At 27.2% G+C, this 57,671-nt stretch carries 55 protein-coding genes (2 of these 55 running past the window's edge); 15 read left to right on the forward strand and 40 right to left on the reverse strand.

The window, feature by feature from the left end:
* Nucleotides 1-246, forward strand: the 3' portion of a protein-coding gene (locus AC1B00_RS00865) for a FlhB-like flagellar biosynthesis protein (protein ID WP_239816821.1). It extends 24 nt beyond the left edge of the window; the window shows 246 of its 270 coding nt (coding positions 25-270); its start codon lies beyond the left edge, outside the window; the stop codon is at nt 244-246.
* A gap of 45 nt (nt 247-291) precedes the next feature.
* Here AC1B00_RS00865 and AC1B00_RS00870 read toward each other — a convergent pair whose 3' ends face one another.
* The 17 genes from AC1B00_RS00870 to AC1B00_RS00950 form a co-directional block, all read right to left on the reverse strand.
* On the reverse strand, nt 292-819 hold the full coding sequence (locus tag AC1B00_RS00870; protein ID WP_488847677.1) for a hypothetical protein: 528 nt from the start codon (nt 817-819) through the stop codon (nt 292-294).
* Nucleotides 820-1,292: 473 nt separating this feature from the next.
* Nucleotides 1,293-2,252: a hypothetical protein gene (locus tag AC1B00_RS00875; protein WP_488847678.1), complete on the reverse strand. Its 960-nt coding sequence runs from the start codon at nt 2,250-2,252 to the stop codon at nt 1,293-1,295.
* Nucleotides 2,253-2,444: 192 nt separating this feature from the next.
* Complete coding sequence (locus AC1B00_RS00880) at nt 2,445-2,783, reverse strand: hypothetical protein (protein ID WP_488847679.1); 339 nt, start codon at nt 2,781-2,783, stop codon at nt 2,445-2,447.
* A gap of 81 nt (nt 2,784-2,864) precedes the next feature.
* The gene (locus AC1B00_RS00885; protein WP_488847680.1) at nt 2,865-4,172 is read right to left on the reverse strand and encodes an MATE family efflux transporter; all 1,308 of its coding nucleotides are present in this window, start codon (nt 4,170-4,172) and stop codon (nt 2,865-2,867) included.
* Nucleotides 4,173-4,215: 43 nt separating this feature from the next.
* The gene (locus AC1B00_RS00890) at nt 4,216-5,550 is read right to left on the reverse strand and encodes an acetyl-CoA carboxylase biotin carboxylase subunit (protein ID WP_239816825.1); all 1,335 of its coding nucleotides are present in this window, start codon (nt 5,548-5,550) and stop codon (nt 4,216-4,218) included.
* Nucleotides 5,551-5,560: 10 nt separating this feature from the next.
* A complete protein-coding gene (gene accB, locus AC1B00_RS00895) occupies nt 5,561-6,010 on the reverse strand; it encodes an acetyl-CoA carboxylase biotin carboxyl carrier protein (protein WP_239816826.1) in 450 nt (149 codons plus the stop codon).
* Between the two features lie 84 nt (nt 6,011-6,094).
* A complete protein-coding gene (locus AC1B00_RS00900; protein ID WP_488847681.1) occupies nt 6,095-6,781 on the reverse strand; it encodes a response regulator transcription factor in 687 nt (228 codons plus the stop codon).
* Entirely contained in the window at nt 6,765-7,514 is a 750-nt protein-coding gene (gene pstB / locus AC1B00_RS00905; protein WP_488847682.1) for a phosphate ABC transporter ATP-binding protein PstB, read from the reverse strand. Before pstB ends, AC1B00_RS00900 begins: the two co-directional genes overlap by 17 nt.
* Nucleotides 7,511-8,302, reverse strand: coding sequence for a PstA family ABC transporter permease (locus tag AC1B00_RS00910; RefSeq protein ID WP_488847683.1), 792 nt, complete (start codon nt 8,300-8,302; stop codon nt 7,511-7,513). The genes pstB and AC1B00_RS00910 overlap by 4 nt, the downstream gene beginning before the upstream one ends.
* Nucleotides 8,289-9,119 carry a phosphate ABC transporter permease subunit PstC gene (pstC, locus tag AC1B00_RS00915; RefSeq protein ID WP_488847684.1) on the reverse strand — a complete coding sequence of 277 codons (831 nt, stop codon included), beginning with the start codon at nt 9,117-9,119 and terminating at the stop codon, nt 8,289-8,291. Before pstC ends, AC1B00_RS00910 begins: the two co-directional genes overlap by 14 nt.
* Entirely contained in the window at nt 9,112-9,930 is an 819-nt protein-coding gene (locus AC1B00_RS00920) for a substrate-binding domain-containing protein (RefSeq protein WP_488847685.1), read from the reverse strand. Before AC1B00_RS00920 ends, pstC begins: the two co-directional genes overlap by 8 nt.
* A gap of 146 nt (nt 9,931-10,076) precedes the next feature.
* Nucleotides 10,077-10,457: a hypothetical protein gene (locus tag AC1B00_RS00925; protein ID WP_488847686.1), complete on the reverse strand. Its 381-nt coding sequence runs from the start codon at nt 10,455-10,457 to the stop codon at nt 10,077-10,079.
* A 33-nt stretch (nt 10,458-10,490) separates the two neighbouring features.
* On the reverse strand, nt 10,491-10,928 hold the full coding sequence (locus AC1B00_RS00930; RefSeq protein ID WP_488847687.1) for a DUF4149 domain-containing protein: 438 nt from the start codon (nt 10,926-10,928) through the stop codon (nt 10,491-10,493).
* Nucleotides 10,915-11,718, reverse strand: coding sequence for a HemK/PrmC family methyltransferase (locus AC1B00_RS00935; protein WP_488847688.1), 804 nt, complete (start codon nt 11,716-11,718; stop codon nt 10,915-10,917). The genes AC1B00_RS00930 and AC1B00_RS00935 overlap by 14 nt, the downstream gene beginning before the upstream one ends.
* Nucleotides 11,702-12,889: a M48 family metallopeptidase gene (locus AC1B00_RS00940; RefSeq protein ID WP_488847689.1), complete on the reverse strand. Its 1,188-nt coding sequence runs from the start codon at nt 12,887-12,889 to the stop codon at nt 11,702-11,704. Before AC1B00_RS00940 ends, AC1B00_RS00935 begins: the two co-directional genes overlap by 17 nt.
* A complete protein-coding gene (gene abc-f, locus AC1B00_RS00945) occupies nt 12,876-14,813 on the reverse strand; it encodes a ribosomal protection-like ABC-F family protein (protein WP_488847690.1) in 1,938 nt (645 codons plus the stop codon). The genes AC1B00_RS00940 and abc-f overlap by 14 nt, the downstream gene beginning before the upstream one ends.
* 50 nt (nt 14,814-14,863) lie before the next feature.
* Nucleotides 14,864-15,433: a YceI family protein gene (locus AC1B00_RS00950; protein ID WP_239816832.1), complete on the reverse strand. Its 570-nt coding sequence runs from the start codon at nt 15,431-15,433 to the stop codon at nt 14,864-14,866.
* Between the two features lie 122 nt (nt 15,434-15,555).
* On the opposite strand from AC1B00_RS00950, the gene AC1B00_RS00955 reads away from it, so the two are divergent.
* Complete coding sequence (locus AC1B00_RS00955) at nt 15,556-16,200, forward strand: thioredoxin domain-containing protein (protein ID WP_239816833.1); 645 nt, start codon at nt 15,556-15,558, stop codon at nt 16,198-16,200.
* A 79-nt stretch (nt 16,201-16,279) separates the two neighbouring features.
* Nucleotides 16,280-16,813, forward strand: coding sequence for a hypothetical protein (locus tag AC1B00_RS00960; RefSeq protein WP_488847691.1), 534 nt, complete (start codon nt 16,280-16,282; stop codon nt 16,811-16,813).
* A gap of 215 nt (nt 16,814-17,028) precedes the next feature.
* On the opposite strand, the gene guaA is transcribed toward AC1B00_RS00960, so the two are convergent.
* A complete protein-coding gene (gene guaA, locus AC1B00_RS00965; protein WP_488847692.1) occupies nt 17,029-18,564 on the reverse strand; it encodes a glutamine-hydrolyzing GMP synthase in 1,536 nt (511 codons plus the stop codon).
* Nucleotides 18,565-18,576: 12 nt separating this feature from the next.
* Nucleotides 18,577-19,872: a sodium:proton antiporter NhaD gene (nhaD, locus tag AC1B00_RS00970; protein WP_239816836.1), complete on the reverse strand. Its 1,296-nt coding sequence runs from the start codon at nt 19,870-19,872 to the stop codon at nt 18,577-18,579.
* A 148-nt stretch (nt 19,873-20,020) separates the two neighbouring features.
* Between nhaD and AC1B00_RS00975 the strand changes: the two genes are divergently transcribed.
* Genes AC1B00_RS00975 through AC1B00_RS01005 form a run of 7 tightly spaced genes read left to right on the forward strand, consistent with a single transcriptional unit; the run spans nt 20,021 to nt 26,706 of the window.
* Nucleotides 20,021-20,548, forward strand: coding sequence for a hypothetical protein (locus tag AC1B00_RS00975; protein ID WP_488847693.1), 528 nt, complete (start codon nt 20,021-20,023; stop codon nt 20,546-20,548).
* On the forward strand, nt 20,517-22,289 hold the full coding sequence (gene uvrC / locus AC1B00_RS00980; protein WP_488847694.1) for an excinuclease ABC subunit UvrC: 1,773 nt from the start codon (nt 20,517-20,519) through the stop codon (nt 22,287-22,289). The genes AC1B00_RS00975 and uvrC overlap by 32 nt, the downstream gene beginning before the upstream one ends.
* A gap of 52 nt (nt 22,290-22,341) precedes the next feature.
* Nucleotides 22,342-23,505, forward strand: a complete 1,164-nt coding sequence (locus tag AC1B00_RS00985) for a hypothetical protein (RefSeq protein WP_488847695.1) — start codon at nt 22,342-22,344, stop codon at nt 23,503-23,505.
* The gene (locus AC1B00_RS00990; RefSeq protein WP_488847696.1) at nt 23,502-24,665 is read left to right on the forward strand and encodes an ABC transporter permease; all 1,164 of its coding nucleotides are present in this window, start codon (nt 23,502-23,504) and stop codon (nt 24,663-24,665) included. The genes AC1B00_RS00985 and AC1B00_RS00990 overlap by 4 nt, the downstream gene beginning before the upstream one ends.
* Nucleotides 24,666-24,675: 10 nt before the next feature.
* A complete protein-coding gene (locus tag AC1B00_RS00995) occupies nt 24,676-25,065 on the forward strand; it encodes a hypothetical protein (protein WP_239816841.1) in 390 nt (129 codons plus the stop codon).
* Nucleotides 25,052-26,338 (forward strand): ATP-dependent DNA helicase, encoded by a 1,287-nt coding sequence (locus AC1B00_RS01000; protein ID WP_488847769.1) that lies wholly within the window; start codon nt 25,052-25,054, stop codon nt 26,336-26,338. The genes AC1B00_RS00995 and AC1B00_RS01000 overlap by 14 nt, the downstream gene beginning before the upstream one ends.
* Nucleotides 26,335-26,706, forward strand: coding sequence for a flagellar basal body-associated FliL family protein (locus tag AC1B00_RS01005; protein WP_488847697.1), 372 nt, complete (start codon nt 26,335-26,337; stop codon nt 26,704-26,706). Before AC1B00_RS01000 ends, AC1B00_RS01005 begins: the two co-directional genes overlap by 4 nt.
* A 471-nt stretch (nt 26,707-27,177) precedes the next feature.
* On the opposite strand, the gene AC1B00_RS01010 is transcribed toward AC1B00_RS01005, so the two are convergent.
* From AC1B00_RS01010 to lolA, 7 genes are all read right to left on the reverse strand, one after another.
* Nucleotides 27,178-31,062 (reverse strand): hypothetical protein, encoded by a 3,885-nt coding sequence (locus tag AC1B00_RS01010; RefSeq protein WP_488847698.1) that lies wholly within the window; start codon nt 31,060-31,062, stop codon nt 27,178-27,180.
* Between the two features lie 72 nt (nt 31,063-31,134).
* Entirely contained in the window at nt 31,135-31,668 is a 534-nt protein-coding gene (mog, locus tag AC1B00_RS01015) for a molybdopterin adenylyltransferase (RefSeq protein WP_488847699.1), read from the reverse strand.
* Nucleotides 31,668-33,197, reverse strand: a complete 1,530-nt coding sequence (locus AC1B00_RS01020; RefSeq protein WP_488847700.1) for an AAA family ATPase — start codon at nt 33,195-33,197, stop codon at nt 31,668-31,670. Before AC1B00_RS01020 ends, mog begins: the two co-directional genes overlap by 1 nt.
* Nucleotides 33,172-34,416: a tRNA (N(6)-L-threonylcarbamoyladenosine(37)-C(2))-methylthiotransferase MtaB gene (gene mtaB, locus AC1B00_RS01025; RefSeq protein WP_488847701.1), complete on the reverse strand. Its 1,245-nt coding sequence runs from the start codon at nt 34,414-34,416 to the stop codon at nt 33,172-33,174. The genes AC1B00_RS01020 and mtaB overlap by 26 nt, the downstream gene beginning before the upstream one ends.
* A gap of 9 nt (nt 34,417-34,425) precedes the next feature.
* On the reverse strand, nt 34,426-35,961 hold the full coding sequence (locus AC1B00_RS01030) for a mechanosensitive ion channel domain-containing protein (RefSeq protein ID WP_488847702.1): 1,536 nt from the start codon (nt 35,959-35,961) through the stop codon (nt 34,426-34,428).
* Nucleotides 35,958-36,989: a 3-dehydroquinate synthase gene (gene aroB, locus AC1B00_RS01035; RefSeq protein ID WP_488847703.1), complete on the reverse strand. Its 1,032-nt coding sequence runs from the start codon at nt 36,987-36,989 to the stop codon at nt 35,958-35,960. The genes AC1B00_RS01030 and aroB overlap by 4 nt, the downstream gene beginning before the upstream one ends.
* A gap of 3 nt (nt 36,990-36,992) precedes the next feature.
* Nucleotides 36,993-37,523 carry a LolA-like outer membrane lipoprotein chaperone gene (gene lolA / locus AC1B00_RS01040; protein WP_488847704.1) on the reverse strand — a complete coding sequence of 177 codons (531 nt, stop codon included), beginning with the start codon at nt 37,521-37,523 and terminating at the stop codon, nt 36,993-36,995.
* A 69-nt stretch (nt 37,524-37,592) separates the two neighbouring features.
* Between lolA and secA the strand changes: the two genes are divergently transcribed.
* Both secA and AC1B00_RS01050 read left to right on the forward strand, forming a co-directional pair.
* Complete coding sequence (gene secA / locus AC1B00_RS01045; RefSeq protein ID WP_488847705.1) at nt 37,593-40,088, forward strand: preprotein translocase subunit SecA; 2,496 nt, start codon at nt 37,593-37,595, stop codon at nt 40,086-40,088.
* Nucleotides 40,085-40,846, forward strand: a complete 762-nt coding sequence (locus tag AC1B00_RS01050) for a glycosyltransferase family 25 protein (RefSeq protein ID WP_488847706.1) — start codon at nt 40,085-40,087, stop codon at nt 40,844-40,846. Before secA ends, AC1B00_RS01050 begins: the two co-directional genes overlap by 4 nt.
* 4 nt (nt 40,847-40,850) lie before the next feature.
* Here the strand turns inward: AC1B00_RS01050 and AC1B00_RS01055 are convergent, their stop codons facing one another.
* Nucleotides 40,851-42,713: a DUF1561 family protein gene (locus AC1B00_RS01055; RefSeq protein ID WP_488847707.1), complete on the reverse strand. Its 1,863-nt coding sequence runs from the start codon at nt 42,711-42,713 to the stop codon at nt 40,851-40,853.
* Nucleotides 42,714-42,766: 53 nt separating this feature from the next.
* Between AC1B00_RS01055 and AC1B00_RS01060 the strand changes: the two genes are divergently transcribed.
* The gene (locus tag AC1B00_RS01060; RefSeq protein WP_488847708.1) at nt 42,767-43,303 is read left to right on the forward strand and encodes a gamma carbonic anhydrase family protein; all 537 of its coding nucleotides are present in this window, start codon (nt 42,767-42,769) and stop codon (nt 43,301-43,303) included.
* A gap of 15 nt (nt 43,304-43,318) precedes the next feature.
* Here the strand turns inward: AC1B00_RS01060 and AC1B00_RS01065 are convergent, their stop codons facing one another.
* From AC1B00_RS01065 to AC1B00_RS01125, 13 genes are all read right to left on the reverse strand, one after another.
* Nucleotides 43,319-44,281, reverse strand: coding sequence for a putative transporter (locus AC1B00_RS01065; RefSeq protein ID WP_488847710.1), 963 nt, complete (start codon nt 44,279-44,281; stop codon nt 43,319-43,321).
* 69 nt (nt 44,282-44,350) lie between these two features.
* Nucleotides 44,351-46,153 carry a penicillin-binding protein 2 gene (gene mrdA, locus AC1B00_RS01070; protein WP_488847711.1) on the reverse strand — a complete coding sequence of 601 codons (1,803 nt, stop codon included), beginning with the start codon at nt 46,151-46,153 and terminating at the stop codon, nt 44,351-44,353.
* Complete coding sequence (locus AC1B00_RS01075; RefSeq protein WP_239816856.1) at nt 46,150-46,608, reverse strand: hypothetical protein; 459 nt, start codon at nt 46,606-46,608, stop codon at nt 46,150-46,152. Before AC1B00_RS01075 ends, mrdA begins: the two co-directional genes overlap by 4 nt.
* Nucleotides 46,605-47,183: a ribosome biogenesis GTP-binding protein YihA/YsxC gene (gene yihA / locus AC1B00_RS01080; RefSeq protein WP_239816857.1), complete on the reverse strand. Its 579-nt coding sequence runs from the start codon at nt 47,181-47,183 to the stop codon at nt 46,605-46,607. Before yihA ends, AC1B00_RS01075 begins: the two co-directional genes overlap by 4 nt.
* Nucleotides 47,180-47,632 carry a lipopolysaccharide transport periplasmic protein LptA gene (lptA, locus tag AC1B00_RS01085; RefSeq protein WP_488847712.1) on the reverse strand — a complete coding sequence of 151 codons (453 nt, stop codon included), beginning with the start codon at nt 47,630-47,632 and terminating at the stop codon, nt 47,180-47,182. Before lptA ends, yihA begins: the two co-directional genes overlap by 4 nt.
* Entirely contained in the window at nt 47,617-48,069 is a 453-nt protein-coding gene (lptC, locus tag AC1B00_RS01090) for an LPS export ABC transporter periplasmic protein LptC (RefSeq protein ID WP_488847713.1), read from the reverse strand. The genes lptA and lptC overlap by 16 nt, the downstream gene beginning before the upstream one ends.
* Before the next feature lie 38 nt (nt 48,070-48,107).
* Entirely contained in the window at nt 48,108-48,584 is a 477-nt protein-coding gene (locus tag AC1B00_RS01095; protein ID WP_488847714.1) for a KdsC family phosphatase, read from the reverse strand.
* A gap of 2 nt (nt 48,585-48,586) precedes the next feature.
* The gene (locus AC1B00_RS01100) at nt 48,587-49,330 is read right to left on the reverse strand and encodes a septal ring lytic transglycosylase RlpA family protein (protein WP_239816861.1); all 744 of its coding nucleotides are present in this window, start codon (nt 49,328-49,330) and stop codon (nt 48,587-48,589) included.
* On the reverse strand, nt 49,327-50,409 hold the full coding sequence (locus AC1B00_RS01105; RefSeq protein WP_488847715.1) for a lytic transglycosylase domain-containing protein: 1,083 nt from the start codon (nt 50,407-50,409) through the stop codon (nt 49,327-49,329). The genes AC1B00_RS01100 and AC1B00_RS01105 overlap by 4 nt, the downstream gene beginning before the upstream one ends.
* A complete protein-coding gene (locus tag AC1B00_RS01110) occupies nt 50,406-51,164 on the reverse strand; it encodes a TatD family hydrolase (protein WP_488847716.1) in 759 nt (252 codons plus the stop codon). Before AC1B00_RS01110 ends, AC1B00_RS01105 begins: the two co-directional genes overlap by 4 nt.
* Nucleotides 51,164-52,411: a GGDEF domain-containing response regulator gene (locus tag AC1B00_RS01115; RefSeq protein ID WP_239816864.1), complete on the reverse strand. Its 1,248-nt coding sequence runs from the start codon at nt 52,409-52,411 to the stop codon at nt 51,164-51,166. The genes AC1B00_RS01110 and AC1B00_RS01115 overlap by 1 nt, the downstream gene beginning before the upstream one ends.
* Entirely contained in the window at nt 52,408-53,928 is a 1,521-nt protein-coding gene (locus AC1B00_RS01120) for an AAA family ATPase (RefSeq protein WP_488847717.1), read from the reverse strand. The genes AC1B00_RS01115 and AC1B00_RS01120 overlap by 4 nt, the downstream gene beginning before the upstream one ends.
* Entirely contained in the window at nt 53,925-54,761 is an 837-nt protein-coding gene (locus AC1B00_RS01125) for an NAD(+)/NADH kinase (protein ID WP_488847718.1), read from the reverse strand. Before AC1B00_RS01125 ends, AC1B00_RS01120 begins: the two co-directional genes overlap by 4 nt.
* 90 nt (nt 54,762-54,851) lie before the next feature.
* Between AC1B00_RS01125 and aspS the strand changes: the two genes are divergently transcribed.
* Together aspS and AC1B00_RS01135 are read left to right on the forward strand one after the other, a co-directional pair.
* Nucleotides 54,852-56,609 (forward strand): aspartate--tRNA ligase, encoded by a 1,758-nt coding sequence (aspS, locus tag AC1B00_RS01130; RefSeq protein WP_488847719.1) that lies wholly within the window; start codon nt 54,852-54,854, stop codon nt 56,607-56,609.
* Between the two features lie 33 nt (nt 56,610-56,642).
* On the forward strand, nt 56,643-57,671 hold the 5' portion of the coding sequence (locus tag AC1B00_RS01135; protein WP_488847720.1) for a capsule polysaccharide biogenesis protein. Its footprint extends 882 nt past the window's final position; the window shows 1,029 of its 1,911 coding nt (coding positions 1-1,029); the start codon lies at nt 56,643-56,645; its stop codon lies beyond the right edge, outside the window.

The raw sequence follows: 57,671 nt of genomic DNA on the forward strand, positions 1-57,671 counted from the left end.
GCCTTAGGCTATAACAAAGAAAAAAACAACGCCCCAAAAGTAATGGCAACAGGTAGTGGTGAAATAGCCGAACGCATTATAAAACTAGCAAATGAAAATGGAATACCAATTAAAGAAGATGAAGAATTATGCGAAGTTTTAAGTAAGCTTGAATTAGGAGAAGAAATCCCACCTGCTATGTATAAAGCAGTAGCCGAAATTTTTTCATTTATTTATAGAATGTCAAAAAAAATGGAAGAAAATTAAAAGAATTTGAAATAGGAATTTGAATTTTAAATAGCTTTCATAAGCTTAGCTTTTAGTGTATTTATAAACCAAATGCGAATGAAAGAAAAAGGGCTTGATTTTAACATCAAGCTTTGTTATATCAATATTAAAATTATTTAAAAAATATTCATACAAAAGCGAATAATTAGATTTGTCCGTATAAATACAAATAATATTCTCATCATCTTCTATTAATAAAGTATCATAAAATCTTTGATAATTTAAAGTAAAAATTTTATAAATATTTTTAAAAAACACTAAAAGTATAAAATTACAAACACTCATAAAAATATAAAATATACTTAAAAAATTATTTAATTTATATAATTGTTGTTTGCTTTGAATATTAAGGCAGGTTTTATAGATTTTAACATTTTTTAAATATATTGTTTTTTCTTCTTCATTAAGCTCATCTCTTTGCCTACAACTATGATTAACAAAATGTATAAAATCCTTATGAAAATATATAATATTAGGTTTTTTAAACTTACAATGCAAATATCGCTCATCAAAATATGCAGCAATAATAAATAAATTAATACTAGAAACCAAAAATTACCAATATACATAAAAACACAAAAGCAAATAAACAAAGCACTACAATGAACCAAGCTAGTAATATAAGCATTTTTATCTTTTAAATAAAATAAAGGCGTAAAATTACTAGAAGTTAAATATTCGCTCAAATTTTCTCCTTATTAAACTTTTCTTCTATAAGCTGTAATTGCGAAAAATCACCCCTTATATTATTATCTATTAGATTTGTAATTACTGCTTTATATGTTTTATTCTTAGCTTAAAGTAAAATCCAAGATATCTTACCACTATAAAAACTTTTTTATATTAACCCAAATTCCTATTTCAAATTCTCATAATTTTTTTAAGGAATTTGAAATAGGAATTAGAAGTTTTATAATTACTTTGTTATAAGATTTATTTTGTTTATATAATTCTAATATTTATAAAACCACCATTTAAATCTAATCTAAAATTTGCCATGCTTTCTCCTTTCTATATACATGAAATTAAAAATTACCGCAATTGTCAAACACTATTCCGTAAGTAAAATCATCTTTATAGTTTTTAAACTTTTTCATTAATTTATCTAAATTTTTTTCTTGTTCTTGTAGTGTATATAAATGTATTTTTTTATAAAATATTGCGTTTTCTTTAAAATAAAAACTATCATCTAAATATACATAATATTGTTTTATTGAATTATTTGCCAAAATAACAGGTTTAATAAACCCTGCTTTGTTGTTTTTAGCGTCTATCGTTAGGTATTTAGAATAATCAACTTCTTGAAGTTCATCTAAAGAAAAATATTCTTTTTCTAAGGCTCGTTGCTTTAAAAACTCTTTATAATTATCTAAATTAAAATCTTTATGAATGTAATAATTTATTTTATCTTCATTATCTTCATTAAGAGAAAAAGATGAGCGTTTATAGGTTTCATCCCATCTTTTTGTTTTTAAAAAATTTATCACCACTCTTTTATAAAGCTCATCTTTAGGTAATATCCTATTTTCTTCTAAGCAATAGCCTTGCTGATATTTTTTATAATCACTTAGAGTTACTATTCTTTCATGAGTTTTACTTGAGTAATCAGGTATGGTTCTAAAAAAATAATTATATAAAGCAAATATTATTATCATAGGAATTATGCTATAAGTAAAAGCAAGTTTGTTATTAAATTTCTTTCTTAATTTAAAGAAAAGTATTATAAAAAATATGATTATAAAAGCTTGAAGATAAATTAGCGGATAAAGTATAAGTCCTTTGTAAAATAAAATTATTATTTGACTTAAATTTTCACAAATAAAACCATTAGCTGCAAAAAAGAAAAAAAGAATTGAATAAATCACATTTACATCTGAGCCAATGCTAAAAATTACACCTGCAAAAACTGAGCCAATAGCAATCATTATTTCAATTATTATAAAAATCATAAAAAGTATTTTTAAGATTTCTAATGTTTTTTTCATACTATAACCTTAATTGTTTTTCATATCATAGCATTTAATAAAACAATTATCAATTTTAATATTTAAATTCCTATTTCAAATTCTAGTAATCTTCAAAGGAATTTGAAATAGGAATTAGCTTTTTTGATTAAAGCAAAAAGACTATAAAATAAGCTATCATCAATGTCTGAAATTTCTTCATTAATACCTTTATTATTTAATAATTCTAAAAATTTTTTTTAACTCATTTGGATTAAATATAGAGCAATTTATAATAGTAACAAATTTTACATAGTTATAACATAAATACAAATCTTTATTTAAAAAAACTTTTCTACAACTTACAAAATAATATTTATATAAATCAGCGTAATTCACCCTTGTCTTTCTAAAAATCCTAATAATTTCAAAATATTCATCATAGCATACAATTTTTCTTATTATAAGTGGCATAAGTTGGAAATAAAGAATTACAAGCAAAATTGGTAAAACAAAAGCAATAAATACTATAAAACCACCTATTGAAAGACATAAAATTATCGTAAAAAACATAAAAACAATAATATATTTTAATAAAAACAAAGCTTTAAATATTGTATATAATTTGTTCTTTTTGCAAGATCTAATCCTTATTTAGCTTGTTTTATTCTGCCATTTTTTACTCTTCCAACGATATGTATTTGCAAGCCCACGCAAGAACTCATCGGCTACAAAGGCACTCCAAATCCCAACCATTGCAAAGCCAAAATGTATTCCTAAAATATAAGCCAAAGGAACACTAACTCCCCACATAAAAATAATTCCCATATAAAATGGATATGCAGCATCACTACTCGCTCTAAGCGAATTTACCATAACGATATTCATAGCCCTTGAAGTCTCTAAAACAAAAGAAATAATAAAAAGTGGCTTAATAATCTTAATCAAATCATCATTTAAATCAAGTGCTTTAAAAATATAATCTTGAAATATAAACACAAAACTAGCAAAAATAAAGCTTAAAATTATTGCTATTTTTAAAATTACAAAGCTATGTTTATACGCTTTTTCGTATTCTTTTGCCCCTACTAATCTTCCTATAATTATCTCATTTGCAACACTTAAAGCCGAACTCGTTGTAAAAATAAACATTGAAATTTGAAAAAATATGCTCTGAATACTCATTGCGTCTTTTCCGAGCAAGCCAACAAAAGCAAAAATCACCATATATTGAGCCGACCAAAGTAGGTTTTCACCAGCACTAAAGCCGCCTATTGTTAAAATCTTTTTAAAAATATCTTTATTAATATTGAAAAATAACTTAAAGTATATGCGTAATTTTGCAATCTTAAAATAAATATAAACAAGCATAATAAGGCAAACAATTCTTGAAATAATACTTGAAATCCCAACGCCAAATAATCCTAAATCATATTTATACAAAAATATCGCATTAAAAATTATATTAACAGCATTCATCACAAGTGAAACTATCATAAGTTCTTTTGCTTTTGCATAGGTTCTAATTACCGATGATAATGCTATATTTACGCAATCAAGCAAGATTACATAAGCAATAGTTTGTAAATAAATCAAAGAATAGTTGAAAATCTCATCAGGAACATTGAGTAATTTAAGCATTTTAAAATCAAAGAAATGAATTATAAAAAATATAAATATTCCTAAAATCACATTAAAAGATAAGCTTATATGAGCTGATTTTATTGCTAGATTTTTGTTATTTGCTCCTAGTGCTTGAGAGATTAATACGCTAGAGCCAATTGATAAGAATGAAAAAATCGTAGTAGCTATTATAAAGATTTGATTAGCACTACTCATAGCTCCTATTAAAAATACATTGTATCTGCTAATCATAATAGTATTTATAACTACCGAGCTAAATCTTAGCAACATTTCTAAGTAGATATTTAAAGATAATTTAAAAAAATTGATTTCTTTCATGTTGTTTAGCTAAATGAAATTCTTAAAGAATTTCATTTAGGAATTATCTTCTTGATAAATAGTTTGTATCAAATTTATTATTAATAAAATCAGGATTTTCCATCATAGAAATATGAAAATCTTTTGTAGTTTTAATTCCACCTACAATTAATTCTTGTAAAGCGCATTTCATTTTATGAATTGCCATTTCTCTAGTTGGAGCCCAAACTACAAGCTTACCAATCATACTATCATAAAACGGCGGAACTGAATAATCTTGATAAATATGGCTTTCCATTCTTACATTTGCACCACCTGGAGCTGAATATCTTGTGATTTTTCCAGGACAAGGAGTAAATGTCTTAGGGTCTTCTGCTGTAATTCTGCACTCAATTGAATGACCTTTAAAGCTTATTTCTTCTTGTTTAGGTAGAGCTTTTCCTTCTGCTACATTTATCATATGGCGGATTATATCTTCACCACTACACATTTCACTTACGCAGTGCTCAACTTGAAGTCTTGTATTCATTTCAATGAAATAAAAGTTTTGATAATCATCTAATAAAAACTCAAATGTTCCAGCACCTTCATATCCTATCGCTTTTGCAGCTCTTACTGCAGTTTCAAGTAATTTCGCTCTTGTTTCAGGAGTTAAAATCTTCGCAGGACTTTCTTCTATTAGCTTTTGATGTCTTCTTTGCATAGAGCAATCACGCTCTCCTACATGAATAACATTACCAAAGCTATCTCCTATAATTTGCACTTCTATATGGCGTGGGTTTTTGATATATTTTTCTATATACATTCTTCCATCACCAAATGCACTTGTTGCTTCGCTTTCTGCTGACCAGTATGCTTTTTCTAAATCTGCAGCTTTTTCAACTACACGCATACCACGGCCGCCACCACCTGCAGCAGCTTTTAAAATAACAGGATAGCCCATTTCTTCTGCTAGTTCTTTAGCCATATTAACATCTTTTATAGCTCCATCACTACCAGGAATTACTGGAACGCCTGCTCTTTTCATAACTTGCTTAGCTTTACTTTTATCACTCATAGTATTCATAGCTTCTACGCTTGGACCAATGAATTTAATATTATGACGCTCACAAATTTCAACGAAATTTTGATTTTCACTTAAAAATCCATAACCTGGAAAAATCGCATCAGCACCACATAATTCTGCAGCGCTTATAATTGATGGAATATTTAAATAACTTTCGCTTGACTTTGGACCACCAACGCAAATACTTGCATCGCAATATTTTAAGTATAAAGCATCTTTATCAGCACTTGAATATATACAAATCGCTTCTTTTCCCATTTCTTTAATCGTTCTAATAGCTCTTAGGGCTATTTCACCACGATTTGCAATTAATATTTTTTTAATTTCTCTCATAATTACCTACTTATAGTTTTTCAACTGCAAATAATTCTGTTCCAAACTCCACAGGTTGTCCATCTTCTACTAATGCACTTACAATTTTGCAATCAAACTCAGCTTCAATTTCATTCATAATCTTCATTGCCTCAATAATGCAAATAGTATCGCCTTTTCTTACTGTTTGACCAACTTTTACGAATGGTGCTGCTCCTGGGCTTGGTGCTTGATAGAAAGTTCCTACCATTGGGCTTGTAATTGTTGGGTGTGAATTTTTAACCGGTTGAGCTTCATTTACTACATTTACATTTATTGGAGCTGGTGCTGCATGTGGCATAGCTGCAGGAATTGGAGCGCATTCAACAACAGTTCCTTGCTTTTCTAGGCTTATTTCAAAATCTCCTTCTTTGATTTTGATTTTGCCTATATTTGCTTGTGCAAACATATCTATTAATTCTTTTATTTCTTCTCTTTTCATTTTTTCTCCTGATATAAAATTCTAGCAATTCTAGTCATTTAAATATAACAAAAATAAAATATAAAATATTATTAATTTCAATTCCTAATTCAAATTCTTTGGATTTTCAAACTTATAACCCATTTTATGTATCGTTTTGATACATTTGCCATATTCTTTAAGCTTGGTTCTTAAAGTATTTATATGAATATCAATAGTTCTACTTGAATAAATCCCACCCCAAATCAATTCAAATAAGCTATCTTTACTAAAACATTGATTAGGATTTTGTATAAAAAGCAATAATAATTCATATTCTTTCAATGTTAAATTAATAACTTCATCATCAAGCTTTACTAATCTAGCATCTAAATCTACGCTTAATTTGTTTAATAATATTAAATTTTTATTTTTCTTAGAATATCTTAAAATATTTTTAATTCTTGCTAAAAATTCTAAAATTGAAAATGGCTTTGTAATATAATCACTTGCACCTAAATCAAGTCCTTTTACCTTATCTAATTCACTATCTAAAGCACTCAATAATAATATTTGAATATTTTTTGTTTTATGACTAGCCTTAAGATTTTTTAAAACACTAAAACCATCTTCATAAGGAAGCATTATATCAAGAACTAAAATATCGCATATTTCTTTTTCTAATGCTTCATATAATTTAGAAGCTTCATAAAAGCACCTTACTTCAAATTCGTTTGATTTTAAAGCATAATTAATTAATTCATTTATATTTAAATCATCTTCTAATACAAAAATCTTAACCGAATTTACCATTTATATAATCCTTAGTTCTTGTATCTTTTGCATTATTAAAAATATTATAAGTATTATCCGATTCTACTACTTCTTTATTTAAAAAAAATGAAGTAGTATCTGATATTCTTGCAGCTTGCTGCATATTATGAGTAACTATTATTATTGTATGGTTTTGTTTTAATTCTTGTATAAGCTCTTCAATCTTTGCAACGCCTATTGGATCAAGTGCTGAAGTTGGCTCATCCATTAATAATACTTTTGGATTTATAGCTAAAGCTCTTGCTATACATAATCTTTGTTGCTGACCACCACTTAAAGAGCTTGCATTTTGTTTTAATCTATCTTTTAGCTCATCAAATAAAGCAGCTTTTTTTAAAGAATTTTCTACAATTTCATCTAAATCATTTTTATTTTTAATTCCATAAGACTTTGGAGCAAAAGTTATATTTTCGTATATACTCATTAAAAATGGATTTGGTTTTTGAAATATAAGCCCTACTTCCTTTCTTAATGAATTAGTATCGTAATCTTTATAAATATCTTTATTTTCATATCTAATTTCTCCTGTGATTTTTGCATATTCAATTAAATCTACCATTTTATTTAATGTGCTTAAAAAGCTAGACTTTCCACAACCACTAGGTCCGATTAAAGCATGAACTTTATTTTTAGCAAAGCTTAAATTAATGTCTTTTAATGCTAAAAAATCTTTATAATACAAATTCATATTTGATATTTCAAAACAATTCATTTAATTCTCCTAAGTAAATAATTAATAATAAAACAAATAATAAAAATAAATATCATTAAAATAAAACTACTTGCATAAGCACTATCTAAATATAATCCTTCGCTTGCTAATACATACAAATGAACACTTAAGGTTCTGCCACTACTATTTAAACTAGCAATTTCATTTAATGTTCCAAAGGTATAAATTAATGCAGCACTTTCGCTTATTACCTTAGCAATAGATAAAATTAATCCTGAAATTATTTCTTTTTTAGCTGTAAATAAAACCAAATACACCACTCTTAATTTTGAAGCACCTAGTGCATAGGCTGCTTTTTGATATGTAATATCTACTGATTTAATAGCTTCAAGTGTATTAGATAAAATAATTGGCATACACATAATGCTTAAAGTTAGAGTTCCTGATATAAAACTAATCTTAAAACCACAAAAAATCACAAAAGCTAAATAACCAAAAAGCCCATAAACTATTGATGGAATTGCAGCTAAAGTATTTGAGCTTAGCGAAATTATCTTGTAAAATAAGCTATTTTGTTTGGTATAAAATGCTAAATATACACTACCACCTATACCAAAAATTCCTGCTAAAAATATGCTAGAAATAATTATATTTATTGTATTAATAATTGAAATTATCACGCTTTCTTCACTACTTAAATCAAACATTTTTAAATTTATATGAGATAAGCCATTTATTAATACAAAAGCAAAAATACTCACAAAAATTGCTGCTACAAAAAAACTAAAGCTATACATTAAAATTTTAAAAGTATTAATTTTTGACATTTTTATCCTTTAAAAAAGTTATAAAAACATTAATTAAAAGTATCATCATAAATAATACAAAACCACTTGCAATCAAGGCACTTTTATGTAAATTTGCAGCATATCCCATTTCTAAAACTATATTAGCACTTAAAGTTCTAAAGCCCTCTAGGATTGTGCTTGGAATTTGAACTTGATTTCCAGCAACCATAACTACTGCCATAGCCTCTCCTAAAGCTCTTGCTAATGCCAAAACTAAAGCTGTTAAGATACCGCTAAAACCTGCTCTTAACATAATAATTATTGATTTTTGTCTTGATAAACCTAAAGCTAAAGAAGCTTTAAAATAATCTTTATTTACAGCATCTAAATAACTAGAAAATAATAAAATAATAGTTGGTAAAATCATAATGCTAAGAATTATTAAAGCACTTAAAAATCCCTTACCTGATGTATTGCTAATACTTGCTATAAATGGAACAATTACAACTAGTGCAAAAAATCCATAAAGAACCGAAGGAATCATTGATAAAATAGATAGTATAAAAGTAAAAATGCTTTTAATTTTAGCTTTAGCAAAAAATACTATATAAATAGAGCAAAACCCACCTATAATACTAGCTAATAAAAGACTTAAAAAACTTATTAAAAGCGTATTAACAAGCATAGAAAAAACACCAAAAATTTCTTGATTTGGATAATAATCCTTGCTAAATAAAAATTCAAAAACTCCTATATTTTTAAAAGCATCAAAAGCGCCGATAAATAAAAATAAACAAATACTACCTAGCACTAAAAGTAGTGCTAGTGCTAAGCCTAAAAATATATTTTTACTCACTTAAATCCTTATAATTTATGATTTTGCCTTCATAAATATCTTTTATATTTTTGCTTGAAAGATTATTTAAAGGATTTGCTTTATTTACAATAATAACTATTGCATCTTTTGCTAAAACCATAGATTTAAGACCCTTTTCTAATTCGCTTTGTTTTAAATCTCTAGAAACCATCGCAATATCTGCTATATTATTAATTATTGAACTAATTCCCATTGATGAATCGCTTGTTAATACTTTTATTTTTGCATTTTTATTAATTTGCATATAAGCATTTGCTAATTTTTGCATTAAAGCAGATATTGAGCTTGAACCTTGAATTATAAGTTCTCCACTTAATTGCTTGCTCTTAAATTCTTTGCTTTCTAAAGGTATATATTTTAAATCACTTATGATTTTGTTAGCTTCATTTGATTTTAAATACTCAAAAAAATCATTAATCAAATCAGATTGCTTAATAATTGCTAAATTAAAATCTCTTGAAATTTTATAAGAATTATTTTTTATATTTTCAATATTAGGCTTTATATTATCTATATTAAGCGCTTTTAAATCTTCATTTAAAGCACCTAAAGATATATAACCTAATGCAAATTTATCATTTTTAACACTTGTTATCATTACTCCAGTTGAATTTGTTACAGCTATTTTTGGACTAATATTATCAACTTTTTTGCCCTTAATTTCTTTTGAAATATCAAAAAGTTCAACAAATGCACTTCTAGTTCCTGAACCTTCTTCTCTTGTAATCGCATTAATAGGATTTGCAAGTAAGCAACTTGCAACTAAACTTAAAAACGCTATTTTTCTCATTTTTTCTCCTTATTTTTTAATAGCGTTAAAAGTATAAATGTGAGTTGAAAAGTTATTTTCAAAAATATGTAAATTTTATGTAAATTTTATAAATTAAATTAAAAGAATTTGAAATAGGAATTACAAAGGGCTAAAAGCCCTTTAGATTAAGCTAGTAATGAAGCTAATTGACTTTGATTTAAGCTAACTTGTTGTGCGTTTTTAAAACTTTCTTCGTTTTGTTTTAAAAAATCAGCATTTAACTTAGAAAAATCTTCGCTTTTCATTCTGTCATTATTTGTTGCAGTTTTTAAGCTATCTTCAATTTTTGCTAAGTCTTCTTTTAAATCAGATTTATTAGCATTATTCATGGCTTTTGAAATCATATCATCTTGTAAATTTGAAATTTCTTGATATTTTTTCTCGCCTAATTTTTCTTCACCTATTTTTTTCTCATTTACTTGCTCTGCCGAAGTATCTTCAACTTTTTGAATAGGTTTATTTTGAGCCATTAACACATTGCTTTGAATACTACTATTAATTTGCATGCTAAACTCCTTTTAAATTTTGCCGATTATACATTATTTTTCTTTTTTCTTAGTAAAGAATAAAATAAATTGTAAAACTACCATTACTTTAAATAATATTTCGCTTTGCTTATGATTTGTATTAAACTCATCGCTATTAGTTATGCCCAATTCTTGCATATTTAAAACATTTTGTGTGTAATAAAAAACAAAAATTAAAGCCAAAATTACTATTAAAAAGCTCAAAAACACTCTAAAGCTAGCTAATTTATTCGTAAAAATTTCATAAAAAATATTAAAAAAGCTTACAAAAAGTAACAAATAATTAAATTTTACAAATACTTGAGTCATTAGCAAACCACTCTCTAAATGACTTAAAATTCCATCTCCTATAATTTCACTTGGAAAAAATATAATAGGAGCAACTACAATTCCTATAAAAATTTCAATAAAAATTATTCCTGCTAATAAAAAATCATTAATTTTTCTCATAATCTAACCTTTCTGCTATAAACACTCTATCAAATCCATTTAAATCTTTATAAAAACTAGCTTTAAAATTATATTCTTTTAAATACTCTCTCAAAACTTCTTTTTGATCGTATCCAAATTCACATATTAAGCATTTTACATTTTCTAAATAACATTTTTTAATAATTTTAAATAATAATTCATAGCCTTTTTTACCACCATAAAGTGCTGTTTTTGGCTCTTTTTTTACGTATTCATCTAAAGCATAATTTGTGCTAATATAAGGTGGATTTGATACCACTAATTCATAGTTTTTAAATGATAAGCTATTAAAATCTGCTAGATGAAAATCGCAATCTACATTATGTTTTTTAGCATTTTTACAAGCTAACTCTAAAGCCTTTTTATTTATATCACAAGCTTTTATATTAATATTTGTAAAAAGCTTTAAACATATACTAATAATTCCACTACCAAAGCCTATTTCATAAGCATTTTTTACATTATGTTCTTTTATGTAATTAGTCGCTAAATCAATTAAAATTTCTGTATCGCACCTTGGAATTAACACTCCGTTTTCGCATAAAAATTCTAAATCTTTTATATAAGTTTTTTTGAAAATATATTGCAAAGGCATATTGTTTAAATATAAATTTGCAATATTTATTAAGTTTTTTCTATCATTTTCGCTTATAGTATTTGTTCTTGCAAGTGAGTATTCAAGCAATGAAAATGAAAAATACTCCATAATAATTTGCTTAGCAATCAAATCTCCAACTAAGCTTTTTAATTCATTAAAAGCTACTATCATTTAGAGCACTTATTCTTTTGCTTAAACTTGGATGAGTTTTATATATAGCTTCATAAATAGCGTTATGATCTAGCAAGGCTTTATTGTGAATTGCTAATACTTTTAAAGCATTTATCATATCGCTTTTACTTGTTTTTAAAGCTCCGTGTTTATCTGCGTTAAATTCATTCTTTCTTGAAATAGAATTTAAAATAGGACTTAGAACAAAAGATATTGCTGAACCAACCATAATAAAGGCAAATAATGAGCTAGAAACAAAGCCTTCTAAATTAAACTGATTTTCAAAAAAACTTGAAAAATATCCAAAAATTGCAAAAGTTATTAAAAGATTTAATCCACTTATAAAAAGCATTTTTAAAATATCTTTATTTTTAAAATGTCCTAATTCATGTGCTAAAACAGCTAACAATTCATTTTTATTCATAGCATTAATCAAAGTATCATAAAGAACTACCTTTTTTGCTCCAAACATACCAGCAAAATAAGCATTTAGCCTTGTATCATTCTTACTTGCATCCATGCTAAATACTCCATTACTCTTAAAACCGCAATCATTTAATAACGCTTGAATGTTATCCTTTAACTCGCCTTCAATAGGACTTAATTTATTAAACATAGGAACAATAAAATTAGGATAAATAACCATAGCTAAAAGACTAAAGATAAATAATATCGCAAAGCCACCTATCCACCAAAACTCGCCTAATTTAGCAATTGCAAAAAGCAAAATATAAACTAAAGCTCCACCTATAATTACTAATAAAATTAGTGATTTTAAAAGGTCTTTAAAATACATGAAAGGTGTTTTTTTATTAAAGCCATGCTTGGTATCTACAACCATAGTTTTATAAAAATCTACACAAGTTAGAATGCAAGAATTAATCACAAAATATAGCAATACTAAAATAGTATTATCTAGCAATGAATTAGGCTCAAAATGAACTTTTAATACCTTAAATAACACTAATATAAACACACAATTTAAAACTAAAGCTAAAAAATTATTAAGAATTGAAAACTTATGTTCAACTATCGCAATATTTTTAAACTCTACAAATTGCTCATCGCTTAAAAAACCTTTATTTGTTTTGGTTTTTATATGATTTATCTCAAGTAATTTAAGTAATGTTTCAACAATAAAAACAAGACTAATGATACTAATTATTAGCATTTTCTAACTCCTGTGCAAGTTCTAAAACTTCAAAATATTCATTTTCTAAAAGCTCTAATTCCGAATTCAAATTCTCAAGTCTTTCATTTAATGTTAATATGCCGTATTTTTCATATTTTGCTGGGTCACTTAAATATTCGTTTAATAATCTAATTTCTTTTTCAATTTCTTCAATTTTACTTGGGTGTTCTTCTAAAATCTTATTTTGTTTATAGCTTAATTTTACACTTTTTTTACGCTCTACTTCTTTTGGCTTTATTTTATCATTTTCTATTTCTTCATTTAGCTCGTTTAATTCATCGTTTAATTCTAGCAATTCGCTAAATTTCATAGTTTCTATGCTAATTTCTTGATTTGAAAACGCAAAAAGCTTAGTAGAAAGTCTATCCGTAAAATATCTATCATGACTTACAAATATTAAAGCCCCTTTAAAATCCATTAAATATTGCTCTAAAATATTAATTGTAGCTATGTCTAAATCATTCGTAGGCTCATCTAAGATTAATACTTCATAATCTTTTGTAAAGAGTTTTGCTAAAGCTACCCTACTTTTTTCACCACCACTAAGTGAGCCGATTTTATAGGTTAATTGCTCTTTTGGAAATAAAAAATGCTTTAAATATCCATATACATGCATATTAGAGCCCTTTACATTTATTGTATCTCCACCATTTGGACAAAAATATTCAATCAAAGTTTCATCATCTTTTAAATCACTTTTTTTCTGGTCAAAATATCCTATATTTATCTCGCCTTTTTTAATAAATCCACTGCTAGGGCGAAGTTTTTCAAGTAAGATTTGCAAAAAGCTTGATTTTCCACAGCCATTTTTACCAACAATTGCTATTTTTTCACCTTGCAAAATCCTTGCATTAAATGGCTTAAACAATAACTTTTCGCCTAATGTTAAACTAATATCGTGTAATTCAAAAAGCATTTTTTTCTTATTTGCTATGAGTGGATTTGATTTTATATCACTTGCACGGGCAAGCTCAACTCTTAGCCTATTTAAAATACTAGGATTTTTCTTAGCTTCTTCTCGCATTTTAAAAATACGCTCTTTTCTTCCTTCGTTTCTCTTAAGCCTTGCTTTTACCCCACGACGCAGCCATTCTTCTTCGCTTTTTAGCTGTTTTACTAAGGTTTCATAGCTTTTATTAAGGCTTTCTAACAATCTTGCTTTTGCCTTTAAATAATCGCTATATCCACCCATAAATTCTCTTAAAATTCCATCTTCAATCTCTACGCATTTACTAGCCACATTATCTATAAAATATCTATCATGGCTTATAAATATAACGCTTTTTTTACTAGCTTTTAACATATCTTCAAGATATTTACACATAGTTACATCTAAGTGATTCGTTGGCTCATCAAGTATTAAAACATCAGGGGATTTAAGCAACATACAAGCAAGACTTAATCTTCTTTGCTCTCCACCACTTAAAGACGCTAAACTTCTATTTAAAAAACTTCCTAATTCAAATTCTTTTAAAGCTCTTGTAATCTTACTATCAATACTCCAAGCATCTTTGCTCTCAATTAATTCAAATAAAATTTGCTGATTTTTAAGCAATTCTTTATCATCTGGCTTAGTTGCAAGCTTTTCATTTATTTCATTATATTCTTTTAGAGCATTAAAAATATCGCCTAACTCAAGCTTAATATATTCATCAACACTTAAATCTAAATCATTATTAATACTTTGAGAAAGCATAGAAAAGCTAATGCTAGAATTTATAAGTATTCTGCCATTATCTGGTTCAATTTCTTTTGTAATTATTTTTAAAAATGTAGATTTGCCTTGCCCGTTTTTACCTATAATTGCGATTTTTTCGCCATCATTTATACTAAAATTTACATTTTTTAAAATAACTTTTTCGCCGTAATTTTTGCTTATATCAATACAATCAATTAAAATCAATTAAATAATCCTTAAAGTAAGTTAAAGGCTAGTATTCTAGCCTTTAAAGATTATTTAACATCTACATCAAAGTAAATTTCAACTTCTTCCCAAGTCTTTTTGCCATGAAGTGCTGCGATTTGCTTATCTGTTGAAAGTGCAATATAAGCATCTTCAGTATTAAAATCTGTTCTCATATTGATTTCACCTTTTACTACTAATTTACCATCAGCAACACTATAAGTCATAGGAATTTCTTTTGTAACATCATTAAAAGTAATAACTCCTGTTACACTTCCATTTGTTTCATCACCTTTTGCGTCTTTTAAACTTGCTTCAATTTTGCTATTTTTAAGATTTGCAATGTATGTTCTATGGATATTATTTTCACGAACCTTATCTTTTGTATTTTCATTAGCAAAATCTAAACTAGCTTTAACTTCGTTTAAAATATCTACAACCGAACCACTTGTTTTACCAAATTCAAATTTAGCATCATCAATAACACCAGGAACGCCTAGTTTTTTAGCCATTTTAAAGCCAACGAAATGCGCTTTAACGCTAGCTTCATCAATATTAATTGCATAAGCACCTGAACTTAAAATCGCTGTTGCGATAATTGAAGAAAATAACTTTTTCATTTTTAATCCTTTTTTTTAAAATGTGATGAAATTATACTAAATTATGTTAATCATTATCATTTGGAATAAATTTTTATTAATTTAAATCTTATATATTAATGCAATTTTTTTAAGGAGAAAAAATGTTTAAAAAATTAAAAACAATAACTTTTGCTTTAATATTAAGCTCAAACCTATTTGCTCTAAGCGAAGGTGTTGAATACAATGTACTTGAAAATCCTATTTCAAATTCTAATAATTCTTTAACTGAAGTTTGGTCTTATCAATGCTCGCATTGTTATTTACACCATAATTACAATACTTTAGGATTAATTAGCGAAAAATTACCTAATCTTGAAATCAAGTCTTTAATGGTTAAATCTTGGGGACAATTTGGTAAAGAAATGGCTAATTTATTAAACTATGCAAAATATCAAGATGAAAAAAATAAATTAAGTCTAGTTGATAAAAACAGCTTACATCACAAATTAGCAAGTGCTTATTTTATAGATTTATTTAAAAATAAAAATACTTGGAATAATAACCCTGATGAATTTTATAAAGCAGGTTTAACACTACTTGAAATCTCAAAGAAAAAACTAGAAAAATTCATAGAAAGCCCAGAAGGAAAGTATTTAGCAAGCGTAAATGATGCAGCTGACGAAATAGCTAATACTTATGGTACTCCAGCTTTCATCGTTAATGGAAAATATGTAATCAATTTAGCTCACGCAAAATCTCCACAAGATTTAATTGATATAATTGAAGAACTTTCAAAACTAAAATAAGGATTTACTAAGGTAAATCCTAAATAATTCCTAATTCAAATTCTTGTGATTTTGGTATTTGAATTAAAGAAAGAGCGAAATGAAATATAAACTTATAAAACTTTTACAATATTTATCTTATTATTTATCTTGGTTATGCGTAGTTGTTGGCTTGATTGAGCTTTTTATGGGCTTTGATTTTGCTTATTATTTTGTATCTGCGATTTTGCTTTCTGCTGCTTATGGAAGTTTAAAAAAGAGATTAGATGAAATCAAATTTAATAAATATTTTTTAATAATTTTAGCTTTAGTTTCTGCTTATAAATACTATGAATATTTTATAAAAGAGCCAAATGACTTAATAGCAAAAATCATAAATGCTAATAAAACTTGCTTTGAAAATCAAAGATATTGCATAATAAATGAAGTTACTACAAAAGAACTCGATGCTATGTTGCTAGATAAAAACAATGATGAAATTCTTAAATATCTAAAAGAATATGGATTTAGAAAAAATGAAAAGAATAATATGCTGTATTTTCAAGATACTATTTATAAAAATCCAGTTGATATAGCAATAAAACTGCAAGATAATCAAATAAACGAAATATACTATAAACAAGATAGAAAATAAGCTTATTTTAAAGAATTTGAAATAGAAATTAGCTTCAATTATTACATAAATCTAAAGCCTTAATTCCTAATTCAAATTCCTAAATTTTACATAAATATAAAGCACTAAAAAAGATGATTTAATTAAAAAACAAAAGAAAAATTTAAAATAGGAATTTAAAATATATAAAAAATAAATTTCTTAATTCAAATTAATGAATTAAGAAATTAAAAATCTTATTCCCACTCAATAGTTGCAGGTGGCTTACTTGAAATATCATAAACTACTCTATTAATTCCATTAACTTCATTTATGATTCTTCTACTTACATTTTCAAGTAATTCATAAGGTAAGTGTGAGAATGTCGCTGTCATTCCATCGCTTGCATCTACTGCTCTTAGAGCTATTGCATTATCATAGGTTCTATTATCTCCCATAACTCCAACGCTCTTTACATTTAATAATACGCAGAATGCCTGCCATGTTTTATCATAATAGCCATTAGCTTTAAGTTCTTGAATGAAAATATCATCAGCTTCTTTTAAAATATTTAAGCTTTCTTCATTTACTTCACCCATAATTCTAATCGCTAGACCTGGACCTGGGAAAGGATGGCGATATACTAAATCTTTAGTAAGACCTAGTTCAAGTCCAAGTAATCTTACTTCGTCTTTAAATATTTCTTTTAAAGGCTCAACTAATTTTAAATTCATTTTTTCTGGTAAGCCACCTACATTATGATGGCTTTTAATTGTTTTTGAACTACCTACAACGCTACTTTCAATAATATCAGTATATAAAGTTCCTTGTGCTAAAAACTCAACGCCTTCTTGTTTTTTTGCAAAATCTTCAAATATTTCAATGAAAGTATTTCCGATAATTTTACGCTTAGTTTCTGGGTCTGTTACACCTTTTAATTTTGTCAAAAAGATTTCTCTAGCATCAATAGTATTAAGTTCTATACCGAACTTTAATTTAAGCATATTTTCTACTTGCTCTTTTTCATTCTTTCTAAGTAGTCCAGTATCTACGAAAACTAAAATAGTTTGATCTTTTATAGCACTTGCTAAAAGCGCAGCAACAACGCTACTATCTACACCACCACTAATTGCACAAAGAACTTTTTTATCTCCAACTTGCTCTTTAATCTTTTCAATTTGTGTTTTAGCAAATGAACCCATATTCCAAACGCTTTCGCAATTACATACATATTTTGCAAAGTTTTTAAGGATATTTTTACCAAATTCACTATGTTGCACTTCTGGGTGAAATTGTAGTGCATACATTTTTTTCTCATCATTTCCATAAGCACAAAATGGGCTGTTTTCGCTAATTGCTATTGTTTTAAATCCAGCAGGTAAATTCTCAACCTTATCAGAATGGCTCATCCACACTACTTGTGATTTTGGTAAGTTTTTAAATAAACAACTATCTTCTTGAACACTAATCTTAGCTTTACCATATTCTTTATGACCTGCAGGTGCAACAACTGCTCCAAAATGATGAGCCATCAATTGCATTCCATAGCAAATTCCTAAAATCGGTAATCCTAAATCAAAAATCGCTTTATCGCAAAAATAAGCATCGTTTGCATAAACGCTAGCAGGACCACCGCTTAAAATAATACCTTTAGGCTCATAGCTTTTAATTTCATTTGCACTAATATTAAAAGGTAAAATTAGAGTATAAACTCCTTGTTCTCTTAGCCTTCTGGCAATTAATTGGGTGTATTGCGACCCAAAGTCAAGCACTAAAATATCTGCTTTTTCCATTAAATTCCTTTCCTAATATAAATCAAAATACTCAAATTGTAACCACCAAATAATAATACTTAGAATATAACCTAATAAAATAGTCCAAGCATATTTCATATGTGATCCAAATGTATAAATTCCACGCATTTTACCCATTACACCAACTCCAGCTGCTGAGCCAAAGCTAATTAATGAGCCACCTATTCCAGCAGTTAAGGTTACTAAAAGCCAATCATCTATATTCATATTTGGATTTGCTTTAAGAACTGCACTCATAACAGGCACATTATCAACAACTGCACTTAAAAGCCCTACTCCAATATTTGTAGTAGTAACTCCAGCAATATCATAAAGTTTAGATGCGTAAGCAAGCCATCCTGCAAAGTGCAATGCTCCAACAGCTGCTAAAATACCAAAGAAGAATAATAATGTATCCATCTCAATTTTAGTCATATAATGAAAAATATTTATATCTTTTTTACCACGAGATACATTAAATCTATATGTATAAATGCTTAATAATGATAAGCCAAACATCATTCCCCACATAGCAGGTAAGCCAAATAATGAATGCATTAAAACAGCACTAGCAATTGTTAAAGCCCCTAATAAAATAATAGCCTTACCACCTTCTTTAATACATTCAACTTCCATTGATTTAGTATCAAAATTAGGCTTAACATTAGGCACATAACGACTTAGTAAAAATGCAGTAAGCCACCAGCCAATAAAACTAGCAGGAAATAAAGCAAAAAAGTCTATAAATGGACTTTTTCCAGCTGTCCAAACCATAAGAGTTGTAATATCTCCAAATGGACTCCAAGCACCACCTGCATTAGCAGCTACAACTATATTTATCGCCCCAGGAACCAAAAACTCTTTTTTCTCGCTATCAATTGTAAGTAAAACAGTAGAAAGAATTAAAGCTGTTGTTAGATTATCAGCTACTGGAGAGATGAAAAATGCTAAAAGACCTGTAAGCCAAAACAATTTTCTATAAGTATAGCCTTTCGTAACTAGTTTATATTTTAATGTATTAAATACATTTCGCTCAATCAATGCCTCAATATAAGTCATAGCAACCATTAAGAAAAATACAATTTCAGCAATTTCTTCAATCAAAGCCTTTACTTCTTCTTCTAAAGGCTCGGTGCTTTTGCCGTTAATTGCTAAAAACATACCTAAAATAATAAACATTAAAGTTCCGATAAATATTGCAGGTTTTGTTTTGTTTATATGATATTTATCCTCAGCTGCTATAAAATAATAACCGATGATAAATATCACCAAACATAAAATTCCCGCCCATGAAAATGTGATTTCCATTGAAGCTCCTTTTTTAAAAAATGTTAGATATTATTTACTCTAATTCAACAAAAGGTAATTTTTGTGTTTGCGTTGACTTGTTATCATAATAGACAGGATCGCTTTTATATCCACAAGCAGAAAAAACTAAGGCAAATAACAAAACAATATGACTAAATTTAAAGATATTAAAAATATTCATGAAGAACTTGCAGCTCATAATAAAAACCTTTTATTTTTAAAACTTAATAAACAATTAAAATTATTTATTTTAAGTATGCCACCAGATATTAAATACAAATTAACTCAAAAAGGCGTAGTATGCGATGTATATACGAAATTTGATAGGAATTATTTTAGAATAAGAGTATATCATCCAACCCTAGCTCAAGATATAAGAAATGATTCTACAAAAAGAGCTATTTTAAACCATATTAATAATTATAAAAGATTTTCACCTATTGAAGCAAGAGTTCTTAATTTAAGAAATGATGAAATAATAATAAATTCAAATGCAATTTTAAATGCTTATATAGATTACGAAAAATCAAGACAACCAAAGATTTTATTAAAAGATTTAATGTGCGAAGATTTTAATAATCTCGCAAAATTAAAAGAACATCAAATATTAGTGGATAATTTAAAAGAAAGTATTAAAAAAACAAATGCAAAAATCAAATCTATTAGACAAAATTAATTCTTTACCAAACGAATCAGGAGTTTATAGGTATTATCACAATAATACTTTGCTTTATGTAGGAAAGGCAAAAAATCTTAAAAAGCGTGTTAGAAGTTATTTTAGCTTTACGCCAAGCCTTAGAGCTAATCCTAAAAATTCTCCTAGAATTATAAAATTAATTGAAGAAGCAAATAATTTAGAATACACCCAAACAAGCAGTGAATTAGATGCTTTAATCTTAGAAAATTCGCTAATAAAACAAATGCATCCAAAATATAATATTTTATTAAGAGATGATAAAACTTATCCTTATATATGTTGTGATTTAAAAGAAGAATACCCTAGATTTGAAATCACAAGAAAGGTTAAAAAAGATTCTTTAACCAAATACTATGGACCTTATGCTAGTGGGGCAAAAGATTTATTAGAAGCTTTATATTTATGTTATCCATTAAGGCAAATGAAAAGCTGTAAAAAAAGATGTATTTTTTATGATATGTCAAGATGTTTAGCACCTTGCGAGTTTAATGTAAAGCTTGAATATGAAAATATTTTAAAACAAGCCTTACAAGCTTTAAAAAACCCAAAGCAAATGCTAAAAACTCTAAATGAAAAAATGTTTAAATACGCAGAAAACGAAAACTACGAAGAAGCAGCTAAGATAAGAGATATGATAAATCATATTAAGAATTTAAATCAGGAAATTGAAGTAGATTTAGCAAAAGATGTTAGCTTTGATGTATTTGCAGTAGTTAGTGATAATGAGTTTTTATCAAGCACAAGGCTTGTGATTAATCATGGAAAAGTTGTAAGCGTAATTAATGAAAAAATCATAAATAAAGAAGGCGATTTTTTAAGTCAATTATTGTTTGCAAACTACAAAGAAGGAATAATTCCTAATAATATTTATATAAAAGAAGAAAATGAAAATAAAGAATTATTAAGCGAATATCTAAGCAAACTAGCAAATCATAAAGTTAGCATAAAAATAGCAAAAACAAATGAGGTTAAAAAGCTAATAGAATTAGCAGAAAATAACGCTTTAATAAATCTTAAAAAACAAGAAAATAATTTATTGTTTAAATTAAAAAGCTTTTTTAATTTAACAAACATGCCTTATGTAATAGAAGTTTTTGATAATTCGCATTTTCAAGGAGAAGCTATTGTGGGTGCTATGATAAATTATAATTTATCAAGCAATGAATTTAACAAGCAAAATTATAGAAGATATAATCTTACAAGCAATAATGATTATGAGCAAATGCAAGAAATGCTTATTAGAAGAATTAATTCTTTTAGCGAATTAGCAAGTCCTGATTTATGGATAATTGATGGCGGAAAGGCTTTACTTGATTTAGCAAATGAACTTCTAGCTCAAAATGAAATAAATGTAGATGTAATAGCGATTTCTAAAGAAAAATTAAATCATCTAGCACATAGAGCAAAGGGTGCAGCTCGTGACAAGCTGTATTTTAAAGATAAAGTATATGAGCTTAAAACAAATGATGAGATTTTACAATTTATTCAAAAACTAAGAGATGAAGCACATAGATTTGCAATCACTACTCATCAAAATGCAAAACGCAAAAATGATTTAAAAGCGTCAAAATTAGAACAACTTGGCGTTTCAAAAGCAAATATTATTAAATTATTAAAATATTATGAAAATTATGAAAATATTTACAAGGCTGATTTTGATGAAATAGCAAAAATTACAAATAAAAATGTAGCTTCTAAAATTAGTAAAAATATTAAATAATCATTTAATCTAATAGCCATAATTTAGCTTATAGTTTATATAAAGGATTTTTGTGTTTCCAAGTTTGTTTAATATATTATTATGCGCTATTTTAATAGCTAGTTTGTTTGTAGAAAATTTGCTAAATCAAACGATTTTTACAATCATTTTGGCAGTGATTTTGATATTTAACGCAGTAAGTTTTATAGCTGCACTTATTAGAAAAAAAAGTGCAAACCAAAAAATAAATATTTTAAAAGAAATATTAAAAAGCTTAGGTGCTAATAGTGATAATTTAGATTTGAATAAAAATCTTAGATTAATAGTAGATGAAGTAGGCAAAATAAAGCAAAAAATGATGGCTTTACAAAACCACAATGAGTTTTTAATAAAGCATTTAAATAGTAGTGCTAAAGAGCTTAAAAACATTAATAATGTTTTATCATATACAAATGAAAATAATTTAAATCAAATAAGAGAGCTAATAGAAAAGCACAATGATGATAGTATTCAAAATATTTATTCATTAACAAAAACAACGATTTCTTATGAAACAAATTATGATAATTTTGAAAATGAATTAAATCCTAGTTTTAATGGAGTTAAAATCGCTATTTTAAATAATGATTTATTAGAAAATTTCTTACTAAAAACAATACTAAAACAATATGAAATAAATGTAGATTTTTATAATAGCATTAGTGATTTTTCAAGTTATCCTTGCGTGATAGTTGATGAAGATTATGATTACAAGACAAAAAACACAATAATTTTAAGCGATAATTACAATAAAGATAATTATTTAAAACGCCCGTTTAGCAAGATAAAACTAAAAAATATCTTGATTACTTTATTAAGTGATTATAAAGTAGAGAGTAAAACGCAAGAATTTAAAAACGATGTTTTAATATTCTTAAGTTCAGATATACAAACTGATTATTTATATCACATAGCAAACAAACACGCAAAGCTAAATACAAAAGTAGATAGCATAAGTGCCTTTATAAATGAATTAAATAATAATTACAAAATCATAGCAATAGGTTATGAAGCATTATTATTTGATTATGAAAATTTAGTAAGCCAAATAAACAAAATCAAGTACGAAAATCCAAAAACTTTCATAATCTTATTTTTAGGCAATAAACATGCTAAAAAGAATTTAGATTTTGCAGATTTAATAATAAAAGATGCAACCGAAACCCAAATAGCAAAAGCTCTTAAAGATAATTTATGACAAAATATTTATTATTTAAATACCTTCGCTTTGATAAATCAATGCCTTTTATTATGATTACAAAGCTACTTGCTTTTGTTGGTGTTGCTCTTGGCGTTTGTGTTCTAATCATTTCTATGGCTGTAATGAATGGAATGAATAAGAGCTTTATGGATAAATTACTTACTATGAACTACCCTATTACTTTATATCCAAGAAGTGTTTTAATAGATGAAGATTTAATAAACGAGCTTAGTAAAGATTATAAAATAAGCCCATTTATTCAAACTCAAGCAGCGATAAGATTTAATTCTACTATGCATGGTGCTGTTGTATTTGGGGTTGATTTTGAAAAAGAAAAGCAAATTAATAAGATTTTAAATATTCCTAATTCCGAATTCAAATTCCAAGCAATTTTAGGCAATGGTCTTGCAAATAGATTAGGAGCTAATAAAAACGATAAATTACACTTAATATTTACCGATTTAAGCGCTAATGCCTTTAGCATAAGTCCAAATATTAAGAGTTTTTATTTAGGTTCAACCTTTCATTCAGGCTTAAATGCTTATGATAATTCTTATGTTTATGTAGATATTAAAGACTTACAAAAAGTTTTAAAAAATACAGATATAACAGGTATTCATATAGATACAAATAATCCAAAAGAAGATATTTCAAAACTTAAAGCAAAATATAATGATAGATATTTCTTCATAGGCTGGTGGGAGCAAAACGGAAATATCTTAAGCGCAATTGATTTAGAAAAAAAAGCTTTATTTTTTATACTAATGATGATAGTAATAATTGCAAGTTTAAATATAATCACTTCTTTATTTATGATTGTTTTAAATAGAAGAAGTGAAATAGCCTTATTATTAGCCTTAGGTGCTAGTAAAAAAGAAGTAAAAAATGCCTTTTTTGCAATAGGTTGTTTTATAGGTTTTGTAGGCATCATCTTTGGCTGTTTATTAGGCTTTTTTGGACTTTGGATTTTAGATACATTTGATATTATTTCGCTTCCTGCTGATGTATATGGAAGTGCAAAATTACCTATAAATCTTAGCTTGAGTGATTTTTTAACAATCACTTTTGGAGCTAGTATTATAGTAATGCTTTCATCTTTATATCCAGCATATAAAGCTAGTAAAATAGATGTATTAAAAACTTTAAGAAATGAATAAAGGAGAAATTATGCAAATTTTTAAAAAAGAAGAAATGAAAAAAATTATTGATTTTTTTACAGCGAATATTTATAGATATTTTTATGATATAGATTTTGAGTTTTGCTTAGCTTTTATAAAAAGTCCTGATGAAGAACATAGAAAAGTAATTGCAAGTATTTTAAGAAAAACTGATTGTGTTTTTGAACTAGAAAGTGGAATAATTATTTTATTTTCAGGTGCAAGCAAAGAAAATACTCAAAACATAAGCAATGAAATTTATAGTTTTTTAAATACAAGGGCAAAAGAATGTGTGGCGTTTTATCCTTATGATGGTGATACTTATGAAGATTTAATGTTAAGACTTAATGCACTTACTACAAAAAACTATAAAGTAAATATAATTGATGAATCAAAGTAAGCATATAATTGACTTATTAAAACAAGGAAGAAATGTATTTTTAACTGGTGGTGCAGGAGTTGGAAAATCTTATACCATAGATAAGATTATTAAAAGCAATGCTTTTAAGACAATAGTATTAGCTAGCACTGCACTTGCTGCTGTAAATATCGGCGGAGATACGGTTCATAGATTTTTTAAACTTCGCCTTGCAAGAAACATAAACGAGCTTAAAACTAGCAAAGATGACTTGCAAGAATTATATAAATCCTTATCAGGAATAGAATTAATCATCATTGATGAAATATCTATGATAAGTAGCGATGTATTTGATATGATTTATTCAAGACTTTTTGGATTTAGTAATATTAGATTATTAATAGTTGGAGATTTTTATCAGCTTGAGCCTGTTAAATCTGATGGCAATTATGCTTTTTGCTCAAAATACTGGCAAGAGTGTAATTTCAAAGTAATTGAGCTAATTACTCAGCATAGAATGGGCGATAAAGAATTTTATGAAAATCTAAGAAGCATTAGAATAGGAAATATTACAAATAATTGCATTGAGTATTTTAAGCAATACAAAATAAAAGATGATATAAATAATTATGATGATTATACGATTATTTGTGGCACAAACGAAGAAGCAAAAAATATCAATATAGCCAAATTAAAAGCTATTGATAATAAAGAATATTCTTTTGAAGCAAGTGTTAAGAAAAATATAGAATTTGATGAAGAATTAGATAATGATTTTAAGCAATGGCTAAGAGCTCAGCCTATTGAAGAAGAGTTTGTTTTTAAAATAGGTGCTAAGGTTATTTTTACATATAATTTTGATAATTATTATAACGGAATGCAAGGTGAGATAATCGCCTATGATGAAAAAGAAAAAGAATTAAAAATTCGCTCAAATCAATATATCTATTCAGTAAGTCCTAGAGAGTTTTTATACTTTAGCGACCCAGAAATTGCAGCTAGCTTTAGAATAAATCCTAGCTTAATTGATAAAAAACCTGATGCAATCTTAAAAGCCTTTCCCATAAAGCTTTCTTATGCAATAACAATTCACAAAAGCCAAGGAATGAGTATTGATAAATTAATTTGTAAATGTGATAAAATATTTGCTCAAGGACAGCTTTATGTAGCACTGTCAAGAAGCTCAAATCCAAGTAATTTTAAAATAATTTTCAATGGTAGCGAAAAATCATACGAAAATCTATTTAGAATTAAGGCTAAGGCTAATTTAGCAGTAAAGCAGTTTTATCAATTTTGCGATAAGGAACAAATATGAAAAAAATTGTTTTTAGTTTAGTAAGCGTTGTTGCTATAGCTGGAAGTATTGAAATAAGTAATTTTGAAACCGATTTATATTCTAAATCAAATGGCTTAAAGAAAATTAATTTAAGCATAAAAGTGATTGGCGATAATGTAGCTAACGAAAAAGACTTCATACAAGATAGTTTAAATATGGTTATATCAAGTTATTATTATGAAGACTTATTTACAGAACTTGGTAAAGAAAATCTTAAAAAAACCATTATCAAATACGCAGGAAAAAAGTATTCAGTAAATATTGATGATATTTTAATAATGAATCTAAAAAGTAAAGATAGTGCCGAAGCTATAAAAGAAATACTAAAAGACGCTAATTTACTTTAATCAAATTCCTATTTCAAATTCCTTAGAATTTCAATCAAAAAATCAAAGAATTTGAAATAGGAATTTCAAATTGTATTTTTCTCTAAAAAGTTTTTTGGCATTTTTGTAATACTTTTTTATAGAAGTGGGTAGGAAAACTTGATGGTAGTCTTTCTCTACCCACCCCCACTTCCGTAAGCTTTCCTCACCCTTTTTTTCTATCGCTACTATTGGGTAAAGACAAGTAAAATCTATAACTCACTTCGCAGTTTGATGGATTTTAACGCTATCTTTACGGATTTTAATGTAGTTTTGCCCCACAAAATTACATTAAAATTTCAAGCAAAAAATCAAAGAATTTGAAATAGAAATTTAAGCTTTATTTTACTTATATATATTGAAAATTTAAATAATTAAAAGTTTTATTTTAAGTAGTTTTATTATAAAAAATTGAAGATATTGTATAACCCTAGCCTTTTGGCTAGGGCTTGTTTATTTTATAAACTCTATTGTAAATGTAGAGTATGAATCTAAATATTTATAAGCTGGATCTTTTATGTTAAATCTAATTGTATCTTTAACATATTGATTATGCTTTAAGTTATTTGGTATTTCGTATTTATTTCCAACTAAACTTGAGCGAGAATAATCAGAAATTAAATTAAATGAACCTATTGCATTGTTATATAGGCCTTCAAAATTATTAACTTTAGTATTTATTTTTTCAAAACCTTTATTCTCAACATATTTCAATAAGCCTGCACTAGTTGATTCAATATTGTGAGTATTTACACTTTTTCCACTTACTTTAATATCCTTAAAGAATAATCCTGTATAAGCAAATCTATATTCTTCTGACTTTGTGAAGATATTATTTTTAACTTCTTCTTTACCATTTGCAAATGTTATTTTAGAATCTGCATTTGAAATTATAAATTCTCTTACTAAATTAGGCTTTCCTCCAATTGTTTTTGGATAACCGATCTTGTATTCAAATTTAGCAAAGTTTTTAGCATCAAAATCACTATCGTTATAAGAGCTTAATTTGTCTGCTATATTCAATGCAGTTAATTTATCATTAAATTTATCATTTAAACCTGATAGCTCAAATACATTTTTCTTACTTGTTGCTTTAACATCTAGGTCTGAGAAAGTTTTAATTATAATTTTATCAACATCTTTTGGCTCAGTTTTATAAGTTAAATTTAATTCAGCTTTTATTGTATTACTATCATATTTTTTATAAAAGTATGAACCATTGTTTGTGTTAGCAACTTGTAAAGGAATTCTTAATCTTTCACCATCTAAATCACTAAACGGAACATAATCTACAAAATGCGTGTTAGTAACACTAACTTTAATATCTTTACCTTTTGTATCTTTTTCTAAACTAAAGCTTTGGCTTGCTGTAAAATTAACATCAATTTCATTACCCGGAGTTTGGCAGTTAATCTTACCATCTGTTCCTATTTTATTTGCTTCATGCTTATAAAGAGATTCATTAGTATTTTTACATAAATCATCTTTTAAGTCTTCATAAGTAAATTTATTTTCAGCTAATAAAATTTTCGCATCTGTAACCATAGGGAAAACTGTCTTAATTGCAAAATTTCCATTGTTTTTATTAAAATTAACAAACGAAGTAGTTGTATTATCAACCCTATTTAATAAATTAGCATTCTCATCTTCTAAATTAAATGTCTTAACTCCAGTTAAAGGCTTAGCATAAGCTACTCTTAATTCTGCAATTCCTATACCAAATTTATCATCTTTAATATCAGCAGTAAAAGTTACATTATTATTTAAATATCTATCATCTATTTTACCTGCATTTTTATCAAAGCTATCTTTTCCTGAGATCTTATATTTAATTTCTTCAGGTCTAACTGTAAATTCATTACTTTCTTTGCTTCCTAACTCAACACATTCATCAAAAATTTTATCAAATTCTGCAATTTTGTAGCGGAATTTATTGTTTTGACTTACAGGAAGTTTTTTATTTAACTGAATAATCATCTCATTTGATAACTTGTAATAACCATTGCAAGTTTTATCATTATTTCCAACTTCTTTTTGTAATTTATAGCCTTTTGAAAATACCTTAGCATTTAAATCAGTGTTATCTTCATTTAAAAATTTAATATAGCGATTTTCTACACTATATTCACTTGGTAGTTTAAAGCCTAAAAATATATTTTGTTCATTTGTTCTTGTATATATTTTATCAGCTATTTTTACTTTAGAAGATACTATTTCTTTATCATCAATAACTATATTATTTTCATCAGTATAAGCAGAACCTAAAGTTGCTCCTTTTGGCATATTCATACCGCCTAAAATAATTTCAATATTACCTTTAGAGCTACCCTTTACTATATCTACACCTGATTCTTGATACATAGGACGAGTATATTTTCTCTCTTTTGTTACAGCTTTACAATTACCTGAAGTAGGACATTCGTGCTCTTGATATCTTTCTGTAATTTCTTCAACTATTACTTTAGGAGTAAGTTTAATGCTGTATCTATTACCATCTTCTATTTCTTTATCAGTAATATTTACTAATTTCTTAAATGCTTCTTTTCCAAATTTAAGACCAAAGCCTTTAATGTCTTCTTTAACAAAAAGTTCAATTTTAGTTAAGTCAGTTTTTATATTTACTGGCTTTTCGCTAACTGGACCATTTATATTTGAAATCTTTTCTTTAGTTAGTTCAAATTCAGTCATATAATACTTAATACTTGTTTTTAAATCACCTTCATCAGTTACTCTATCAGCAGCTGTAAAAGGCATTTTATTATTATTCAAGCTAATATAAACATCATCAAGACTAGTTGCTTTTAAAGCTTTTGTAATACTATCTTGATTTGCAGAATCTGTTATTGTAAAGTAATTTGCATCAGGAACAAATTTTACTTTTAACTCACTAATTACGGTTGGAATTATTTCTCTTTTTGCTAAAGTAAATCCGTGTCTATCAGGTTTAAACGATGGTCTTGCATTTACACTGAAGTAATATTCTTGCAATTCATTGCCTGTATCATCTGTGAATACACCCTTATGGTTTCCATTGTTTTTATGAATACTAAACACACCATGTTGTCTTTGCCAAGTGCTGAATGCATTATCTTTTGCAAAACTTCTTGTATTTAACCAATCAAAATAACTAGCTCTTGAATAAGTAGAAGTAAATTTCTCTAAGTCATAGTTATAGCACTTGTTTACACCACCTTTATAGTCATTTGTTCTATTGTTATTTTTTGAGTCATTATAATCAGCAAAATAATCACTATAATTAAATGGTTTAATTTTAGAGTTTTTCAATATGAACATTTCTTTTGCTCTATTGAAATCATAACTATTGAGGTCACCTTTTTCAAAAACACCTCTATAAGCATCACAAACGCCTTGCATACTTAAAGCATCATATCTTTCATCTACATAAATTAGCTTATTGCTGTCTTCTCTCCTAGGACTTTCGTAACTATTGATTTTATCATCAATATATGAACACCCTTTACCATTTGAAACAACATTATTACTACTTAAAGTAAAATCACCTATGATATCTGAAAAATGTCTAAATATATCTGGATACCAACCATCACCCACATAAGCTTTAGGCTCTTGTTGATCTAGTAAATATACTATATAAGGCTCTTGCTCATTATTCATAGAACTTGAAACCATAACCCTGCCAGTTGAATAAGTTTTAAACTCTTGATAGAATTCTTGAACCACTTTTCTATCGTTATTTTCGCCTCTTACATCGGTTAATAATTTAACAGTTTTCTTAAATTCTCTAGAACCATTTTTTAAGTCAATAATATTTGGCTTACTTACACCTAATACTTTATAATACGGACTTAAATCTAAATTGTTTAAACTCTTGCTGTTATCACTTATATATTGTTTTTCAGCATTATAAACAGCTTTACACTCATTTGATAGATTTTTAGTATTGTTTAAAAGGTTCTTGTAAGATGATATAAAATCATTTGCTTCGCCTAAATTAGCTCTATGTTTAACCTGAGCTTTAAAAGCTGCTGCCATTCTTGAATCATAGTATGTCATTCCACATTTTCTAAGCGCTTCATACCTAACTTTTTCTGGCTGACTTGCTGCTGCGTTTTGTGTTAAGATATTGATTAAATGAAATTCTCCTGATTCATAAGCAATATCTCTTTCATTAGAAACACATTGAATGTAAAAGTCATCTTGCTTTGGATCTTTTCTTAAAGTTGTACATTTCTTTAAGTTGTCTAAGCTTATATTACCACTAAGGCAATCACTTGCTCCTGAAATACTCAGTTCTTCTGCATTAATGTTTGAAAAAGTTGATAATACTGCTAATGAAAACACAATTTTCTTATTCATATTATTCTCCTTAATTTGATTAAAGTGTTAAATTATAAATTTATTCATTAAACAATTTTTCCCTTAAGGGCATTATTTTGACTTTGGTCTAAAGACTTTTGGAGCTTTTTCGCTTTCGTTTATATAAGCTGCTTCAATTAAATCTAGGCAATAAGGTATCGCAGGAAAGATTGGCTCTATACATTCACGAATAGCTTTTGGCTTACCTGGAAGATTAATCACTAATGAATTACCCCTAATTCCTGCTAATTGACGGCTCAAAATTGCCGTTGGAACAATTTTAAGTGAGCTTGCACGCATTAATTCTCCAAAACCTGGTAATTCACGCTCGATTGCCTTTTTTGTAGCTTCAGGGGTAACATCTCTAATAGCTGGACCTGTGCCACCCGTTGTAAAGATTAAATCACATTTAAACTCATCAGCCATTTTGATAATTTCATTTTTTATTAATTCTTCTTCATCAGGGATTAAAGAATATTTAAAATCTATTTCGTTTAATAAATATTCTTTCATAATTTTTCTAATCTCTTCTCCGCTAATATCTTCATACACACCTGCACTTGCTCTATCTGAGCTAGTAATTATTCCAATTTTTACAATATCCATTATTTATCCTTAAAAAATATTCTTTCTTTTTGCATTAATTCATCTGCTAATTGCTTAATATCTATCTCATAAGCTTTTAAAAATTCTTTGCATTCTTCTTCTAAATTTCCTATTTCAAATTCCATGTAAAATTTGCTTAATTTTTGGATTTTTTCATTATCTTTAGCGAAATTATCATAATTTTCACCCAAAAACATCTCATTGGCAAGCATTCCTGATAATAAAATTTTTATTTCATTTTTGATTTCTGAGAATGATTTTATATTTTCATTTGGATAAAAATATTCAAAATGAAATAAATCAGCATAAACTAATCTAGCATCACAAATCTTTGCCATTGTGATTTTGCCTGCTTGATAGATTGCTTGAATATATCTTTCGCTCTCATTTAAATGTAAATCTTCGCTAATTCCGTGCTTTATGTTTAAAATCTCAAGCATTATTTCATCTTCTCTAAGTTTATTTTTAAGTCTTAATTCATTTTCTAAACTCTTAAAACTAGCCCCACTAAAATCCCTTGAAATAAATGCTAAATAATCTAAATTATAATCAGGACTAATTAAATCTTTTGCTACTAAATCCTTTAAAAACTCTAATCTATCGTTATATGTAGGTAGAGTAAAATGAATTTTCCTATCAAATCTTCTAAGCAAAGCATTATCTAATACATCAGCTCTATTTGTAGCTGCTATTATTAAGACATTTTTAAGCTCGCTAAAGCCATCAATTTGAGTTAATAATTCATTTAAAGTATTTTCACTATCGTTTGCTAAGGCATTTCCACGCTGTTTTCCAAGTGCGTCAATCTCATCAATAAATACTATGCAAGGTGCAAGTTTTTTAGCATTTGCGAATAATTCCCTAACCCTTTTTGCACCAAGTCCTACAAAAATCTCATTAAAACTACTCGCACTCTGATATAAAAAATTCACTCCGCATTCATTAGCTAAAGCCCTTGCTAGCATAGTTTTACCTACACCACTAGCTCCTGTTAGTAAAACTCCTTTGACAAAACTTGAATTATTTTTCTTAAACAAAGCACTTAATTTTCTAAGCTCATTTTTTGCCTTTGTTTGCCCTATTACATCGTTAAAATTGCTATCGGTTTTAATTACGAATCTAAATTCTGGCTTTAGCATATTATTAATAGGATGAGAGCTTGAGCCTTGTTTTGCGCTAAGACTTCTAATATACATTAGATAATATATAAAAACACCTATCATTATTAAAAGTAAGATTATTGAATAATCAAACTCTACTTTATTTTCTATGCTTGTATGATTTAAGATTTTTTTGATGATTTCATCATTTGCTAGTATTTTATAATCTTTATTATTTATAGAAAAATAAAGCATATTTTCATATAAATATGCATTATTTATATTTTTTAAATCTAAGCTTGAAAACTCATTTATAGATATATTTTGCTCTTTTTTAGTTAAAGAAAATACGCCTAAAGCAATAATAATTGCAATAATACAAACGATAATAATTTTTATTTTTTTAGTAAATGGCTGTTGTTTTGTCAATTTCTACCTCGTAATCTTTTATGTTTATCCAAGTTTTTAATAAATCTTTATCTGATTTAATTTTTACTAGATTAAAAAACTGATCATATCCTTGATAAAATCCGTCTTTAAATTGTTCTACTAAAACTAATAAATCTTTTTGTTGTTTTCTAAACTCATAATTTTTCATTTTAGTAATTTCTTTAATCTCATTTAGTCTTGCTTTTGCTGTATTTTTGTCTATTTCACCTAAGGTTTTTGCTAATTCTACACTTCTTGTGCCATCTCTTTTAGAATAAATAAAAGCATGAAGATGAGTGATAGGAAATTTCTTAAAATTATTTATAGCATCAGCCCATACCTCATCACTTTCGCCTGGATGAGCTACTATATAATCAGTCCCTAAAGCATAGCCTTTAGATGCTAAAAACTCAAATAATTCTAAATCTTTATAAGCTTTATTTCTTCTTTGCATAAGTTTTAGCATATATTCATTTGTGTGTTGCAAGGCAATATGAAGATGACGCTCTAAAAAATCTTCATCTAAAAGCTCTTTAAACTCATCATCAATTTGAACCGGCTCAATACTTCCTAAGCGAACTCTTTTTATACCTATTTTGCTAATTTCTTTCAATAATTTTGCTAAAGAAAAATCAATATCCTTACCATAGCTTCCTATATTTGTGCCTGTTAAAACTACTTCTTTATAACCATTATTAGCTAGGGTTTTTATCTGAGTTATGATTTGCTTACTTTCAAGACTTCTTGCCTTACCACGCACACTAGGGATTATGCAGTAGCTACATGCAAAATCGCAACCTTCTTGGATTTTAACAAATGCCTTTGTGTGATTTTCGTAATTGCTAACAATCTTTTCATCAATGAATTTTAAATTTCCTAAATCAAATTCCTTTGGATTTAAGATAAATTTATTCACATTTGATTTAAGTGATGCACCCATTACTCCATCTACAATCTTGCTATCATATAAGTTTTTACCAATGCTAGCTGCTGCACAGCCTGTTAAAATAAATTTCGTATTTGGATTATGATTTTTTATATGTCTTATGTATTGCTTTAAGCCTTGATCAGCTTGATTTGTAACGGTGCATGAATTAATGATTATCATATCGGCGTTTAATTCATCATTTATTATTTCGTTATCTTTTATATAGCTTTTGATTAGCTCGCTATCATAAATATTGGTTCTACAACCAAAAGTTTTAATATATATTTTCATTATTTTCCTTTAGAATGGTTGGTTTGTTCTTTTATCTAAATACAAAGTTTGTGATGGGAATGCTAATTTTATATCATCACATTCTTTTAATCTTTTTATTATTTCTTCACTTACTATACTTCTCATTTTTAAAGCTTCCCTTGAGTTTGCCATATACCAAATAGATATTTTCACTCCATATTGTTCTAGCATTACGAACATTTTTGGGTCTGTTCCTGAGTTTTTCATTTGATAATGATTTCTCATTTTTTGAATAGCTTTTTTTGCACTATCACTAAATGCTTGAGTGTGTGTTTGTGCTGATTCTAAGATTATTTGCTTTGCTTTTTCAATATTGCTTGAAAAATCAAGAACAATGTCTATTCCATCCCAAACCGTTTTCATATAAGAATAATTATAATTTGAAATTAATTCTGTAAAAATATAATTATTAGGAATATAAATAATCCTTCCTGCACGACGATTTGTTAAAAAAGTAGTATATGTAACATCTTCATATATAGTCATTTTAAGTAAAGATATATCAATGATATCTCCTACATAAGTAACTCCATTTTTAGTAGCTTTTATCCTATCGCCTACATGAAATCCGCCTCCAAATTGAAGTGTAACCCAACCTAAAAGGCTCATAAACATATCTTTCATAGCAATAGCTAAACCAGCTGAAGCAAAACCTAAAACACTTACTAGATAACTAATATTTTCAACAAAATAAAATAATGAAAACATAGTTACTATAATAAATGTAAAAATATTTAAAATCTTAAAAGAAGTATAAACCTTATCTTTATCATCTACATATTTTCTAAGAATTAAACCTACTAAATATCTAGCGATAAAAATACAAATAATAATAGCTATAAATTTAATAGCACTATCGTATTGTTTTTTAATATCTGCATTAATTAGTTTAATACTATTTGCAACCTTTACTTTAAATATCTCATAGGCATTTGTTATGTTTTCTAAGGTGCTTTTATAATCGCTTAGCTCTTTTATTGAATATGCTAATTCCTGATTTAAATTCTCGCTAGGTTCAAGCTCATATAAACTCTGTAAAAGCTTTGTTTTTTGCTCTACTTTTGAAACTAGGCTTGTGAAGTCTTTTAGTTTGCTTTCGTATTCTTTATTTTCATTTAGCAATTGCTTACGCTCTGATAATCCTTCAATAACTAAATAAATATTTGAAATCTTTTTATATTCACTTGGCTCACTTGGAAGATTTAAATATTTTACTATGCTATAAGTCTCATAATCTTTTAATACATTAAGCTTATCTTCTAATATTTTAATCTTGCTTTCAAGCTGTTCTCTTTGAGTTTTTTTAGCTTTAATTAAGCTATCATTTGCATCTTTTAATTCGTTTTTTAGTTTTAAATATTCTTGGTAATTTTTATAATTTTTTATTGTGATATTTTCTTTTAATTCATCATTTATTTTATGTAGTTTTTCTTTAAGATTGTAAATACTTTCAAGGTTTTTGCTAAACTCATCTTCAGCCATAACAAAACCAAATAAAAGAAAAATCGCAAGTAAAAATCTCATTCAAATTCTCCTAAAGTATCTAAAATAACTTTTTGATTAATGTCGTTTTTGATAATACTCATTTCTTTATTGTCTAATAAAATAAAATTAATCTTTCCACTTAGAGTTTTTTTATCTTGAAAAAAGCCTTCATAAAAACTATTTTTTGAATTAATTTTGTATTCAGTAGGAAGTTTGAAATTATTTAAAGTATTCTTAATTCCTATTTCAAATTCCTTTGAAATAAGTCCTAAATTATAAGCTAATCTATTAGCCATTACAATGCCCATAGAAACTGCTTCTCCGTGCAAATAAGTATTGTAATTTGTCTCATTTTCAATAACATGAGCGAATGTATGCCCGTAGTTTAATTTCATTCTAAGATTATCTTCAAACTCATCATTGATTACAACATTTGCTTTTATTTTGATTGTTTTTTCAACAAATTCTAAAATATTTTCAAATATATTTTCATAATTTAAAGCACTTAATTTCTTATAAAAATCTAAATCAAAACATAAAGCCATTTTAACAACTTCAGCCATAGCAGCACTAAGTTCTCTTTGCTCTAAAGTCTTAAAATAATTTGTATAAATATAAACAGCACTAGGTTGCTTGAAAGTTCCTATTAGATTTTTTCCATATTTATTGTTTATTCCTGTTTTACCGCCCACTGCAGCATCTACACTTGCTAGTAATGTAGTAGCTATATTTATATGACTTATTCCACGCTTATAAATACTAGCAACAAAGCCACCTATATCGCTAATTACTCCGCCGCCTAAATTAACAAGCAGATCACTTCTACTAATTTCAGCCTTAAATAATTCATCTAAAATGTAATTTACACTATCAATGTTTTTATATTGCTCGCCATCAGGAATTACTATAATTGCTTTTGGTTTTTTACCTATTTTATTTATTACATCTTCTAAATATAATTTTTCTAAAGTTGTATTTGTTAAAATCGCATAATCTTTGTTGATTTTAATAGCTTCATCTATATAAACTTTATAAGCTTTATCTTTTAAGTCAATATCTATTATCATGTTCTACCTTATAATATCGTAATTATTTGGGATTTCATACTTAAATAAACTATCTTCTAAATCGGTGTTAATTTTAGTATTTGTAAAATCAATACTTACTTGATTATCTAATTCATCTTTATAACTAATATTTGTTAAAACATCATTAAGGACTTTAACATAATAAATCACATTTTGATAATTAGCTTTATAAATCAAAGTATTTTTGTCTTTTTTATCTAAAATTACATTTTTTAATATATTTTCTAAATCAATTTCTTCTTTACTTATTACAACCTGCTCTAAATCATCGTCTATAACAACAACTTCTTCTTTATTTATATAAACACGCTTTTCATCAGGGTTTAAGTATTGCCATAAACTTTTATCATTTTTATAATAAAATTTTCCTTCATATATTAAAGTCTTATTAGAAGTATCAACTACAACTTGAGTAAAATCAGCTTTAAAATTATTATAATTTATATTATCAATTTTAAATGCAAATGCAAAAATGCTGAAAGCACACAGCAAAAAGATTTTTTTAATATCCATTTAATATCCTTTTATTTATTTTAACAAATATAATTATATTCAAAAATCAAAACCAAGAGGTAAATTTAAATGTTTAAAAGTATAGCAAAATGTATATTTGGAACTCGTAATGATAGACTTCTTAAAGCATACAAAAAAAGAGTATCAAAAATAAACGCACTTGAAGAAAAATACCAAAAATTAAGTGATGATGAAATAAAAGCTGAATTTAACAAACTACAAAACAAAGTTTTAGAAAATCATGAGAATTTAGATTTGGTATTAGAAGATGTATTTGCAATAGTTAGAGAAGTAAGTAAAAGAACTCTAGGACTTAGACATTATGATGTTCAATTAATAGGTGGTATGGTTTTAAACGATAAAAGCATAGCAGAAATGAAAACAGGAGAAGGAAAAACTCTTGTAGCAACCTTGCCTGTTGTATTAAACGCAATGACAAAAAAAGGCGTTCATGTAGTTACTACGAACGATTACTTAGCAGCAAGAGATGCTAATGAAATGAGTGCTATTTATAATTTCTTAGGATTTAGTGTAGGAATTTTAGTAAGTAATGACCATAGAAACAGAAAAGCTATTTATGATTGTGATATAGTTTATGGAACTAATAGTGAATTTGGTTTTGATTATTTAAGAGATAATATGTGCTTTGAAGCGGCTGATAAGGTGCAAAGAAATCATTATTTTGTTATCGTTGATGAGGTTGATAGTATTTTAATTGATGAGGCTAGAACTCCACTAATTATCTCAGGTCCAACAAATAGAACTCTTGATGGCTATATTAAAGCTAATGAAGTAGCAAAGCAAATGATAAGAGGGGTTGCTCCAGAAGATCCTAAAGAAAAACCAAGTGGAGACTTTATAGCAGATGAAAAAAATAGAACTATATTAATCACTGAAGCTGGAATTTCTAAAGCTGAAAAATTATTTGGAGTTGATAATTTATATAGCCTTGATAATGCTATTTTAGCTCATCAATTAGACCAAGCTCTTAAAGCAAATAATTTATTCTTAAAAGATACTCATTATGTAGTTAAAGATGGCGAAGTAATGATAGTTGATGAATTTACAGGTCGTATTAGCGAAGGAAGACGCTTTAGCGAAGGACTTCATCAAGCATTAGAAGCTAAAGAAGGTGTAAAAATCCAAGAAGAAAGCCAAACTCTAGCAGATATTACATATCAAAATTATTTTAGAATGTATGAAAAATTAGCAGGTATGACAGGAACTGCTCAAACAGAAGCTACTGAGTTTTCTCAAATTTATAATTTAGATGTAATAAGTATTCCAACAAATGTGCCTGTAATTAGAAAAGATTTAGATGATTTAATTTATAAAACTCAAGATGAAAAATTTAAAGCCGTTGTTGAAGAGATAAAAAAGGCTAACGCAAAAGGACAACCTGTATTAGTAGGAACTGCAAGCATAGAAAAAAGTGAGCTTTTACATGAATACTTAAAAAAAGCAAAAATCGCTCACAATGTATTAAACGCTAAAAACCACGCTCATGAAGCAGAAATTATTAAAGATGCAGGTAAAAAAGGAGCGGTTACAATTGCTACAAATATGGCAGGTCGTGGGGTTGATATAAAAATTACCGATGAGATTAGAGAGCTAGGTGGTTTATATATAATAGGAACAGAAAGACACGAAAGCCGTAGAATTGATAATCAATTAAGAGGTCGTGCAGGAAGACAAGGCGATCCTGGGATTTCTAGATTTTATTTAAGCCTTGAAGATAATTTACTTAGAATATTTGGTGGAGATAGATTAAAAGCTATTTTTACAAAGCTAAAGATTGCTGAAGGAGAAAGTATAGAAAGCTCTCTTGTAACTCGTGCAGTAGCAAGCGCTCAAAAGAAAGTTGAAAATCTTCATTTTGAAAGCAGAAAACACATACTTGAATACGATGATGTGGCAAACGAGCAAAGGAAAACTATATATAAATATAGAAATGAACTACTTGATGCAAATTATGATATTGATACAAAAGTAGAACAAAATGTGGCTGAATATGTAGATTATTTAATAAATAATCTACATGATGTAAGTGCTGAAAATCTAATAGAATTATTTAAAAATGAAATTAATTTAGAGCTTGATATTGAACTATTAAAGACATTAAATCTTGAAGAGAGTAAAAGTGTAATTAATAACGCAATCCTTACTATGTTAAAAAATAAATTTAGCATAGTGCCTGATGGCGAAAGAGAAAGAATTGAAAAATTATTATATTTACAAGTTTTAGATGGAGCTTGGAGAGAGCATTTATACCAAATGGATATTTTAAAAACAGGTATAGGACTTCGTGGATATAATCAAAAAGACCCATTAGTAGAATATAAAAGAGAAAGCTACAATCTATTTATGGAATTAGTTGAAAGAATTAAGAGTGAAAGCATAAAAGTATTATTAATAATTCAACTAAGAGCTCAAGAAGAAGTTATAGAAGAAGAGCAAGTTATAAATAAAAAACAATCAAGAAATGATTTATGTGCTTGTGGAAGTGGTAAAAAATATAAAGATTGTTGTGGTAAAAGTGGTCCTAAAACAGGAGTTTTTGCTTGAAATTTTTTATAATAAATTTAGAGCAAGACATTGAAAAAAGAGAAAAAATAATAGCCCTTTGCGAAAGCTTTGGGCTCGATTGCGAAATAATACCTGCAGTATATGGCAAAGCATTAAGCGAAGATGAGATAAATGAATTAGTAGCACCAATAGAAGAGCAATTAAAATATCTTAGAAAGCCATTAAATCGTGGAGAAATTGGCTGCTCACTAAGTCATAAAAAATGTTATGAAGAAATAGTTAAAAGAGATTTAAAAGAAGCTATTATTTTAGAAGATGATGCTATATTTAATAAAGAATTAATTGATTTTATAAATAGTATAGATAAAAATTTACCTAGTGATTTAGATTTATTACTTTTAGGACATTATTGGCAACAATATAGAGACGATGGATATACCATTAATACCCCATATTCATTAAGATATAAAAAAGAAATTAGCAAATGGACTATTAGAAAAATAATAGGTAGAGGTAATGGAACACACGGATATTATATAAATAAAAAAGGTGCTCTAAAATTATTAGAAAAAATGAAAAAAATTTATATAGCAGCAGACCATTACACTTCAAATACTAACTATGTTAATGTTTATGCAATTTATCCTACGGTTGTTAATGTAGATATTAATTTTCAAAGCACCATTAATGAAAATGGTATTAAAAAAAGATCTAAATTTGGAAAAATTATAAAAACTATAAAACAAAAAATACTTTATTTTATTCCGTCGCTTAAAAAACCAAAAGATTACATTTAGCAGTTTAACTGCTAAATGTAAAATCAACTTCCATTAAATCACATCTTCCAAAACCACAAGCATTTGCATTGTTTGGATTTAAGAAGTTTCCATTACCTCTTCTGTGATTTCCATCTCCTGTGCAATCAAATTGATTTAACACTCCACCTAATTCATTTTCTCTACTACCTACTAAACCAATTAGAGTTAAGCCTGTAATATTATATCTAGCATGTGCATTTAAAGATGCTCTTAGATTATAAACACTAGTAGAAGGAGTAATCAGGCTTGAGAATTCTTCTTCTGTTATATTTTCTGCATTTGTTGGAATTACTACAATTCCTGCATTAGTTGCTATAATAGGAACTGCATGAGCTCTACCATTTTCTAAGTTTAATAATCCTATAAATAAAGATCCTAATGGAGCACTAAATAATCTTCTTAATTGATTATCAATTTCTCCTTCTTCACTAATAGAACTTAAACTCCACTCAAGCCAAGGCAATACTCCACTAGTAAGCGCCCACATAGCTCTAACACCTCTTGAATATAAAGATTCTCCAAATACAAGCTCATTACCCCATAATTCTAAAGCTTCTTGCATTGAATTATATGATGCAGGATTATGTCTTTGAAATGAGATAAAAGGACTTGTATGGTCTGCATAATCAAACAATAAACCTATATTAGAGCTTTCTAAATCAGGATTTTCAACATAAGCATGAGTAAGCAAAGAAATTATTTCATAAGTTTGTAGCATGCAAATTCCACATAAGCCACTCGCATCACCACTGCTATCGGTAGATCTTGCGATTCTTAATAGCCTATCCTTCCAATTTGCTAACAATGGATTAAAATTAGCTAAAGCATCACTTCTAATATCTCTTTTAAATATTCTTTCATTTCCACATTTATTAGCACTAAATGTAGAGTTTTTAGCATTATAATTTCTTATTTGATAAACACTTGAATCAAAGAAAAATTGACCATTTGATTGTTTGCTAGCTGCTAAATTTTCTTTATAATATTTTTTAGTTACTATAAATAATTTACCAAAATCTCCGCCTCTTGCAACATCTAATAAATTATTTTTGCTATCTACTATAAAAGAATTTTCAAATAAATTAAAATTCCAAGCAAATTGACTTTCTCTATCTTCAAAATTACATTTTTTAAATCCTATAAAGGTAAAGTCTTTATTATTTAAATTACTTTCAAGACATTCAAAACTAGCGCTTTTAGGATTATAAACAGCTATTTTTCCTGTAAAGGTATCATAATAAAAATTAAATGGCGTTTTACTAGCTCCATTTTTATTCAAATAAAATCTTTCTACTTTATTGCCCGTTTGATTTAGAAAATAAATCGGAGTTTTAAGAGCATAATTTACAGGTGGTGGAGTAGCCTCTAGCCATTCTTTCATCACTTCTTTAAATATATTTAATTTATTTCCAAAATTATTATTTGTTGCAACAACTAAAAAGTTTTTTTCTGTAATTTTTGTCTTAGGATAAGCACTTAAACTAAATTCATCTTTTATATTAAACCACTGAGAATCATCGTTTAAAATACAAGGCTTAAGCTCAACATAATCACTTGTTTTTCTGTTTCTTTTCATATCATCACTTAAACTTGCACATAACCAGTTATCATTAAATCTAAAAGCTAATCTTTTATATAAATCATATCTTGAGGTTCTAACATCCTTGCAAGGCAACATTGCAAGCAATGTTCTATCTCCTACTATTTTTGGCCCAAGACAAAATACATTACCATCCCAAGCTTTTACAAAAAGTCTTGCATCTTGAATCTTATTGGCTCTATTTTGTGCTACACTCTGTGCAAAAAGCGTAAGACTTAGAGCAAAAAGTATAAAAATCTTTTTCATCAAATCTCCTTTTTTTGTTATTATTAAAATAAAAAAATAATATAGGAGAGTTAATGTTAATAAAATACGATAATTTTTATCCTAAAATTTCAAGCCAAGTTTTTATCGCCTATAATTCTTGCATTATAGGCGATACTTTTATAGATGAGAATTCTTCTATTTGGTTTGGAGTTGTTGTAAGAGCTGATGTAGCAAGTATAAAAATAGGTAAAAATACAAATATACAAGATAATTCTACAATTCATGTAGCAAGGGCTTTAAAGGATAGTGAAGGTAAAGAAATTAGTCCAAAAATTGATTGTATTATAGGTGATAATGTAACGATTGGACATAACTGCATAATCCATGCTTGCACTATTAATTCAAATGTTTTAGTTGGAATGGGTAGCACTATAATGGATGGTTCAAATATAGGAGAAAACTCAATTGTAGGAGCGAATTCTTTGGTTACAAAGAATAAAACCTTCCCACCAAATTCACTTATTCAAGGCTCACCAGCCAAGCTAATAAGAACTCTAAGCGAAGATGAAATACAAGCTATTAAAAATCAAGCTTTAGAATATGTAGAGCTTAGTAAAAAATATATTTAAGAGCAAAAAAAGCTCTTAATAATTAATATGTTCTTCAAATTCCTTTAAACGCTTGTGAATACTTCTTAATTCAGTTATGGTAGTCCAGTTTTTAGTAAGCACACTAAAGCTTGAGCGAACATTACTAAAAGCATTGTTAATTTGCACTAAAACTCCAAGAGTAATAATTCCTAAAAATAAATTCTCTCCAACAAGCAAATAAGCAAAAATAACCATAAATTGCTCGTACATATAAAGCCAAATATCAAAATATCCATAATGTAAAAACAATCTTTTGTAATTAAACTTAAGTCCTGTAAAAAGCTCAAGCATTGTTTCAGGTAAAGCATGATTAGTTCTATCGTTTTCTGCATATACTAATTCTTTTCTAAATGCTGCTTCTGCTTTTTGATTGTTATATTCTAAATTAGGCAACTTTATTCCAACAAACCAAGATATCATAAGCCCACCAATACTCATCGTAAAAGCCCAAATTATAAGCCCAAATTGATTGTTAAAAAATGGTAAAACTAAATTAGTTCCTAAAGTATATAAAATAGGAACAAAAGCTATTAAAGTCATAAAGGCTTTAATAATATCAATCCCCAAACTCTCAACAATTTTTGCAAATCTATATATATCTTCTTGAATACGCTGTGATGAACCTTCTATATAATCATTATTTTTTCGCCAAGCTTTAAGATAAGAAAAAGTAATCGCTTCTCTCCAAGCAAAAGCAAAATGCCTTGAAAAAAACGAAGTTAAAGTAGCGATTAATATATAAGGTAAAGCAATAAATAAAAACTTTATCAAATCATTCATAAATTGCTCGTAAGTGCTATTTTGTGGAGCATTTTGTAAGATATTATAAAAATTTTTATACCAGTTATTAATTTCTACATTTAATAAAGTTTGAGAATAAATAGCTAATAAAATAAATAAACTACCGCCCCAAGCCCAAATAACCCATTTTTTTGAAAAATAAAAAGCTTTAAACATAATAAACCTTGATTTAAATTAAAGAATTTGAAATAGGAATTTAGATTTAATTCCTATTTCAAATTCTTGTTATTTTTTAGTTTTAATATGCTTTTCATCAATATATCCAAGTTCTAATAATTTATTAAAAATTTTAGCAACAATAGGACCTGCAGTTGCGCCCCCATGCATTCCATGCTCAACTAATACAACAACAGCGTATTTTGGCTCTTCATAAGGACCATAAGCATTCATCCAAGCGTGACTTCTTGTGTAATACTCCATATTTTCTTCTTTCATTCTCTTTTTTTCACTTTGAGAGATTCCTACTACTTGAGCTGTTCCTGTTTTTGCTGCTAGAGTTATTTTACTTTCTAACAAAGGCTTATAACCTGTTCCTTTAATATTATTTGCAACATCAAACATTCCTAAACGCAAATATTTTAAATCTTGCTTTTCGCTAGGTGTAAAAATGTCCTTTTTTTCAAATACGATTTTTTCTTTATTAATTTCATCTATAAAATGTGGTTTTATTTCATATCCACTTGCAAGTTTTGCAGTATAAACAGCAACTTGCATAGGAGTTGCTAAGAAATTGCCTTGACCTATGCTTGTAATTAGTGTTTCTCCTTGATACCAAGGCTGATTATATCTTGAGCTTTTCCAAGCTTTATTTGGTAAAATTCCAACACTCTCAAGTGGCAAATCTATATCAGTCTTTTTACCAAAACCTAATTTATACAAAGTTGCACTAATATCAGCTATTCCAACCCTTAAACTTCCTTTATAAAAATAATCATCACAACTTGATCTAATAGCTGATTTTAAATCCATTACTCCATGACCATAAACATTATGGCATCTAAACTTTCTTCCACCAAAATTAAATGTCCCAGCACAAGTAAAAGTCGTGCTTGCATCAATTTTTCCACTTTGCAAAAACGATAATCCTACACCCATTTTTACAACCGAGCCTGGAGGATAACGACCATTTATAATCTTATTTGTGAAAGGATGATCTAAATCTTGTATCATCATATCCCATTCTTCTTGAGAAATGCCTGTTACAAATGGATTTAGATTATATTCAGGGTATGAACCTGCTGCTAAAATAGAGCCATCTTCAATATTTAAAATAACAGCTGAACCACTTATATTTTTAAACAACTCATCTAAAAATTGCTGCATTCTAATATCAATTGTAAGCTTAATATCATTATCCATAATAGGCTTTTTAAACTCTATTTCTTCTACTTCTTGGTTTATAGAATTAACCTTTGTTACTTTTTTGCCTGGTGTTCCTTGCAGTATCTCATCATAGTATTTTTCTATTCCGGTTTTTCCTATTTTTTTAGTAACTTTTACTACATCATTGCTTACCATATCATCAGAATTCGCTCTTGCAACATAACCTATAATGTGGCTTGCTAAAGAATTGTATGGATATAATCTTTTAAAACTAGCTTTTATTAAAATATTTTCATCTAAATTAAGCTTAAAATAGCATTTATTTAAACTTTCGTATTCTATAAAATCAATAATTTCAATCTCATCTTGATTATAGTAGCTATTTTCTCTTTTATAAATTTTAGTAATTTTTTCAGAGTCAATATCACTTAAGCATTCTTGTAATTTATTAATAGTGTTATTTAAATCATCTTGTTTTAGATGAGGTTTTAACGATATAGAAAATCCTAATTGATTAACTGCTAAAGGGGTGTTATTTCTATCTAAAATAGCACCTCTAATAGGAGCTATTAGTTCTTCTTTTGTTGAGTTTTTTAAAGCTAATTCTTCATAATAATCGTTGCTATAAATACTAAGCCAATAAACCCTAGCTATTAATAAAATAAAAAAACTTAGTATTACAAATACAACAAATTTTAATCTCAAACAATTCCCCTAAAAAGCACTATGGCTAGCAAAGATTCCAAACAAATATAATAAATAAAAATAATATCGTAATTTAAATGCCCTACTTCAAAAATATATGAATATGCAAGGTTTAAAATTAGATTAAATCCATATACAAAAATTATGAAAAGTATTATTAAAATATCTCTATTTTTTAATTTATAAATTAATTTATTATAAAAATAATAATAAAAAATTAAAAACGAAATAGTAGTGCAAAATAAAAATAAGCCATGAGTTAGCTCAATAAAACAAAAATATAAAATTATAAATAAACTTGTCCTATCAAAGCCTTTTTTATTAAAATGTATGATTAAATAAACAAAAAATACACCAAATAAAGGCGGTAATAAAAACACAATAGAGCAAAGTATTTGGTAAAAAAATAGAATGAAAAAACCTAAATAATAACTTAGATTTAATCTTTCTTTCATTTTATATACTCATATAGTTTTGCTTGTAATTTATCAATTCCTTTTTTATTTGAACTTGAAACAAAAATAGCATCTTTATATTTAGCTTTTAATTTTGAAAACTCGCTTTGATTTAATTTATCAATCTTTGTAAATACTTTAATATACTCTTGCTCTTCGCTTATAAAGTCTTGTAAATAATCAAAAACACCTTCATCAATGTCTAAATTATCATGCCTTGAATCAATTAAATGAATAAAGCATTTTATTTCTTTTCTTTTTTGTAAAAATTCATTTAAGTTTTTATTCCAAGCTGCCTTTTTATCCTTAGAAACTCTAGCATAACCAAAACCCGGTAAGTCTATTAAAATTAATTGTTTTTTATCGGCAAATGTAACTTCAAAAAAATTAATTAATTGAGTTTTTCCTGGTGTTGATGATGATTTTGCTAAACCTTTATGATTTGCTAAAGCATTGATTAGTGAGCTTTTACCGACATTTGAACGACCCAAAAAAGCAATTTCACTTAAATCATATTCTTGTGTTTGAAAATATTTTTCACATGATATTAAAAATTTCGCACTTACTATATTCATTTTGCTATCTCAAATATTAATTTAACAGGTTTATTTTCTTTATTACTCTTAACTTTATAAGTTCCATCTTTTTGATTAATATATATATAATCAGCTACTAGTTCTTTATTATTTTCTTTGATTTTTACATTGCCACTTAGCTCATAAGAGTTTTTATTCACATCATAAAAAATCTTATCAGCCCTACCCTTAAAAACACTATCAGCCATAGTAATTGAAAAGTTTGTAACGCTTCTTGCTTCATAGCTTGAGATTTTGTTATCTTTGTTTGTTTTTATTGTTAAAACTTGACAATTTAAAAAATCGTTGCCTTGTTTTATACTAACATCTTTACTAAAAACACCTGTTTGATTATCTTTACTGCCTTCAAATAATTTTGCGTTTATTTCAATTTTTTGCGCTAATAAACTAGATATGAAAAATAAAACAATAACTATTTTTCTATACATAAATTTACCTCTTCTAATACAAGCTTTTGTGTTTTTAAATCATATTTAAAAGAATTAGCATTAATTAAACTACCATTATAAGTGGCTTTGGTTTTGGTATCTGAGCTTAATATTTGCTGATTTTTTAAATATTTTACATATTCACTTTCTAAATTAATTTCTTTATCTTTAAAAATTACCTTGTTTTCTAAAATTATTTCATCATTTTCTTTTGTAGCTTTTAAAGCACTTAATTCTTTATCCAAGCTTTTAACTTCAAAATCTAATAAATTATCTTGATTGCCTATTTTGTAATATTGCTTTGCATAGGCTAGAGTTTTTAGTTTTGTATCAATCTCATAACCTATAATATCATTAGCTTCAAGGCTTTTAAAATCTAGCTTATAATTCATCTTGTCTAATTCATAAGGCTTTTGAATAATAATAAAAAAAAGCATAGATAACATTGAAACTAAAATAATATTAAAGGTTTTTACTAACACTTAAGCCACTGCCTTGTTTGATTGTTTTCTTTATAAATAATTTCTAACATTTCATGCACACAACCTGCTCCACCTTTTGTATTTAAAACTCTTCCAAATACTCTAATACCATCATTTGGTATAAAAGGTAAAAAAACAGCTTTTAATAAATCCAAATCATTGTAATAATCGCCTATCGCAGCTACTTCATTAAAATTTATATTTAATTCTTCTAACAAGCTTTTAGCACAAGTTAATTTATCCTTAATGCCACAATAAACATAATCAATTCCTAAATCTTTAGCCCTATTTAATACAACATCAGAACTTCTTCCAGTAATAATTGCAAACTTCATACCGAGTTCTTTTGCCTTTAAAATAGCTGCTCCATCTTTTACATTAAATTCTTTAATCAAATCAGCTTTTGGAGAATAAATTATCTTTCCATCACTTAAACATCCATCAACATCTAAAATTACTAATTTAATCATAATTACTCCCTAAATATAAAAGAACCTAAAAAATTAGCTAAATTAATAAAATCTCTAGCTTCTTCTTCGCTTCTAAATCCTTTTAAAAATACTCTATAAAATCCATCGCTTGAGTTTAAAACCTTACTTGTATAACCTTTATAATTTGCATATTTTTGAGCTAAATTATAAGCATTACTTGAATTTTTAAAAGCTCCTATTTGTATCATAAAATCGCCACCTGTTACACTATTTAGAGCTTGTGAAAAACTAGAATTTGAATTAGGAATTTGGTTTTTAAAATTAACTTGATCAAAACCTAAAACTGTAAGTTTTACTCTAGCAGTTCCTTTTTTTGTCATATCAATTTCATGTGCTGCTTTATTTGATAAATCAATTATCCTACCAGCTACGAATGGACCTCTATCATTAATTCTTACGATTACACTTCTTCCGTTTTCAAGATTATCAACCCTTACCATAGTGTTCATAGGTAAGGTCTTATGAGCTGCTGTCATTGAATTAGTATTGAATGTTTCGCCATTAGAAGTTTTTTTGCCATGAAAACCTGGTCCATACCAACTAGCAATTCCACTTTCAGTATCGCCTATATTTACCTTACTAGGATAATAAGTTTTACCATTAATAGTATATGGTCTCATAGTTGCAGGAGTATTTGGTTTAGCTACTCCATAATTTGCAGCAGGAGTGCTAGAACAGGCAGTAAATAAAGCAAGAAAACTAGCAAATACTAAAAACTTTTTCAATTTTTAGCCTCCTTGCTATTATCAAAATCTAAAATAGGAATTAATAGATTTTGATTAATCCCAATTCTATCATCTTTTAAATTATTATAAGCCTTTAAAGTGCTTGTGCTAACATTGTTTTTCTTAGCAATTGCATATAAAGTATCGCCTTGTTTTACTCTATAACTTATAACATTTTTTATATTATTTTTAGCATATTTAATTGAACTTTTATTGTCTTTATAACTAGCTATTTTTTCTATTGGTAAATATGCATAATATGGATATGGAGGTGCGTAATTACCTTTAAATTGTGGATTTAATTCTTTTAATTCTGATAAACTCATTTTTGCTTTATTTGCTACTAATTGCAAACTTTCATTTGGTTTTATTTCAACCTTGCCTATATTTAAAGCCATAACTTGATTTAATAAATAAATATCTCCATATTTAGCAATATCATTTTCAGCTATTAAACTTGTGCTTAAAATCTTTTTAAAAAATCTTCTAGTTTCTTTAGGTAAATATTTTTGCTCTTCATCAAGCAAAGCATTTAATTCATCTGTTCCCGCATTTCTAATAGCTTTTCTAACACAGCCATTTCCACAATTATATGCAAAAATTGCCAAATACCATTTGCCAAACTCATCTTTTAATTTATGTAGATATTTTGCAGCAGCTACACTAGCAGCAACCACATCTTTTCTCTCATCAACAAATTTATCAATTCTTAAGCCAAAATTCTTAGCCGTTGGCTCCATAAACTGCCAAACTCCAGTAGCTTTTACACCCGATCTTGCATCTGTTTTAAAATTACTCTCAACCATTGCAAGGTATAAAAATACATCTGGAACACCTTCTTTTTTTAAAATTGCTTTAATGATAGGAATATTCATATTAGCTTCATTTAAAACTTTTGTAAAATAAAGCACCTCACGCTCACTCATGTCGTAAAAAATTTCCATGAATGATTGATCTTGCAAATATTTAACATCAACATCAATACTTTTTAAAATTTTTTCTTGTTTATCATATTTATCCACCGAAAAACTAGCAAATAAACAAATATTTATCATTATTAATAATATAAACTTTTTCAAATTAATCCTTTAAATAAATTTTTTGCGTTATTTGTTGTTAGGTCTGTTATCTCCTCAATTGATTTGTTTAATAATTCTGCCATTTTTTGTGCAACCAATGTGCAATATTTTGGCTCATTTAAAGTTCCTCTAAAAGGATGCGGGGTAAGATAAGGTGAATCTGTTTCGATAAGTAACCTATCTAATCTAATTTTAGGAAGTATTTCAACTAAATTTTTTGCATTTTTAAATGTTAAAACACCACCGATTCCATAATAAAATCTATCACTTAATTCAAGCAATATTGGGCTAGCATTAAAACAATGCAAAACTCCAAAAGCTTCTTTATAGCTTTTCAAAATCTCAAGCGAATCAGCACTCGCATCTCTTATATGTATAATTAACGGCAGTTTTTTTTCTATTGAAAGCTCAATTTGTTTAATAAATACTTCTTTTTGTAAGGCTTTTTCTTCTTCACTAGGACTTCTGTAATAATCTAATCCACATTCACCTATTGCTATACATTTCTTATCTTCTAAAAAGCTTCTTAAATAATCTAAATTAAAATCAACAATATCATAAGGATGAACCCCTACTGCATAATAAACATTATCGTATTTATTAGCAATATTAGAAGCTTTTTTTAAAGTTTTTATATCAGCACCTGGGATTATATGAAGTTTTACCCCATCATTACTTGCATTGGTTAAAACTTCATCTAAGATATCATCATATCTATCATCATCTAAATGCGTATGTGTATCAATAATATACATCAATCACCATTGTATATCTCAACCCTGTCACGGCCGTTATTTTTAGCTTCATATAAAGCTTCATCAGCTTTTTTAATCATTTCTTCAATTTCTGATTTTTTAGAGCCAACTGCAACACCTATTGAAGCTGTAAAATTGATTGTTTTATCTAAATAAATAGCAGGGGTTGATTTTATTGCACTTCTAATTTTAACTGCCATTTTAATAGCATCTTCTTTTTTAATATTTTTTATTAGCAAGCAAAATTCTTCACCACCAAATCTAGCAACCATATCTCCACCCTTTACTTGCTCAAGTAAAGTTTGTCCACATTGAACTATTACGCTATCTCCTGCTGCATGGCCTAAAGTATCGTTAATATTTTTAAATTTATCAATATCTATCATTAAAACAGCAAAATCTACATCATCATTTATTTTAGAATAATAATCTTTTGTAGCTTCAAAAAAGCTCTTTCTATTATTTAGTTTAGTTAAGAAATCTTTTGCAGCTGCATCTTTTAATTGCTCTGAATAGTAAATCAAATCAATACTATTATTGATTCTACAAATCATATTTTCTCTTGAAAACGGCTTTTGAATAAAATCATTTGCACCTGATTTTAACATTCTAACACCTACATCATCACTTCCGTGAGCTGTTAGAACTATTATGCCTAATTGATTTTTATTATATTCTTTTCTAACTTCTTTAATAAGCTCTTCACCACTCATTGCTGGCATTTCTTTATCTGTTAGAATAAGTTTTACATCAGGGTGTTGCTCTAAGTATCCTAAAGCTTCTGCTCCATGTGCTGCTGGAAATACTTGAAATTTATAAGCTTGAAGAATATTTTTAATAATATTTCTCATAGCCATTGAATCTTCTGCAACAATTATTTTTGTATTCTCGTTTCTTTGTAAGCGTTCTATAATATCAATAATATAATCAACACACTCACTACCTTCTTTTAAAACATAATCAACTATATCTTTATCCATAAAGCTTTTTCTAGTAGCATCATCATCAAGACCAGTTAAAATAATACTTGGTAATTTTTTAGAAAGCGCATAATCAACAACTTGACCATGCATAGCATCAGGCAAACATAAATCAAGCAATGCAGCAAAATATTCATTATTATCTATTAATTCTTTAGCTTCTGCAAAATCATAAGCTATATCAAATTCACAATTTAATGCTCCACTAACTTTTTTTGCTATTGCTTTAGCTAACATTTTATTATCATCTACTAATAATAATTTCATTCTTTTCCTTCTAATATGGTTTTTGCAAAATCTAAGGCTGATTGACTAATGCTCTCATCACTAATCATCCTTGCAAGTTCATTTGCAATTTCATCTTTTTTAAGCTCTCTTGCAAAGCTTTTGTTGTTTTCTTTACTTACCAAAAAATGCTGATTTGCTTTAGCACAAATCCAAGGCATATGAGTTATTACAAAAATTTGATAATGCTTGCTTAATCTACTTATCACATTTGCTATGCTTATAGCCTCTTTTCCACTTAAATTAGCATCAATTTCATCTAAGAATATATAACCATTTGCATAATCAATAAAATCAGCAAAACTAGCTAAAAACGCAAGTCTTAATCTATTTAATTCACCAGAACTAATCTCTTTAAACCCTGCTTTATTTAAGCTGATTTCAAATCTATCAATACCGCTAATTCCTAATTCAAATTCCACTAGTTTAAGAGCAATTTTGTCTAAGTATAACAAATTTAGATAATCATTAATTTTGCACTCAAGTTCTTTCAAATAAATTGCTCTTATGTTAGAAATATTTCTAGCATCGCTTAAAAGCTTATTTTTTAATGCTTTTAGCTCTTTTTCAAGATGGCTTTTTTCGTAATCAATATTTTCATAAATATTTAATTCTTTTTCCTTTTCTTCTAAACTAATCAAAGCATCTTCTACACTGCCATATCTTTTAACAAGATAATGAAGTTTTTCAAGCCTATTTAAAATCTCTTCTATATTTAAATCACTGCTTTCATTATTTAAATCATTGAAAATATCATTTAGCTCACTCATAGCATTTACAAAAAATTCACTATCAATATTAGCTAATCTTAATAATTCTAATACACTATTTTCATAAGAAAATATACCTTCTGATTTGCTTAAAGCTTGTTCTATTTTATCTCTTCTTGATAATTTAGTTTTTAATTCAAGAAGTTTTTCATATTCGCCTTTTTTTGGATTAATTTCTTTAATCTTTCTTATTTCTAGGCTTAATAATTCTTTTAAATCATTAATTTTATTTTCATCTTCACATAATTTATTATATTCTTTTTCTAAATCATCTAATTTTTTAAAATTATTTTTATACTCATTTAAAATATTTTCATAATTCGCTTCTTTTTTTATAACCACTAAATCAAGCATTTTAAGTAAATAACTAGGCTCAAAATCATCATAATTTTTAGCCGATAAATAACGAATATTACTAGCATTTAATTCGCTCATTATTTTTTTTGATACTGCTTGATTATTTATAAAATATCTTGTTACTTTATCTTTTTTTACTCTAAAAACATTAGGATTAGCATTTTCTATGCTTTCATCGTTAATCTTATCATCTATGCTAATTTCTAAAAGATTTGCAGTGCTTTCAAAAATCCCAAAAGCAGCTAAAATACTTTTAAAAATCACTGACTTTCCAGCTCCACTTGAACCTGTAAAAACAATAAGCCCATTTTTAAAATCTAAGTTAAGTTCATCAAAAGTTATATTATTTGTAAAATATAATCTTTCTATCATCTTATTTCTCCCCAATGTAGCTTTTCATTTAAAACTTTAAAATAAGAACTATTTTTTTTCCTAATAATATTAGCTCTTACATTGCTAAGCCCTATTCTAGCACTTATAAATTCATCTTTATTAAATACTTCTTGTCCGTCTATACTAAGAGTGCAGTTTGAACTAATTACATCTATAAAAAAGCTTTTAGGAAGGACAATAGGTCTTTGAGTTAGCGAATGAGAACATATAGGAGTTAGCATAAAAACACGGCTAAGTGGATATACAATAGAGCCACCTGCACTAAGATTATATGCAGTTGAACCTGCTGGAGTTGAGATTATAAGTCCATCGGCATTATAATTATTAAAAATTTCTCCCTTAAAACTTGTCTTAATATCAGCTAATAATAAATGATTTGCTCTATTAAATACCGCGTCATTAAAAGCATATTTTTGTAAGACTTTGCCATTTTTTAACTTTATTTGAACACTTAATAAAAAAGGTCTTTCAAGCTTATAAGAGCCATTTATGAAATCACTAATTCCTAATTCAAATTCCTTGATTTGAAACTCCGTTAAAAAGCCTAGATTTCCAGCATGAACACCTAAAACAGGAATATTTGTATTAGCCAAATATCTACAAGCTGAAATAATGTTCCCATCTCCGCCCAAGGAAATTAATAAACTTACATTTTCTAAATCAAAATTAATATTATCTTTTCTATTATTTATATATAGAGAATATTCTATTTTTTTATGTTCTAAAAAATTTTTTATATGTTTTAGTTCAGAACTATCTTCTAAACCAAGTTTGCAAAATATTATAATTTTCTTAATTTCTTTATTTTTCATAATCTTTTCTTATATTTTTTATTATAAATTTACAATTTTTGAGTAAAAAACAATATAATTTTATAAAAAATCATTAATTAAGGAAAAAAATTGAGAACACATTATAGCACTGAGCTAAGTATTAAAAATATTAATGAAGAAGTAGTTGTAGCAGGTTTTGTTAATTCATATCGTGACCATGGTGGAGTTGTATTCTTAGATTTAAGAGATAAAGAAGGTATTATTCAATTAGTATGCGACCCAGAAATTAGCAAAAAAGCTCACGAAATTGCAAGCACTTTAAGAGATGAATATGTAATAAGTGCAAAAGGTAAAATAAGAGCTAGAGGAGAAGGGTTAGTAAATCCAAGACTAAAAACTGGCGAAATAGAAATAGTTTGCGAAGAAGTTGAATTAATAAATGCTGCAAAAGCACTACCTTTTGATATAAATGATTTAAATGTTAATGAAGAATTAAGACTTAAATATAGATTTTTAAGCCTTAGAAATCCAAAATTATTAGATAATTTTAAAAAGCGTTCAATTATTACAACAGCAGCTAGAAATGCTCTAACAAAATTAGGTTTTATGGAAGTAGAAACCCCGATTTTAACAAAAGCTACACCTGAAGGTGCAAGAGATTATTTAGTTCCATCTCGTGTGCATGAAGGTGAATTTTACGCACTACCACAAAGCCCACAATTATTCAAACAGCTTTTAATGGTTGCAGGATTTGATAAATACTTTCAAATCGCAAAGTGTTTTAGAGATGAGGACTTAAGAGCTGATAGACAGCCTGAATTTACTCAAATAGATGTTGAGATGAGTTTTTGCGATCAAGAAATGGTTATGCAAAATGCTGAAACTTTCTTAAGAGAAACATTTGCAAGTGTTGGCATAACAATGCCTGAAAATGTAAGAAGAATGACTTATAATGACGCAATGGAAAGCTATGGAAGTGATAAGCCTGATCTTAGATTTGATATGCCGATGATTGATGTAGCACACATTTTTGCAAAATCAAATAATGCTATTTTTAGCGAGCCTGCAAAAGATACTAAGAAAAATCGTGTAAAAGCAATCGTTGTTAAAAATGGAGATAATATTTTCTCAAAACGCCAAATGCAAGGATTTGAAGAATATGTAAGAAAATTTGGCGCTAAAGGTCTAGCATTTATTCAAATGAAAGAGGATGGACCAAAAGGACCATTAACTAAGTTTTTTGATGATGAAGGCGCTGAGCTTATAAATTTCTTAAAAGAAAAAGCAGATTTTAATGTAGGAGATGTAGTGTTCTTCGGCGTTGGTGCTAAAAAAACTGTTTTGGATTATATGGGAAGATTTAGATTATTCTTAGCAAACGAGTTAAAAATCATTGATGAAAATAAATTTGAGTTTTTATGGGTTGTTGATTTTCCTATGTTTGAGCAAAACGATGATGGCACTTATTCAGCAATGCACCACCCATTCACAATGCCAAAGAATATTGATGCACCAATTGATGAAATAAGCTCTGTTGCTTATGATATAGTATTAAATGGAGTTGAGCTTGGTGGTGGAAGTATAAGAATTCATAGAAGTGATATCCAACAAAAAGTATTTAAATTACTTGGAATTAGTGAAGATGAACAAAAAGAAAAATTTGGCTTTTTATTAGATGCTTTAAGCTATGGAGCACCTAGCCATGGTGGATTTGCGATAGGACTTGATAGATTATTAATGCTAGTTACAAAATCAAGCTCAATTAGAGATGTAATAGCATTCCCTAAAACTCAAAGAGCACAATGCTTGATGACTGATGCACCAAGCAAAATTGCTTATGCTCAACTTAACGAATTACACATTGCATTAAAAGAAAGTAAAAAATAATTTTGCCCCTAGAAAAAAGGGGCTTTTAATACTATGATTATTAGATATTTTAGACAATATAAACTTCGTAAAAATGTTAAAAACTTTTTAAATCTTTCTTGGCGTGATGCTAGCCTTGATAATGTTTATTATGGTTGGGGAAGAAAAGAAAGCGGAAAAATAGCTCAAGAATTAGCTAAAAAAAATAATGCTAATTTTTGCTTACTTGAAGATGGTCTTATTCGTTCTTTAGGGCTTGGTATTAGCGATAAAAATAGCTTTTCATTAGTATTTGATGATATTGGGATTTACTATGATGCAACTGCTCCAAGTAGATTAGAAAATATTTTAAATACTTATGAATTTAGCGAAGATGAATTAGAGCAAGCAAAAAAAGCTATAAAATATCTAATAGATAATAATATAAGCAAATATAATAATGCTTACAAAGAATTTGAATTAGGAAATAAAGATAATGTTTTGGTAATTTTACAAAGCGCAAATGATTTGTCTTTAAAATATGGCTTAGCTAATAATGTTAACTCGCTTGACATAATAAAAGATGCAATTAAAGAAAATCCTAATTCTAAAATATATATAAAAATTCATCCAGATGTGCTAAGTGGTAAAAAACAAAGTGATATAAATATAAATAAAATACCAAAAGAATGCGAAATCATAAGCGATAGTTATAATCCAATAAGTCTTCTCAAAAACTTTAAAAAAGTTTATACAAAGACTTCAACAATGGGATTTGAAGCTTTACTTTGCGGGTGTGAATGTGTGTGTTATGGAATGCCGTTTTATGCAGGATGGGGGCTTACAAAAGATAAACAAAAATGTGAGCGTAGAATAAAAGTAAGAAATATTGAAGAAATATTTTATGCAATGTATTTTTTGTATACAAAATATTATAACCCATATTCTGAAGAGATTTCAGATATATTTGATACTATGAAAACAATAGTTTGGTTTAGAGAAATTTATAAGGCTAATTCAGGAAGATTATTTTTCTTTGGCTTTTCTTTATGGAAAAGAGCTCATACAAAGCATTTTTTTAAATCAGATAATAATAAAATAATT

The organism is Campylobacter sp. DY7 (assembly GCF_057802535.1).

Bases quoted from the DNA above. Each gene is read 5' to 3' on its own strand.
- AC1B00_RS00875 (WP_488847678.1), bottom strand. From the start codon at position 2,252: ATGAAAAAAACATTAGAAATCTTAAAAATACTTTTTATGATTTTTATA.
- AC1B00_RS00880 (WP_488847679.1), bottom strand. From the start codon at position 2,783: ATGTTTTTTACGATAATTTTATGTCTTTCAATAGGTGGTTTTATAGTA.
- AC1B00_RS00885 (WP_488847680.1), bottom strand. From the start codon at position 4,172: ATGAAAGAAATCAATTTTTTTAAATTATCTTTAAATATCTACTTAGAA.
- AC1B00_RS00890 (WP_239816825.1), bottom strand. From the start codon at position 5,550: ATGAGAGAAATTAAAAAAATATTAATTGCAAATCGTGGTGAAATAGCC.
- accB (WP_239816826.1), bottom strand. From the start codon at position 6,010: ATGAAAAGAGAAGAAATAAAAGAATTAATAGATATGTTTGCACAAGCA.
- AC1B00_RS00900 (WP_488847681.1), bottom strand. From the start codon at position 6,781: ATGGTAAATTCGGTTAAGATTTTTGTATTAGAAGATGATTTAAATATA.
- pstB (WP_488847682.1), bottom strand. From the start codon at position 7,514: ATGAATTGTTTTGAAATATCAAATATGAATTTGTATTATAAAGATTTT.
- AC1B00_RS00910 (WP_488847683.1), bottom strand. From the start codon at position 8,302: ATGTCAAAAATTAATACTTTTAAAATTTTAATGTATAGCTTTAGTTTT.
- AC1B00_RS00920 (WP_488847685.1), bottom strand. From the start codon at position 9,930: ATGAGAAAAATAGCGTTTTTAAGTTTAGTTGCAAGTTGCTTACTTGCA.
- AC1B00_RS00925 (WP_488847686.1), bottom strand. From the start codon at position 10,457: ATGCAAATTAATAGTAGTATTCAAAGCAATGTGTTAATGGCTCAAAAT.
- AC1B00_RS00930 (WP_488847687.1), bottom strand. From the start codon at position 10,928: ATGAGAAAAATTAATGATTTTTTATTAGCAGGAATAATTTTTATTGAA.
- AC1B00_RS00935 (WP_488847688.1), bottom strand. From the start codon at position 11,718: ATGATAGTAGCTTTTAATGAATTAAAAAGCTTAGTTGGAGATTTGATT.
- AC1B00_RS00940 (WP_488847689.1), bottom strand. From the start codon at position 12,889: ATGCTAATAATTAGTATCATTAGTCTTGTTTTTATTGTTGAAACATTA.
- AC1B00_RS00950 (WP_239816832.1), bottom strand. From the start codon at position 15,433: ATGAAAAAGTTATTTTCTTCAATTATCGCAACAGCGATTTTAAGTTCA.
- AC1B00_RS00955 (WP_239816833.1), top strand. From the start codon at position 15,556: ATGTTTAAAAAATTAAAAACAATAACTTTTGCTTTAATATTAAGCTCA.
- AC1B00_RS00960 (WP_488847691.1), top strand. From the start codon at position 16,280: ATGAAATATAAACTTATAAAACTTTTACAATATTTATCTTATTATTTA.
- guaA (WP_488847692.1), bottom strand. From the start codon at position 18,564: ATGGAAAAAGCAGATATTTTAGTGCTTGACTTTGGGTCGCAATACACC.
- nhaD (WP_239816836.1), bottom strand. From the start codon at position 19,872: ATGGAAATCACATTTTCATGGGCGGGAATTTTATGTTTGGTGATATTT.
- AC1B00_RS00975 (WP_488847693.1), top strand. From the start codon at position 20,021: ATGACTAAATTTAAAGATATTAAAAATATTCATGAAGAACTTGCAGCT.
- uvrC (WP_488847694.1), top strand. From the start codon at position 20,517: ATGCAAAAATCAAATCTATTAGACAAAATTAATTCTTTACCAAACGAA.
- AC1B00_RS00990 (WP_488847696.1), top strand. From the start codon at position 23,502: ATGACAAAATATTTATTATTTAAATACCTTCGCTTTGATAAATCAATG.
- AC1B00_RS00995 (WP_239816841.1), top strand. From the start codon at position 24,676: ATGCAAATTTTTAAAAAAGAAGAAATGAAAAAAATTATTGATTTTTTT.
- AC1B00_RS01000 (WP_488847769.1), top strand. From the start codon at position 25,052: ATGAATCAAAGTAAGCATATAATTGACTTATTAAAACAAGGAAGAAAT.
- AC1B00_RS01005 (WP_488847697.1), top strand. From the start codon at position 26,335: ATGAAAAAAATTGTTTTTAGTTTAGTAAGCGTTGTTGCTATAGCTGGA.
- AC1B00_RS01010 (WP_488847698.1), bottom strand. From the start codon at position 31,062: ATGAATAAGAAAATTGTGTTTTCATTAGCAGTATTATCAACTTTTTCA.
- mog (WP_488847699.1), bottom strand. From the start codon at position 31,668: ATGGATATTGTAAAAATTGGAATAATTACTAGCTCAGATAGAGCAAGT.
- mtaB (WP_488847701.1), bottom strand. From the start codon at position 34,416: ATGAAAATATATATTAAAACTTTTGGTTGTAGAACCAATATTTATGAT.
- AC1B00_RS01030 (WP_488847702.1), bottom strand. From the start codon at position 35,961: ATGAGATTTTTACTTGCGATTTTTCTTTTATTTGGTTTTGTTATGGCT.
- aroB (WP_488847703.1), bottom strand. From the start codon at position 36,989: ATGATAATAGATATTGACTTAAAAGATAAAGCTTATAAAGTTTATATA.
- lolA (WP_488847704.1), bottom strand. From the start codon at position 37,523: ATGGATATTAAAAAAATCTTTTTGCTGTGTGCTTTCAGCATTTTTGCA.
- secA (WP_488847705.1), top strand. From the start codon at position 37,593: ATGTTTAAAAGTATAGCAAAATGTATATTTGGAACTCGTAATGATAGA.
- AC1B00_RS01055 (WP_488847707.1), bottom strand. From the start codon at position 42,713: ATGAAAAAGATTTTTATACTTTTTGCTCTAAGTCTTACGCTTTTTGCA.
- AC1B00_RS01060 (WP_488847708.1), top strand. From the start codon at position 42,767: ATGTTAATAAAATACGATAATTTTTATCCTAAAATTTCAAGCCAAGTT.
- AC1B00_RS01065 (WP_488847710.1), bottom strand. From the start codon at position 44,281: ATGTTTAAAGCTTTTTATTTTTCAAAAAAATGGGTTATTTGGGCTTGG.
- AC1B00_RS01075 (WP_239816856.1), bottom strand. From the start codon at position 46,608: ATGAAAGAAAGATTAAATCTAAGTTATTATTTAGGTTTTTTCATTCTA.
- yihA (WP_239816857.1), bottom strand. From the start codon at position 47,183: ATGAATATAGTAAGTGCGAAATTTTTAATATCATGTGAAAAATATTTT.
- lptA (WP_488847712.1), bottom strand. From the start codon at position 47,632: ATGTATAGAAAAATAGTTATTGTTTTATTTTTCATATCTAGTTTATTA.
- lptC (WP_488847713.1), bottom strand. From the start codon at position 48,069: ATGCTTTTTTTTATTATTATTCAAAAGCCTTATGAATTAGACAAGATG.
- AC1B00_RS01095 (WP_488847714.1), bottom strand. From the start codon at position 48,584: ATGATTAAATTAGTAATTTTAGATGTTGATGGATGTTTAAGTGATGGA.
- AC1B00_RS01110 (WP_488847716.1), bottom strand. From the start codon at position 51,164: ATGTATATTATTGATACACATACGCATTTAGATGATGATAGATATGAT.
- AC1B00_RS01115 (WP_239816864.1), bottom strand. From the start codon at position 52,411: ATGAAATTATTATTAGTAGATGATAATAAAATGTTAGCTAAAGCAATA.
- AC1B00_RS01120 (WP_488847717.1), bottom strand. From the start codon at position 53,928: ATGATAGAAAGATTATATTTTACAAATAATATAACTTTTGATGAACTT.
- AC1B00_RS01125 (WP_488847718.1), bottom strand. From the start codon at position 54,761: ATGAAAAATAAAGAAATTAAGAAAATTATAATATTTTGCAAACTTGGT.